This window comes from Sphingomonas sp. (assembly GCF_964263785.1).
Classification (GTDB): Bacteria; Pseudomonadota; Alphaproteobacteria; order Sphingomonadales; family Sphingomonadaceae; genus Sphingomonas.
Genome location: NZ_CAXVWL010000058.1, coordinates 1 through 56,199 on the forward strand (window position 1 = coordinate 1; position 56,199 = coordinate 56,199).

Consider the following 56,199-nt stretch of genomic DNA (forward strand, 5'->3'; position numbering starts at 1 on the left):
CAGCGGCGTGCCGGTCGAGGGGCCGTGCAGGCCCGATCATGACCGGTATGGAGCGAGACGTGCCGCGGTTTGCGGAGCAAACCGAGGCCTGGGCCGCGCCGGGCAGCGGGGCGGCGCGGTCGCTCCGTCTGACGGTGCGACCGCCTGTATCACAGAAGAAGAAGCTGGACCCCGGATTAAGTGCGGGGTGACGGAGGATTGTTGGCGACGCTGGTACTGCATCGGGATGTGCTTGGCTTGATACTGACCTCTTTTGGCATCGCCACCTTTGCCCTAGACAGGCTTCGATGCCCGCTCGCCTACTCGTAACGCCTACCCCATGACCGCGCTTGGCACGGGTGCGCTCGTGGCGGCGGGAGCCGTCGTCTTGCTGCTGCTCGTGGGTGGCGGCGTGATGCTGTTCCTTGGCTTGCGCGCGCGCGGCGAGGCGGCGGGGGCGGTGCGCGAGAATGTGCGGCTACAGGCGATGTTGCGATCCGCGCCTGCGCTGGCGATGGTCGTGCGCGCCGACGGGCGGGTCGAGATGCCGCAGCGGATGGCGGACTGGTTTGGGCTGAGCGAGCCGGTGAGCCTGTTGCCCGAGATCGCGGGCGATGCGACCGGGCTGGAGCCGCATGTCGCGCAGGCGCTGCTCGCCGACGTGCAGGTGGCGCAGCGCGGCGGGCGCGGCTTTGTCCGGGCGGTGCGCCCTCGCGGGTCGAAGCGGGCGATCACGTTGCGCGGGGGCCGTGCCCCCGCCGAGGTCGGCGCCACCGGCACCGTGGTCGTCTGGGCATTCGATGCGACCGACAGCGAGACCGAGATCGCGCGGCTGGGCGGCGAGACGACGCGGCTGAGTGCGGCGTTCGAGGCGCTCACGGGGCTGATCGAGGCGGCGCCGCTGCCGATGTGGTATCGCGGGCCCGACCTGCGGCTGGCGATGGTCAATTCGGCCTATGTCGGCGCGGTCGAGGGGCGCGATTCGGGCGATGTGGTGTCGCGCGGGCTCGAGCTCGTCGAGGGATCGGGGCGCGGCGGGCCGCTGGCCGGGGCAGCGACCGCGCGCGATACGGGGCGGCCGCACGAGGCGGTGCTGCCGGTGACGATCGCAGGGGCGCGGCGATCGTTCCGGCTGTTCGATGTGCCGCTGCCGACCGGCGGCGTCGCGGGCTTCGCGATCGACATCGACGAGCTCGAACAGGCGCGCAACCGGACGCGGCGGTTCGAGGATGCGCAGCGCGCGATGCTCGACCGGCTGTCGGCGGGGGTCGCGCAGTTCGGCGGCGACCGGGGGCTGGTGTTCTGCAACCAGCCGTTCCGGCGGATGTTCGCGATGCGCAGCGAATGGCTGGCGGACCGGCCCGCGTTCGAGCGAATCCTGGAGCGGATGCGCGAGGCCAACCGGCTCCCGGAGGTGCGCGACTTTCCGGGGTGGAAGGCCGAGCGCCGCGACTGGTTCGTGCAGACCGACGGCGCGGTGGAGGAGACGTGGCATCTGCCGGGCGGCGCGCATATCCGCGTGGTCGCGCAGCCGCTGCCCGATGGCGGGCTGCTGCTGATCTTCGAGGACCGGACCGAGCAGGTGCAGCTGGCGAGCGCGCGCGATACGCTGCTGCGGGTGAGGACCGCGACCTTCGACAATCTGTTCGAGGCGCTGGGGGTGTTTGCGGCGGACGGGCGATTGCAGTTGTGGAACAACCGGTTCCGCGGACTGTGGCGGTTCGAGGAGGAGTTCCTGGCGAGCCATCCGCGGGTCGATGCGCTGTCCGAGGCGATCGCGCCGCAGCTGGCGACGCCGGGGCATGCCGGGCTGATCTCCGAGCTGGTGCGCTCCGCCACGATCGAGCGGCAGCAGCGTGGTGGACGGGTGGCGCTGGCCGACGGACGGCATTTCGAATTCGCGGCGGTGCCGCTGCCCGATGGCAACGCGCTGTTCACGATGCTCGATATCACCGACAGTCGGCGGGCCGAGCAAGCCTTGCGCGGACGCGCGGAGGCGCTGGAGGCGTCGGACAAGGTCAAGACCCAGTTCGTCGCCAACATGAGCTATGAGTTGCGGACGCCGCTGACCTCGATCGGCGGCTTTGCGGAAATGCTGCATGCGGGCTTCGCGGGCAAGCTGACGCCGCAGGCGGACGGCTATGTCGAGGCGATCCTGGAATCGGTCGAGCGGCTGGGGCTGCTGATCGACGACGTGCTCGACCTGACCCAGGGCGACGGCGATGACCGCGCGCTGGAGCGCGAGCCGGTCGACCTGGGCGCGGTGGCGCGGGCGGCGGCGGAGACGCTGATGCCCGCGGCCAAGCGGCGCCGGTTGGACTTCGCGATCGAGGTCGCGCGATCGACCGGACGGGTGAGCGGCGACGCGCGGCGGCTGCGCGAGGTGATCGAGCACGTGCTGCGCCATGCCGTAGGGGCGACGCCGGAGGGCGGGCGGGTGCTGCTCCATCTCGACGGCACCGCCAATGCGGCGCGGGTCGTGGTGTCGGACGATGGCGACGGGATGGATGCCGAAGCGGTTGCGCACGCGTTCGACCGGTTCGCGGAGCCGGGCATTCAGCCCGGAGGCGAGCGTGCGCTGGGGCTGGGGCTGCCGCTCGCCAAGCAGTTCGTCGAGGCGCATGGCGGGGGGATCGAGCTGGTGTCCGAGCCGGGGGAGGGGACGTTGGTGACGATCGCGTTGCCGCGGCGGTGAATGGGATCGACGCCATTCCTCCCCATGCCGGTGAGGAATTCGTGTTGCCCGATGCCGAGGCGACGGAGGCTCTGGGGGCGTGGCTTGCTGCATTGGTCCGGCCGGGCGATGTCATCACCCTGCAGGGCGAGCTCGGTGCGGGAAAGACGAGTCTGGCGCGGGGGTTGCTGGCGGCGTTGGGGCTGGCGGGGGAGGCGCCATCGCCGAGTTTTGCGATCGTCCAGCCTTATGCGCCGCCCGAGGTGCGTCTGCCGGTGCTGCATGTCGATCTCTACCGGATCGACGACCCGCGCGAGATCGAGGAACTGGGGCTGGACGAGGCGCGCGGGGACTCCGTGCTGGTGGTCGAATGGCCCGAGCGCGCGGGGGAGGGCTATTGGCCCGACGCGCTGGCGTTGACGATCGCGGCGGCAGCGGGCGGCGGGCGGCGCTTGACAGCGCGGGTGCCGGAGGGTTGGAGCGCGCGATGGCCGATATGATCCCGCCGCCGCATGCGGCCGACTTCCTTGCGAACCACGGCTGGGGCGGCGCGGCGATCGTGCCGCTGGCGGGGGATGCGTCGTTCCGGCGGTATTTCCGGATCACCGACGGTGCGCGATCGGCGGTGCTGATGGATGCGCCGCCGCCGCACGAGGACCCGCAGCCGTTCCTCGATGTCGCGCGCTGGCTGAGCGCCAAGGGCTTTGCGGCGCCGACGATCCATGCGGCGGATGCGGCCGCGGGACTGGTGCTGCTGGAGGATTTCGGCGACGCGCGGCTGCGTGAGGCGATCGATACGGACCGCCAGGCCGAGGCGGCGTATTACGAACCGGCGGTGGATTTGCTGGTCGAGCTGGCGCGACATCCCGCGGGCGCGCTGGCGCCGTACGACACAGCGGTGCTGCTGCGCGAGGCTGCGCTGTTCGTCGACTGGTATTGCCCGGCCGTGGGCCTGAGGGTCGACATGCACGGTTGGGATGCGGCGTGGCGAGCGGTGCTGGGGCATGCGCTGACCGCCGAGCCGGTGACGGTACTGCGCGATTACCATGCCGAAAATCTGATGCTGATCGGTGCGGATCGGCGGTTGGGGTTGCTCGATTTTCAGGATGCGCTGGCGGGGCATCCGGCGTACGACTTGGTGTCGCTGCTTCAGGATGCGCGGCGCGACGTCGATCCGTCGCTGGAGGAGGCGATGCTGGCGCGCTACCGTGCCGCGACCGGCGTGGGCGACGATTTCCTCGCGGCCTATCACGTGCTCGGGGCGCAGCGGAATGCCAAGATCGTCGGCATCTTCACGCGGTTGTGGAAACGCGACGGCAAGCCGCGGTACCCGGCGCTGTGCCCGCGGGTGTGGGCGTATCTGGAGCGCGACCTGTCGCAACCGGTGCTGGCGCCGGTGGCGGCGTGGTTCGACGCGAACGTGCCGCCCGAGATGCGCGGCGACCCGCACCTGCTGTCGGCATGAGCCGGCAGCGAGCGATCCGGCCTGATCCCGGCGGCACCGTGCCGCATACCGCGATGGTGATGGCGGCGGGGCTCGGCAAGCGGATGCGGCCGTTGACCGCGACCCGGCCGAAGCCACTGGTCGAGGTGGCGGGCAAGGCGCTGATCGACCATGTTCTCGACCGGCTGCGTGCGGCGGGCGTGAAGCGTGCGGTGGTGAACGTCCATTATCTCGCCGATGCCCTCGAGGCGCATCTCGCGCGGCAGCCGCCGGGGCTGGAGATCGTGATCTCGGACGAGCGCGCGCGGCTGCTGGAGACCGGGGGTGGGCTGGTCCATGCGCGGGCGTTGCTGGGCGACGATCCGATCGTGGTGGTCAACAGCGACAATCTGTGGATCGACGGGCCGGTCGACGCCATCCGGCTGCTGGCGGCGCGGTTCGATCCGGCGGCCATGGACGCGCTGCTGCTGATGGTGCCGTTGTCGCGGGCGCATAACCACCGGGCGCACGGCGACTTCCACCTCGACGCGCAGGGGCGGATCACCGGGCGGCAGCGGCGCGGGCGGCTCGCCCCGTTCGTCTATACCGGTGTGCAGATCATCGATCCGGCGATCATCGCCGATGCGCCCGAGGGTCCGTTCTCGACCAACCTGTTCTGGAACCGTGCGATCGCGGCCGGTCGCGCATACGGGCAGGTCCACCAGGGCCTGTGGTTCGATGTTGGATCGCCCGCCGCCATACCGGCGACCGAGGCGATGCTGGCGGATGGCTGAGGCGCGCGGCCCCGCGGTCTTCACAATTCCGGCGCACCGCAGCTTCGCGGATGCACTGGTGGCGGGGCTGACGCGAAGGACCGGCGGCGACGTGATGGCGCTGGCGCGAGGACTCGTGCTGCTCCCCAACAACCGCGGGGTGCGCGCGGTGACCGATGCGTTCGTGCGCGCGAGTGGCGGCGCGCTGCTGTTGCCCCGGCTCGTGGCGCTGGGCGATCCTTCGCTCGACGAAGCGGTGGGGGCGGCGATCGACCGGGTCGACGATCCGGCGCCGCCGCTTCCTGCCGTGGGGCCGCTCCAGCGGCGCATGATCCTGGCGCGGCTGGTCGCCGAGACGCGAGACGTCGATGCCGGAGAGGCGGTGCGGCTGGCGGGCGAGGTGGCGCGGACGCTGGACCAGTTGCTGGTCGAGGGGGTAAGCCCGCGCGCGCTGCACGACCTGGAGATGGCGCCCGAGCTGTCCGAACATTGGGCCAGCGCGCTGGCGACGTTCTCGGTGGTGCTCGACCGCTGGCCAGCCGAGCTCGAGCGGATCGGGCGAGTCGATGCGGCGACGCGGCGGATCATGCTGCTCGACCGGCTGGCGGCGCGCTGGCGCGATGCGCCGCCTGTCGGATTCGTCTGTGCGGCGGGGGTGAGCGATGCGGCGCCGGCGGTGGCGAAGCTGCTGCGCTGCGTCGCGGAGCTGCCGCAGGGGATGACCGTGTTCGCCGGGCTCGACCTCGGGATGCCGCAGGAGGAATGGGATGCGCTCGGGCCGGTCGAGCGCGGCGGGCGGATTCGGACCATCGAGACGCATCCGCAATTCCAGCTGAAACAGATGCTCGACCGCATGCAGATCGGCCGCGACGAGGTGACGACCTGGCGGGAAACGGGTGGCATGGATGCCGATGCGGCGCGGGGCCGGGCGATCGCCAATGCGATGGCGCCGGCGGCGTTCACTGGGCGGTGGACCGATTTGGCGGCAGCGGACCGGCGGCTGTCGGGAGTGGCGGCGGTGGAATTGGCCACCCCGGCCGAAGAAGCGCAGGCGATCGCGCTGGCGCTGCGAGAGGTTCTGGAGACGCCGGGGCGGACCGCGGCGCTGGTGACCCCCGATCGTGGTCTAGCGCGGCGGGTGGCGGCGCATTGCGGGCGCTGGGGGATCGAGATCGACGATTCGGCCGGGCGGGCGCTGTCGATCCTGCCGCCGGGGACGTTGCTGCTGGAACTGGCGGAGGCGGCGGCGCAGCGGTTCGCACCCGCGGCGTTGCTGGCGGTGCTCAAGCATCCGCTGGTGCGCAGCGGCGAGGCGCGGCTGGCGTGGCTGGATGGCGCGCGGGCGCTCGACCTCAAGCTGCGCGGCCCGCGGCCTGCGCCGGGGCTGGAGGCGGTGACCGCGCATCTGGGCGAGGCGCGGGTCGCGGAGTGGTGGCGGGAGGCCGCGGGGTTGCTGGTGCCGGTGGAGCGAACCTTCGCGGGCGGAGCGCAGGCGCTGGCCGGGCTCGTCGCTTGCCTGCGCGAAGCGGCGAGCGCCTTGTGCGGCGACGCCCTGTGGGCGGGCCCGGCCGGGCGGGCTGCGGCGGAACTGCTCGCCGAGCTGGAGGTGCAGGCGCCGTGCGGCCCGGCACTGGTCGATCCGCAGGTGGTGCCGTCGTTGCTGCGTACGCTGCTCGACGAGGCGGTGGTGCGCCCTGCGCAGGGCGGGCATCCGCGCCTTGCCATCTACGGGCTGATCGAGGCGCGGTTGCAGAGCGCCGACCTGATGATCCTGGGTGGGCTGAACGAAGGGGTGTGGCCGGGGAGTCCGGCGCCCGATCCGTGGCTGGCGCCGCGTATCCGGGCCGAGCTGGCGCTGCCCGGGCTGGAGCGGCGGATCGGGGTGGCGGCGCACGATTTCGCGCAAGGGCTGGGCGGCCCCCAAGTGCTGCTGACGCGGGCGCGGCGCGATGCGCGGTCGCCGACGCTGGCTTCGCGGTTCTGGTTGCGGCTGGCGGCGATGACGGGAGACCGGTTCGCGCATGCCGACACTCTGGCGGGCTGGGTGCGCTCGCTCGACGATCCGGGGGGACATGCGCCGGCCGCGCGGCCTGCGCCGATGCCGTCCGCGGCGCTGCGACCGCGCGCGATCTCGGTGACCGAGGTCGATCGGTTGAAGGCCGATCCTTATGCCTTTTACGCACGGCGCATTCTGCGGCTGATGCCGCTCGACGGGGTCGATGCCGATCCGACCGCGGCACAGCGCGGGATCGCGGTGCATGATATCCTGGAGCGCTGGTGCAAGGAGGATGCGTGCCGGGTCGATGCGCTTCGCCAGCGTGCGATCGACATGCTGACGGACGAGCGGATGCACCCGATGATGCGGGCGCTGTGGCAGCCGCGGCTGCTGGAGGCGATCGACTGGATCGCGCGGCAGATCGCCACCAACGAGGCCGAAGGGCGGACGGTCGCGAGCGCGGAAGGCAAGGGCGCCATCGACATCGCGGGCGTCATGCTGTCGGGACGGTACGACCGGATCGACCGGCTGGCGAACGGCGGCATCGGCATCGTCGACTACAAGACCGGCAAGCCGCCATCGGCGACGGCGGTGCGCGCGGGGTACAGCCAGCAGCTCGGGCTGTTGGCGGTGATCGCCGAGCGCGGCGGCTTTGCCGACGTGACCGGAACAGCGGGAGCGTTCGAATATTGGTCGTTGGGCAAGAAGGGGGAGGGGTTCGGCTATGTCGCGACGCCGGTAGACGAGAACGGTGCGCGCGACCGGATCGTGACGCGCGAGTTTGCGGGGATCGCGGCGGCGAATTTCGCCGAAGCGGCGGGCAAGTGGCTGACCGGCGACGCGGCGTTCACCGCCAAGCTGGTGCCCGAATATGCGCCTTATGCGGAATACGACCAGCTGATGCGGCGCGACGAATGGTATGGCCGTGAGTAGTTTGCCGAAGCTCGCGGGCGCGCAGGCGGCGGCGAGCAGCCCGGATTCGCATGTCTGGCTGTCCGCGTCGGCGGGGACGGGCAAGACCCAGGTGCTGGCGGCGCGGGTGTTCCGGCTGCTGCTGCGCGGGGTCGATCCGGGGGCGATCCTGTGCTTGACCTTTACCAAGGCAGGCGCGGCCGAGATGGCGCACCGGATCAGGGACCGGTTGGCGGCGTGGGTGCGGATGCCGGTGCTGGAGCTGGCGAAGGACCTGGATGCGCTGGGGGAGTCACCGAAACCTGCGCTGATCGACCGGGCGCGGACGCTGTTCGCAGGCGTTCTCGACGCCCCGGGCGGCGGCGTGCGAATCCAGACGATCCATGGCTTCTGCCAGTCGTTGCTCGCCGCCTTCCCGGTCGAGGCGGGGCTGACGCCGGGGTTCCGGCCGCTGGAGGCGCGCGAGGAGGCGGCGTTGGCACGCGAGGCGCTGGCGGGGATGCTGGCGGATGCCGAAGCGCAGGGGCGCGAGGGCGGCATTGCGGCGATCGGGCGGCTGAGCATGCGGCTGGGCGAGGGCGGGGCGGAGCAGTTCCTGATGGAATGCGCGCGCAACCTGCGCGGGCTGGAGGCGCTGCCGAGCGGCATCGCGCCGTGGCTGCGGCGGGCGCTCGATTTGCCCGCGGGCGATGTCGGCGAGGCGGTATCGGCCGGGTGCGAGGTGCTTGATCATGATGCGATCGCGCGGCTGGCGGCGGCGAACACATCATGGGGGACCGCGACGGGGCTGGGGCATGCGGCGACGTTGCAGGCGTGGCTGGCCGCGGCACCTGCGGAACGGGCGGCAACGCTGGCGGACCTCGTGGGGGTGGTGCGCACCGGGAAGGGCGAGCCACGAAAGGTATCGAAAAAGCTGGCCGACGCCGAAGCGGATTATGAGGAGCTGGCCGCCGCGCTCGGTGAGGACTGCGCCGAATTGCTCTCGCTGGTCGAGAGGGGTGCGTATGCCGACCTGCTTGCCGAGGGGCTGGACGTCGGGCGCGAGTATGCGCGGGCCTATGCGGCTGCCAAGCGGCGGGTCGGCGGAGTCGATTTCGATGATTTGATCGCGACCGCGGTGGCGCTGCTCAAGCGGCCGGGGATCGGCGAATGGGTGCGCTACAAGCTCGACCAGACGACGGAGCATGTGCTGATCGACGAGGCGCAGGACACCAACATCGCGCAGTGGACGATCGTGCGCGCGCTGGCGGACGAGTTCTTCGTCGGGCGCGGCATCTATGCGCCGCGGACGCGGACGCTGTTCACGGTCGGCGATCACAAGCAGGCGATCTTCGGGTTCCAGGGGACCGATCCGACCAACTTCGCGGCGGCGGAACGGTATTTCGGCGCGCGGGCCGAAGCCGTCCAGGGCGATCTAGACTGGCCCGATGACGAGCGCGGGCTGCCGATGACGCAGCTGTCGTTGACCCAGTCTTTCCGGTCGACCGCGCCGGTGCTGGAATTCGTCGATGCCGCGATCCTGGCTATCGGCGAGCCCGGGCTGGGGATCGCTGCCGCGGTCGAGCGGCATGCCAGCGAGGTGCGCGGACCCGGTAGCGTGACCCTGTGGCCGCCGGTGTCGGCCGGGGGATCGGAGGAGGACGAGGAAGGCTGGATCGACGATGCCGTCCGCGAGCTGGCGGTGCGGATCGCGCGGACGCTCAAGGGTTGGCTGTCCGAAGGGCGTATGCTTGCCTCCAAGGGACGCGCGATGCGGCCCGAGGATGTGATGATCCTGGTCAAGCGGCGCGGCGACCTGGCCTCGCTGATCGTCGCGCGGCTGTATGCCGAGGGGGTGGCGGTGGCCGGGGTCGACCGGCTGCGGCTGAACGCGCCGCTGGCGGTGCAGGATCTGCTGGCGGCGATCCGCTTCGTGTTGCAGCCGAGCGACGACCTGAGTCTCGCGGCGCTGTTGGTGTCGCCGCTGATCGGGTGGACGCAGGACGAGCTGATGGCGGCGGCGCCGCGTGCGTCGGGGACGTTGTGGCGGCATCTCGGCGAGACGCAGCCGGCGGAGCGGCTGGCGCCGTTGCGAACGATGCTGGCGCGTGCCGATTTCGCAACGCCGTACCGGTTCCTGGAGGACATCCTGTCCGGGCCGCTGAACGGGCGCGCGAAGCTGATCCACCGGCTGGGGGCGGAGGCGCGCGATCCGATCGAGGAATTGCTGAACGCCGCGCTGGATTTCGAGACCGCGACGACGCCGTCGCTGCAACGCTTCCTCGACTGGTTCGACCGGGGCGACGTCGATATCGTCCGCGATGCGGCGGCGCCACTCGACGCGGTGCGGGTGATGACCGCGCACGGGGCCAAGGGGTTGCAGGCGCCCGTCGTGATCCTGGCGGATGCGTGCGTCGATCCGACCCAGGCGCCGCGATCGATCCTGCGCTGGAAGCCCGACGAGGATGCCGAGCCGGTGCCGGTGATCCGCCCGCGTGCGTCCGAACGCGGCGGGCCGCTCGATGCGGTGGTCGAGGCGGCGGAGGCGCGCGAGCTGGCGGAGCATTGGCGGCTGTTCTACGTCGCGGCGACGCGGGCGGAGGAGCAATTGGTGATCGCCGGATCGCTGGGGCCGCGCGCGCAGGGGGTGCCCCCGGAGGCGAGCTGGTATGCGGCGGCGGATCGGGCGTTCACCGCGCTGGGCGTGCCGTCGGCCGAGGGCGAGCGCGTGTTCGGGGGGACCATGCCGCATGCGACGGTGAAGGCGACCGCAGCGACCAAGGCCTTGCCGGCGCCGCCCGATCCTGCGCCGGATTGGGCGCGGGTGGCGGCGCCCGTCGAGGCTCGGCCTTCACGCCCGCTGGCGCCGTCGTCTCTGGGGGAGGACGAGGTCGCCGATCCGCCGCCGACTCCGGCGATGCGCGCGGCGGCGGAGCGGGGGCGGTTGCAGCATGCCCTGTTCGAGCGGCTGCCAGCGGTGCCACCGGAGGAGCGTGCGGGTGCCGTGGATCGCTGGCTGGCGCATGCCGGAGGCGTTGCCGATGCGGGTGAGCGGGCGAAGATCGTGGAGCGGGTGTGCGCGATCCTGAACGATGCGCGCTTTGCCGATCTGTTCGCAGCCAACGTGCTGGCGGAGGCGCCGGTGACCGCGGTGGTGGCGGACGGCGTGGTCGTCTCGGGGACGGTCGATCGGCTGCTTGTTGAGACAGACCGGGTGCGCGTCGTCGATTTCAAGACAGGGCGGCAGGTGCCCGGCGATGCGGCTGGGGTGCCACGCTATCACCTGCGGCAGATGGCGGCCTATGCGGCAGCGCTGGCCGTGGTGTTTCCCGGGCGGCGCATCGAGGCGGCGTTGCTGTATACCGCGGGGCCTTCGCTGATCGCGCTGTCCGACGATCTGCTGGCGCCGTACAAGCCGGGCTTGGCGGGCGGGGAGCAAAGGTTGGTGCCCGCCGGTTGAGCGGGGCAGCGTGCCACCCTAGATGGTAGGCCAAGGAGATTATTCATGGCGACCAAGACGATCACCGATACCAGCTTCCAGGCCGACGTGCTGGAATCGACCAAGCCCGTGCTCGTCGATTTCTGGGCGGAATGGTGCGGGCCGTGCAAGATGATCGGGCCGAGCCTGGAGGAATTGTCCGAGGAACTTGGCGAAGAAGTGACCATCGCCAAGCTCAACATCGACGACAACCCGGATGCGCCGGGCCGCTACGGCGTGCGCGGCATCCCGACGATGATCCTGTTCAAGGCCGGCGCGCCCGCCGCGACCAAGGTGGGGGCGGCTCCCAAGGGGCAGATCAAGGGATGGTTGCAGGGCGAGTTGTAACGCTGCATCAGCATTGATGCTGATGCGGATTTCTGCAGCAGCATCTTGCGTTTGCATGGTTGTCTTGACCGGCGAGCCAACGCTGTTACCCGTGGAACGGTGCGCAATCCCCTTGATCGAGGCTATTACGAGTCAGACGAACTCCGCGAGTTCGGTTTTGCATCGGTGGGTCGCAATTGCGCGTCGCGCGCGATTGCACGGTGATCGGGCCGGAGAACGTCCACTTCGGCGATGACGTACGCGTCGACAGCGGCACGGCGATAATAGCTACTCAAGGAACGCTGACGCTTGAGGGCTGCAATCATATCGGGGGTCACAACCATCTCGCCGTCGTGACCGACCTCAGCTTCGGCATCTATTCCGGCACATCGCAAGGTGTGCGTATCTATACCGCCTCTGACGACTTGAGCGGGCGCCAATCTGCAAGACTGAAGAAGGCAGCCGATCTACCGGGAGTCACGATCCGGCCGGTGGAGATCGCCCGGTTCGTCGGGATCGGCGCGAGCGCCGTGGTCCTGCCTGGATGTCATATCCGAGAAGGCTCCGTGGTGGGCGCGTTGTCGCTCGTCAATCGCGCCCTGCGTCCGTGGGGCGTGTATCACGGCAATCCGGTCCGCCGGATTTCGGATCGGCCTCGTGACCTGTGCGACGTCATACATGCCGTTCGTGTCCGTCTTGGAGCCGAATAGCCAAGGCTTACTTTACCGTAAACGTTCGATCGCCTGCGCGAGGGCCACGTACAATTTGCCCATGTCCGACGACAGCAGCGTCACGCTCATCGGCGAGCCGTCGCGCTGGGCCAGCACCGCGCGCAGCATCGATTCGAAATCGTGGATGTAGCGGTTGACCATCTCGCGGAAGCGGGTGTCGTCGTCGTAGAGGCGGTGGATGTCGCGAGCCTCGCTGCCGTCGAGGATGCGGACCGCGCGGCGTGTGAAGACGCCGCGGTCGCCCTTCAGATATGCGGCCCAGGCGCTGTCCGACACGTCGGGCGCGAGCATCTTGGTGACGTCGATCGCGGCCGAGTTGAGCGTCTCGATCAGCAGCGACACGCGGCGCGCGAAGGTGTCGTGGTCGTGCTCCTCGCGCTGGGCGCGCGCGTCCTCGATCCGCGTTTCGACGATCGCGGTCTGGTCGCCGATCGCCTGGACCTGGTGCGCGAGGCGTTCGGTTGCGCGAGTGGCGGCATCCACCGCGGCTGCGGTCGCATCGGAGATCGCGCGGATTTGGCGTTCGACGGTGTCGGCTGTGGCTCTGCGCATCGCCTCGGCGCTGGCGGCTTCGAGCGCGTCTGCGGCTTGCGGAATCACGGTCGCCAGCGTTTCGCGCGCGCGGTCGGCGGCGGTGGATGCGGTGTCGCGGACGCGGAGCAGCGCGTCGACGAGGCGGGGGGCGGCTTCCTCGGCGAAGCGGTGGGTGCGCGCGATCGTCTCGTCGACCATCTGGCCGAGTGCGTCGGCCTTGCTGCGGCCCGCGGTCAGCGTGTCGAGCAGGGTGCCCGAGAGGTGATCGAGGGTGCGGCGCTGTTCGGCGATCACGCCGGCGATCGCCTCGATCGCGTCATGCGTGCTTTCCGCGGCGGTGACGAGCGCGAGCAGTTCGGGCTTGGCCTGCGCGACGACCTTCTTGCTTTGCGCGACCCGGTCGTCGAGGCGTTCGAGCGCTTCGGGAAGGGTTTCGTCGATCTCGCGCGCGGCCGAGTCGAGCGCGATGAGCAACGATTCGGTCGTGCCGATCGTCCGCGTCGCCATCGATTCGCCGGCTCGCAGCGCCTCGGTCATCGCGTCGGCGGAGCCGCCGAGCGCGCTGATCGAGGCGGCGAGGAGCTGCGAGCGATCGACACCCTGACGGTGGAGCGCATCGAGCTGCGCGTCGACCCGCGACAGCCCGCTTTCCAGCGAATCGACGATCAGGTCGCCGGCCATGCGCTGGACGTCCAGCCGGGCGGCGACCTGTTCGATCGCGCCGTCGACCGAGGCGATGCGCTGGGCGAGCGCGTCGGCGCTGGCGCGTGCGGCCTGATCGAGCGCGGCCTGGTTGGCGCCGACCATCGCGAGCATCGCGTCGCCCTGCGCGGCGATGCCCTTGCGCGCCTCGTCGACCGCGTCGGCGGTGCGCCCTAGCAAGGCGTCGACCGCGCTCGACATCTCGGCGGTGACGGCTTCGAGCCGGGTGCCTGCGGTTTCGCTGGTCACCTCCATCCGGGTGATGTGCGCGGCGAGACGCTGCGCCGCGCCGCCGGCGACGACATCGGCCTCACGCCCGCGCTCGGCCAGCGCGACCAGGGCGGCATCGAGCGAGGCGGCGTGTTCGCTTGCGGACAGGCCGGTGTGTTCTAGGCGCTGCGCCACCGCCTCGGTCTCCGCCTGCGCGCGCGGGAGCGAGGCGAGGAGAACGCCCAGGCTGGATTGCGCGACCGCAGACGATTCGGCGAGGGCTCGCGAATGCGCGTCGATGCGTGCGACCTCGGCGGTGATGCCGTGGCCGAGGTTGGCCAGCCTGTCGTTGGCGGCATCGCCCATCGCCGAGATCGCCGCGACCTGTTCGGTGAGTTGGACGCGATTGGCGTCGATGGTGTGAGACAGGAGCGCGACGGTGCGCTCGAGCGCCGCCGCCTCGGCGCGCATCGCGCGGGCGGAGGCGCCGAAACGTGTGGCTTCGGCGCGGCTGGTGCGCTGCGCCAGCAGCCAGACGATTCCGACGAGCGCCGGGACGACGCACAGCGCGGCGACAAATTCCACGATCGCGACCGGCGCGAGCGATGCCAGCGCGCCACGTGTGATCCAGAGCATGCCCGCGAGCCATGCGGCGGCTACGGCAAACGCGAGCACAGCCGGCCAGCGCGGCGGCCGAGGAACGTGATCGGCCTCGGTCGCGGCGAAATGTTCGCTGAATTCGATGGGCCCGGAACCGGATTCGAATGGCGGCACCGCTTCGGACGAACCCGTGTCGCCGCGGATATCGATGATGGACGACCCCCCGTTCATGTGCGGGGTTTACCATCTTTCGGCCGCGCGCAAAGCGAATACGGATACGCTGCGTTAACGCTTGCGCCGCTAATCCGTCGACATGGCCTATGATCCCGGAGCAATCGACGCGGCGCTATCGGCCGCAGTCGGCGACGATGCTGCGCTGATCGCGGAACTGCGTGGCGCGTTCACCGACGGGGTCGCGCGCGCTCTATCGGCGATGCGTGAGGCGGCGGACGACGAGGCGTGGCGCGCCGCGGCCTGGCGGCTGCGCGGTCTGGCGGCGAGCTTCGGCGCGGTGCGGCTGATGGCGCTGGCCGCGGCGGCGGGCGAGGGTGTTGCCGGGAACGCCGATATGCTCCGCAAGCTGGAACGGGCAATGGCAAGGCTTTAGCCCAACCTTGCATCGCGCCGCGTGGCGGGTACACGCGGGCGCATGCTTGCCGGCCTGCTCTTTGCGATCCACGATGCCGACGACCAGCCCGACCGGCTGGCCGCGACGCTGCCGTTCGGCGGGCTGACGCTGATCGAGTATCAGGCGCGGCTATTGATCGCCGCGGGGGCGGCGCAGATCATCCTGGTGGTATCGCGGCCGACGTCGGAACTGCTCGGCGCGATCAGCCGGATTGGCCGGCGCGGGGTGGCGGTGGACGCGGTGCGATCGGCGGCGGAAGCGGCGGAGAAGCTCCATCCGCTGGCGCGCGTGCTGATGATCGCGGACGGCTTGGTGACGACCGAAGGCGTCGTGGCGGACCTGGCCGGTGAAGGTGGCGATGCCCTGCTGGTTATCCCCGAGGCGGATGCGCCCGCCGGCTTCGAGCGGGTCGGCGGGCAGCGCGCCTGGGCGGGCGTCGCGCGTTTGGAGCCGGGGCGGATCGCCGAAGTGGCGCGGCTGCCGCGCGATTACGACATGCAATCGACGCTGATCCGGGTGGCGGCGCAGGCGCGCGCGGCGCACGTCGAGCTGCCGATCGCGGCGCTGCGCGACGGGCACGGCATCGAGCACCACGCCGGATCACTCGACCGGCGCAGCCGTACCGTACTTGCGGCATCCGTCGCTGGCAGGCGGGGCTGGTTCGACCGCTATGTGCTGGCGCCGGTCGCGCGCTGGACGCTGCCGATGCTGGTCGATCGCAAGGTGCCGGGCGAAGGTGTCGCGGCGGCGGGCGGTGTGCTGGGGACGCTGGGATTGGTGGGCATCGGCTTCGGGTTCGCGGCGACCGGGCTGATCGCGGTGCTGCTGGCGACGATGACGCTGGCACTCGGCGCGACGCTCGGCGACTTGCGCGACCAGCCGCGGCTGGTGATCGCCGAACGCGTCGCGGCGGTGGCGATGCCGCTCGCGGCGATCCTGCTGTTCGGCTGGGCGGTGCGCGCCGCGACCTACGACGGCGCGCCGTTGTCGACCGCGATCACGCTGGCGGTGCTGGCGGCGCTCGGCGAGCGTGCGATCCCCTCCGCGTCGCGGCGCGCGTGGTGGGGCAGCCCGTCGGCGCATCTGGTCGTGGTCGCGGTGTCGGCGTTGCTGCGCGTGCCGATGCTGGGGCTGGCGGTTGCGGGCGTCTATGCCGCGATGACGCTGGCGGACGCGATCGAGCGGCTGCGGCGACAGCCTTAGCGTCCCCTTAACGACGCGGGCGCTAGGGCGAAGCCATGTCGGTCCGATCCCATGACCCGGAGCCTGCCCACGCGGCGATGCGGCGCGCCACGCAGGCGTGGGCGCGCGCCGACGCGCGGCTGGCGGATGCGATCGACGACCTGTTCCTGCCCGAGGATTCGCGCCTGAACGACCAAGTGCGCGCACGGGTGACGCAGACCTTGGCAGCGCTGGTCGCGGGCATCGAGACCGACCTGCGCCGCCATGCCGCGCGGGTGCTGGTCGGCACCGGCGATACGGCGCGCGCGGAAGCGCTGCTGGAGCATGGCGACGTGTTTGCAAGGCTAGCGCGTGCCGGGTTGTTGCGCGACGTCGACCTGCTCGACGAGTTGCTGGCGCGGGTGCAGTTGGACCTGATGGCCGATGCGCTGCCTGCCACGCCGATAGTCGCCGACGTGCCCAGCCTGCTGGTGCGGCTGACCGAGGTGCCCGACCGCGTCGTCGCCAAGGCAGCCGCTGCGCTGCTCGCCGCGAACAGCCGGCGACGGTCGGCCAACGAGGCCGGCACGGTCGAGCCATGCGCCTTGCCCGCCGATGTCCAGCACCGGCTGGTGTGGCGGATCGCGGCGGCGCTGCGCGACGGTGACGACGCGAGCGCCGACCGTGCCATCGCGCAAGCGGCGGTGCGCAGCCTTGCGGCGTATGACGAGGACGACCGGCCCGAAGGTGTCGCGATGCGACTGGCACGCGCGATCGACGCGCGCCCCGCCGAGCTGGCGCCGCTGTTGCTGGAGGTGCTGGGGGATCGCAGCCTGACGCTGTTCGCGGCGGTGCTGACGCATGCGCTGGCCATGGATCACGACCAGTTGCGGGCGATGGTGGTCGAGCCTGAGGGGGAGCGATTGTGGCTCGCGCTGCGCGCGGTGTCGCTCGACCGCGAAACGATCGCGCGGGTGGCGCTGGCGCTGTCCGAAGCCGATCCGCGGCGCGATATCGAGGCGTTCGCCGACCGTCTGGATGCGGTCGCTGCGGTGCCGGCCGAGCAAGCGCGGGCGGCGCTGGCGCCGTTCGCGCTCGACCGCGATTTCCGCGCGGCGATGGCGGCGCTTGCGCGTTCGGAGCGCCGATGAACGCGCCCGATCCGATGATCCACACCACCGTCGCGCATGCTACGCTCGACGCCGAAGGGCGGCTGATCGCGGCCGACCCGGCGCTGGTGGCGCTGAACCTGCGGGCGGGCGGGTGCGAGGGCGCGGTGCTGGCGGTGCCCGGACTGGCTACAGTCGCGCGACTGGCAAGGCGGTTGGGCATCGTCGTGTCGCGCGGCGTGATGGTAGCGGACAGCGAGACGGACCTTCGGCTGTGGGTGCGTGCCCAGCCCGAAGGCGACACGGTGCGCCTGGCGGTGAGCGGCTGGCAGGAGCGTGCTCCGGTACGCTTGCCCGATGGCGAGCGCGCGGAGGCCGATTTCGTCGCCGCGGGGGCGGACTGGCGCTGGGAGACCGACGCTTCGCTGCGGCTGACCTTTGTGTCGATCGAGGCGGGCGCGCGGCATGGGTTCGATGCGCTGGCGCTGCTGGGGCAGCCGCTGACCCGGTTGTTCGTTCTGGGCGACGACGGTGATGGGGGCTTGCCGATCCTCGATGCGCTGGCACGGCGGCGCCCGTTCGCGGCGCAACCGGGGGTTGTGCGCGGTTCGGGCAAGCCGGTGTCGCTGTCGGCCAGCGTGCGGCAGGACGAGCGCGGCGGCTTCGCGGGGTTCGTCGGCGCGGTTCGCGCGGTCGTCGCGCCGCCGGTCGAGACGTCGTTGTCGGAGGGGTTCACGAGCGGGCTCGACCGCGCGCTGCGCCGGCCGCTCGGGCGGATCGTCGGTCACGCCGACAGCATCGCGGCGCAGGGCGACGGGCCGGTCGAGCCGACCTACGCCGATTACGCTGCCGACATCGCCAGCGCGGGACGGCATCTGCTCGGGCTGGTCGACGACCTGGTCGACATGCAGGCGATCGAGCGCGCCGACTTCGCGCCGCCTGCCGAGCGGATCGACCTGGCCGACGTGGCGCGGCGCGCGGTCGGCCTGCTGCGGGTGCGCGCTAGCGATTCGGGTGTGACGATCGCCGCACCGGAGCACGAGACGGCGGTGTTCGCGCTCGGCGATTTCCGCAGGTCGCTGCAAATCCTGGTCAATCTTGTCGGCAATGCGGTGCGCTATGCGCCGTGCGGGTCGACGGTTTGCGTCGCGGTGCGGCACGCGGGCGCATTCGTCGAGGCGAGCGTTGCCGACACCGGCAAGGGCATTGCGCCTGCCGACCATGCGCGGGTGTTCGACAAGTTTGCGCGGGTCGATGTCGGCGAACCCGGAGGCAATGGCTTGGGGCTCTATATCTCGCGACGGCTGGCTCGCGTGATGGGGGGCGATCTGACGGTGGAGAGCGCGCCCGACGAGGGCGCGCGCTTCACCCTGACGCTACCGTCCGCGCGCAGGGCCGACGCGGCGAGCAAGCAGGATCAGCAATAGACCGACCACTGCCAACGCCGCGCCGCGATCCGCCCAGGGGCGCTGATCGAGCATGAAGCTCGACGCGGGCCAGTGGATGTAACCCAGACCCTGACCGATCCACAGCAGGCCCATCAGCGTGGCGAGCACGCCGACGACGACCAGCACCTTGCGCAGCATCAGCGCCGGTCCGGCGCGACATAGGACCGCTGGGTCGGGCCGGTGTAGAGCTGGCGGGGGCGGCCGATCTTCTGGTCGGGATCGGTGATCATCTCGTTCCACTGCGCGACCCAGCCCACGGTGCGGGCGATCGCGAACAGGACGGTGAACATCGAGGTCGGAAAGCCGATCGCCGACAGGATGACGCCCGAATAGAAGTCGACGTTCGGGAACAGCTTCTTCTCGACGAAATACGGATCGTTGAGCGCGATCTCCTCAAGCTGCAGCGCGACATCGAACAGCGGATCGGTGACCTTGAGCTCGCTGAACACCTCGCGCACCGTTGTCTGCATCACGGTCGCGCGCGGATCGTAGTTCTTGTAGACGCGGTGGCCGAAGCCCATCAGGCGGAAAGGGTCGTTCTTGTCCTTGGCGCGCGCGATGAATTCGGGGATGCGATCGGGCGTGCCGATCTGGCGCAGCATGTTGAGCGCGGCCTCGTTGGCGCCACCGTGTGCGGGCCCCCACAGGCAGGCGATTCCCGCGGCGATGCACGCGAACGGGTTGGCGCCCGACGAGCCCGCGAGCCGGACCGTCGAGGTCGAGGCGTTCTGTTCGTGATCGGCGTGGAGGATGAAGATGCGGTCCATCGCCTTTTCCACGACCGGATTGACGACGTACGGCTCGGCGGGGACGCCAAAGGTCATCCGCAGGAAATTGCCGGTGTAGCTGAGCGAATTGTCGGGATAGAGGAAGGGCTGGCCGACCGAGTACTTGTACGCCATCGCCGCGATCGTCGGCATCTTGGCGATCAACCGGTGCGAGGCGATGACGCGCTGCGCAGGATCGTGGATGTCGGTCGAGTCGTGATAGAAGGCCGAGAGCGCGCCGACGACGCCGCACATGATCGCCATCGGATGCGCATCGCGCCGGAACCCGCGAAAGAAGGTTGCGAGCTGCTCGTGGACCATCGTGTGGCGCGTGATCGTGGTGGAGAAGAGCTCCAGCTCGCCGGCGGACGGCAATTCGTTGTTCAGGAGCAGATAGGCGACCTCCATGAAGGTCGACTGTTCGGCCAATTCGCCGATCGGGTAACCGCGGTGGAGCAGGACGCCTTCGTCGCCGTCGATATAGGTCAGTGCCGACTGGCAGCTGGCGGTGGAGGTGAAGCCGGGATCGTAGGTAAAGGCATCCGTCTGTGCGTAGAGCTTGCGGATGTCGATTACGTCGGGGCCGATCGTGCCGGACATGACCGGGTATTCGAAGTCCTTGCCGTCGATCGAGACTTTGGCGGCGTCGGTCATGCTGTCACCCTTCCTGCGATATCGTGGCGTCCGCAAGTCGGCCCAGGCTTTCGTCGCGGCCCAGCAGGGCCAGCACGTCGAAGATGCCCGGCGACGTCTTGCGTCCGGTGAGTGCGGCGCGAAGCGGCTGCGCGACCTGGCCGAGCTTCACGCCCCGCGCCTCCGCCACGTGCCGCACCGCACCTTCGGTCGCTTCCGTATCCCAGTTGTGCACCGCGTCAAGCGCGGCCTGCACGGCCGTGAGTACATCCCGGGCATCGCCGCCGAGCAGCGCCGCCGCGGCATCGTCCATGACCAGGGGGCGGGTGGCGAAAAGGAATGCGGCGCCGTCGCGCAGTTCGTTGATGTTCGCCGCACGAGGCTTGAGCACCGGCATCGCGGCGAGGAGGGTGGCGCGGCGGGTATCGTCGTGGTCGAACTCGAGTTGCTCGGCGACGATATCGGCGAGACGTTGGTCGCTTGCCTCGCGGATGTAGTGACCGTTGAGGTTTTCCAGCTTCTTGAGATCGAAACGCGATGCGGACTTGCCGACGTGGGCAAGGTCGAACCAGGCGATCGCCTGCTCACGCGCGATGATCTCCGAATCGCCGTGACCCCAGCCGAGACGCAGCAGGTAGTTGTCGAGCGCCTCGGGCAGGATGCCGAGCTCGTCGCGGTAGGTCTCGATGCCGACTGCGCCATGGCGCTTGGACAGCTTCGCGCCGTCGCTGCCGTGGATCAGCGGGATGTGCGCGTAGGCGGGCTCGGGCCAGGCGTTGGCGCGGTAGATGGGGAGCTGGCGAAAGGCGTTGTTGAGGTGGTCGTCGCCGCGGATGACGTGGGTGACGCCCATGTCGTGATCGTCGACGACGACCGCGAGCATGTAGGTCGGGGTGCCGTCGGAGCGGAGCAGGACGAGGTCGTCGAGCTCGGCATTCTGGACGGTCACCGCGCCCTGGACCTGGTCGTCGATCGTGGTCGCGCCGTCTTGCGGCGCGCGCAGGCGGACGACATGGGGCTGGCCGAGGTCGCCGTCGGCGCGGTCGCGCCAGGCGCTGCGGACGCGAAGCGGCTGTTTCGCGGCCTTGGCGGCGTCGCGCTGGGCGGCGATCTCGTCGGCGGTCATCCAGCAGCGATAGGCGTGGCCGCTCTCGACCATGGCGTGCGCGACTTCGGCGTGGCGGGCGGCCCGTTCGAACTGGAACACCGCATCGCCGTCCCAGTCCAGTCCCAGCCATCGCAGCCCCGACAGGATCGCGTCGATCGCGGGCTGGGTGGAGCGGGCGCGGTCGGTGTCCTCGATACGGAGCAGGAACCGGCCGCCGTGGTGACGCGCGAAGAGCAGGTTGAACAGCGCGGTGCGCGCGCCGCCGATGTGGAGAAACCCGGTCGGCGACGGCGCGAAACGCGTCACCACTTCGGTCTTGCTTGCGCTCAAGCGCGCGTCCTTCCAGTGTTCTGACTCAGATGACCGACACGGCCGCCGCAGCCCCTAGCAGCTACCCCGCGCGGCGACAATTCGACGTGCGCGGGCCGGTTCGCGCGGGGCGAGAGGCTGTCGAGCGCTGGCTGGAGGCGGAGCGCGACCAGTTGCCGTTGTGGTTGCCGGTGATGCTGGGGCTGGGGGTGGCGGCCTATTTCCTGCTGCCGGATGCGCGGAGCTGGGCGGCGTGTGCGCTGGGGTGCGCGGCGGGCGGGGTGTTCGGCATCGCGCTGGGCGCCGGGGGGCGTGCGGCGCGGGTGGTGGCGATCGGCGGGCTGGCAGCGGCATTGGGCACCGGGCTGATCTGGTGGCGGGCGGAGCGGGTCGCGGCGCCGGTGCTGGCGCGGCCGGCGGTGGTGACGTTCCAGGGGCGGGTGGACAGGGTCGAGCCGCTGGCGGCACGCGGACTGGTCCGGCTGACGGTGGAGGACGTCGGCACCGGAGCGGGCGCGCGGGGGCCGATCGCGCTGCCGCGACGGTTGCGGGTGAATTTGGCCGATGCCGACGTGCCCGCGGGGCTGGTGGCGGGCGCGGTCGTGCGGCTGCGCGCGCGGTTGATGCCGCCGCCGGTCGCGGCGGTACCGGGGGCCTACGATTACGCGCGAGTCGCCTGGTTCGACGGGGTTGGCGCGATCGGGCGGGGGTTTGCGCCTGTGGCGGTCGTGTCGGGCGGGGGAGGGACCGACGGGCTGCGCGCCCGGCTGACCCGGCACATCACCGGGCAGGTCGCGGGGAGCGCGGGCGGGATTGCGGCGGCGCTGGCGACGGGGGATATCGGCGCGATCTCCGAGGACGATTCGGACGCGATGCGCCGCGCCGGGCTGGCGCATCTGCTGTCGGTGAGCGGGCTGCACATCACTGCGGCGGTGACGGCGACGATGCTGGTCGTGCTGCGAATCTTGGCGCTGAGCCCGTGGCTGGCGCTCAGGGTACGGTTGCCGCTGGTGGCGGCGGGTGCGGGGGCGGCGGCAGCGATCGGCTATACCCTGCTGACGGGGTCTCAGGTGCCGACCATCCGATCGTGCGTCGCGGCGCTGATGGTGCTCGCCGCTCTGGCGCTCGGACGACAGGCGTTGACGCTCCGGTCGGTGGCGGCGGGGGCGACCGTCGTGTTGCTGGTGTGGCCCGAGGCGCTGGTGGGCCCGAGTTTTCAGCTGTCGTTCGCGGCGATCACCGCGATCATGGCGTTTCACGAGCACCCCAAAGTCGCGGCGTTCTTCGGGCCGCATGAGGAGGGGCGGTGGCGGCGGATGGGGCGGGGCGTCGTATCGCTGCTGGCGACGGGGTTGCTGGTGGAGGCGTCGCTGATGCCGACCGCGGTGTACCATTTCCACAAGGCGGGATTGTACGGTGCGCTCGCCAACATGGTTGCGATCCCGCTGACGACCTTCGTGGTGATGCCGCTGGAGGCGTTGGCGCTGGTGCTTGACGCGGCGGGACTGGGCGCGCCGGCGTGGTGGCTGACCGAGCGAGCGCTGGCGGGGTTGCTGTGGCTGGCGCGCGTGGTTGCGGCGGCGCCGGGGTCGGTGGCGGCGCTGCCTGCCATGCCTGACGGTGCCTATGGCTTGGCGGTAGTCGGCGGATTGTGGATAGCCTTGTGGCGCACGAAGCTACGACGTCTGGGAGCGGTGCCGCTGATTGCGGGGATCGCCTGGGCTTTGACGACGCCCGCGCCAGACGTGCTCGTGACGGGTGACGGGCGGCATGTCGCAGTGCGGACCGCGCGCGGCGTCGCGCTGCTGCGTGACCGGGCGGGGGATTACGTCCGGGACACGCTGGCGGCCAATGCAGGTTTCGATGGCGAGCCGCTGCTGCTGGCCGAGCAGTCCGACGCCTCGTGCAGCCGCGACCTTTGCGCGTCGGACGTCATGGCACGCGGAAGGCGGTGGCGGGTGCTGGCGACGCGGAGCGCGTACCTGGTGCCCGCTGCCGAGCTGATCGCGGCGTGCGGGTCGGCCGATATCGTCGTCAGCGAGCGGGCGCTGCCGAAGCGGTGTACGCCGCGATGGTTACGGCTGGATCGATCGACCTTGTCAAAGAGCGGCGGGGTGGCGGTGACGCTTGCAACCGGCAAGACCGTCACCGTCCTCGATCCCGCCGACCGGCATCCCTGGCGGGTGCCGCCGCAGACCGCGGTCGCACCGTTCAATCGTAGCGGCGCAGGATCCCCGAGAGCTTACCCTGGATACGGACCTGCGCGGGGGCGTAGCGCTGGGGATCGTAGGCGCGGTTGGCGGGATCGAGGCGGACCATCGCACCTTCGCGACGGAAATATTTGAGCGTCGCCTCGCTATCCTCGATCAGCGCCACGACGATCTCGCCGTCGCGCGCCACGTCGGTGCGGCGGACGAGCGCGAAGTCGCCGTCGAGGATGCCGGCATCGACCATCGAGTCGCCCGCGACTTCCAGCGCATAATGCTCGCCCGCGCCGAGCAGCGCGGCGGGAACTGCGAGCATCGCCGAGCCCTCGAACGCCTCGATCGGCACGCCCGCGGCGATGCGGCCGTGGAGGGGAATTTCGATGACGTCGTTGGCGGGTGCCGGCGGCGTCGATCGTGTCGAAACTTCTCTATCATCGCGCGCAGACGGCATGGTGGCGGCGCGTGTCATTACGGAGCCGGAACGTTCGGGCATGCGCAGCACCTCCAGCGCGCGGGCGCGATTGGGGAGGCGGCGGATGAACTGGCGTTCCTCCAGCGCGCTGATGAGGCGGTGGACGCCGGACTTGGATTTGAGGTCGAGCGCATCCTTCATCTCCTCGAACGAGGGCGACACCCCGGTCTCGGCGAGGCGATCGTTGATGAAGCACACGAGCTCGTGCTGCTTGCGGGTGAGCATGGCGTTTTCTCCGTCCGGGAACAGACGTGGAACTTCTATGGAACGCACTTGGCGTCGTCAAGCGATATGCAGGATTTCCGCCGAGTCGCCTGCGCGCGCGGCGGGGGCGTGTGCGGGGCGGACGATGAGGCACGTCGCGCGCGCCAGGGTGAGCAGCATCGAGCTGTCCTGGATCGCGGCGGCATACGCCCGTCCGCCCCGGACCGCGGCGCGGAGATAGTCGGTGCGGGGGCCGTTGGCTGGGAGATCCTCGCCCAGAATCGCGGTGGTCGTTGGCGGGAGCGGGTCGGCGGCGCCGCAGAGATGGGCGATCACCGGCTTCACGAACAGGATCGCGGTGACGAACGCCGATACGGGGTTGCCGGGGAGGCCAAGGACGGTGGCGCCGTTCAGGCGGCCGGCCATCATCGGCTTGCCGGGCCTGAGCGCGATGCGCCAGAAGTCGATGGCACCGCCTGCGGCCTCGAGCGCGGGGCGAACGAGGTCGTGGTCGCCGACCGACGCGCCGCCGGTGGTGACGAGGAGGTCGCATTCGACGCTCGCGAAGGCGGCGGTGAGCGCGTCGAGGCGGTCGGGCAGGATGCCGAGATCGATCACGTCGACGGGCAGATCGGCGAGCATCGCGGCGAGCATCGCGCCGTTCGATTCGGGGAGCTGGACGCCAGTGATGGGGGCGCCGGGGGCGACGAGCTCGTCCCCGGTCGCGACGATGGCGACGCGCGCGCGGCGGCGGACGGGGAGCGTGGCGACCCCGCCGGTCGCCGCGACCGCGATGCGCGCGGGGGTGAGGCGCTGGCTCGCCTCGATCAGCCGGTCGCCGACCGTGAAGTCGAGCCCTTTTGCTCGGGTGTTGCGGCCGAGGTGGGCGGGGCCTTCACCTGCTAGGGTGAGGGTGTCGCGCTCGCGCGCGGCCTCCTCCTGGATGAGGACAGTGTCGGCGCCGTGCGGCATGGCGGCGCCGGTGAAGATGCGGGTCGCTTCGTACGCGCCAACGGTGCCGGTGAAGGGGCGTCCGGCGGCGCTCTCGCCGACTACGCGCCAAGGGCCCGGCAGGTCGGCGAAGCGAATGGCGTAGCCGTCCATCGCGGACAGATTCGCCGCGGGTTGGGTGCGCGCGGCGAGGACGGCGGCGGCCGCCCAGCGACCTGCGGCTTGGCGAAGGGGGGCGTCCTCGCTGGGGAGGTGGGGGGTGAGGGCGAGGAGGCGGGTTTGGGCTTCCGCGACGGGGAGGAGTGCCATCGTGACGCTCGTGAACAAAGCGTGTGAGGAGGTCAACGAGTCGGTGGTATCCGTTTGTGAATGGCCGCCATTGGTGGTTAGCTACATTCGCTCTACGGTATAAATCGGCTTATGACGCAGCAGGCTCTTTCCTTCCGCAGGGTGCCCGTTGGGCAAACCGCGCCCGGTCGTCGGTACGTATATGGCGAGGTATCGCTGGGCGAACTAAAGGAGCCATTCTGGTCTGGAACCTACGTCTGGACCCCCGATAAATATAAGCGTCACTGGGTGGCTGCTGCGAGACGGTGCTTAGCTACGCGGCTTCCGGTACTATTCTACACGGACGTAGGGGTCAGAGCGTCAATGGCGTATCACGTCGTGCCGACCGCAACCGGCCTGCTCGTTTTCGAGCAGATATTCCGAGGCCCGCGCCAACCCCTGACCCGCGAAGGTGCAGCCCGAGAAGCACTCCGAGCAAGAGATCGCGTGTCCTATTGGACCGCTCCTGTTGCCTCTCTGCAATCGCTTGCCAATGGCAGGTGAATGTCCGCAATTGGGCGATAGCCGCCAGTTCGCTTCTCTAGCGGTTCGTTAGCAAACAAGCTGAAGAGTCACCCCTGCGCCTCTGCCACATAACGGCGCAGCACGCTGTTGATTTCGGTCTGGTAGCCGCGATCCCGGGCGTGGGCCTTGAACCATTCCACGACGTCCGCATCGAGGCGCAGCGTGACCGGGGTTTTGCGCGCGCGGTAGAGGCCGGGGCGGGCGTTGAGCGAGGCTTCGGGGATGTCGGTCGTGTCGATCCGGTCGTCGGGTAGCTCGGCGAGGCCGTCAATCTGGATGACTTCCATCCGGGAAATGCCAGGAAGCGCCTTGAACGACATCGAATTACCGTTGCTCATCCAGCGATGGCCATTCACGGGCGGTGTGGATCAGGACCAGAATCCAGACTTCGTTCTCGACAACCTCGTACACCAACCGATAGCTGCGGTGCGGCGTCAGTTCGCGCGTGCCGGCGATCTCGCCGGGATGGCCGAGCATCGGGAAATCGACAAGGCGGGCAGCGGCGTCGCTGAAAAGTTGGTCGATTCGAACCGCTGCATCGGGGTTGCGCGATTTAAGATAGTTCCAGATCGCAGCGCGATCCTGTCTGGCTTCGGGCGTCCAGACGACGTTCACGCCTGATCGGCAATCCTCGCCCGGCGGGCGGCGAAATCGGCTTCGACGGCTTCGTTCGATTGGCCTTGCCCATTGCGCACCGAGGCACGTGCGGCATCGACCTTGCGTTGCAGGAACTCGGTTCGTGCGCGCTGTCTTTGCTGTTGGTTGACGAACTCGCGCATGAGTTCACGCACGACCTGCGATGCCGGGCGGTGGCTCGCTTCGGCCTCGGCCATGAACTCCGCGCGTAGGTCCGCTTCGAGCTTCATTGTGAATACCGCAGCTTTCGACATTGGCCCTCCGTCCATACTGACGACGTATATACGCTGCCAGCACTCGCAGCAACGCGTCCGCTTCGCAATCCGCCGTTCGATATGCCCCCGGTCCGCCGGTTCGCGGCCATTCGGACAGACGGGGTGGCTCTCGCGCTGTTCTCAGGGTCGAGATCAAGCCGTCCAATCGCCCGATTTGCCCCCCGACTTGGCGATCACCCGGACGCCGTCGATGGTCATGGTCTTATCCACCGCCTTGACCATGTCGTAGAGGGTCAGCAATGCGACGGTGGCGGCGGTGAGGGCTTCCATTTCGACGCCGGTCTTGCCGACGGTGGCGCAGGTGGCGGTGACGGTTATGCCGGTTTCGTCCGCGGCCATGTCGACGCTCACGCGGGTGAGGGGGAGGGGGTGGCAGAGCGGGATCAGGTCGGCGGTGCGCTTGGCGGCCATGATGCCGGCGATGCGCGCGGCGGCGAGGACGTCGCCTTTTTTCATGGTGGCGTCGTGGACCAGCGCGAGGGCCTGCGCGGACATGGTGATGCGGCCGGTGGCGGTGGCTTCGCGGGGAGTTTCGGGTTTGGCGGCGACGTCGACCATGCGGGCGGCACCGGTTTGGTCGAGGTGGGTGAGCGCGGTCATCCGATCAACGTCCGCGTCGCCGCTTCGATGTCGGCGGCGCGCATCAGGGCTTCGCCGATCAGGAAGCTGCGGACGCCGTGTCCGGCCATCGCGTCGAGGTCGGCGCGAGTGGTGAGGCCGCTTTCGGCGACGAAGGTGCAGCCGGGGGGAGCGAGCTTGACGAGGTCGTAGGTGCGCCCGAAGTCGACGGTGAAGTCGCGCAGGTCGCGGTTGTTGACGCCGATCAGGCGGGATTTGAGTTTGAGCGCGCGATCGAGTTCCTGCGCGTCGTGGACTTCGACGAGGACGTCCATGCCGCAGTCGATCGCGGCGGCCTCGATCTCGGCCATCTGCGCGTCTTCGAGCGCGGCGACGATGATCAGGATCGCGTCGGCGCCGATGCTGCGTGCTTCGGTCGCCTGCCAGGGGTCGACCAGAAAATCCTTGCGCAGAACCGGGAGCGACACCGCTTCGCGCGCGGCCTTCAGGTAGGCGTCGGACCCCTGGAACCATTGTTCGTCGGTGAGGACCGACAGGCAGGCAGCACCGCCAGCCTGGTAGGCGCGGGCGTGGGCAGGCGGATCGAAGTCGGCGCGGATCAGGCCTTTGGAAGGGCTGGCCTTCTTGATCTCGGCGACGAGCGCATAGCCGGGGGCGGCGTCGAGCGCGGCGCGGAAGCCGCGGGGTTTGGTCACCGCGGCGATGCCGGCGTCGAGGTCGGCGAGGCTGGTGGTCGCCTTGCGGGCGGCGACTTCGGCGCGCTTGGTTTCGATGATCCGGTCGAGCATCGTCATCGGTAGGCGATCCAGCGGTCTAGGAGGGTGTCGGCCTTGCCCGCATCGAGCGACTCCGCCGCGAGCGCCGCGCCCTCGGGCAACGTTGCCGCGCGGCCGGCGACGACGAGCGCGGCGGCGGCGTTGAGGAGGACGGCGTCCCTGTACGCGCCTCGCTCGCCGGTGAGCAGGCGGCGGAGCGCGGCGGCGTTCTCGCGGGCGTCGCCGCCGCGGATGGCGGCGATGGGGTGGCGGGGGAGGCCGGCGTCCTCGGGGGCGATGCGGGAGGGGAGGTCGACGCTGCCGACCGCGATCGCGACGCTGTGGCCTGCGCCGGAGAGCTCGTCGAGGCCTTCGTCGCCCGAGACGACGAGCGCGGCCTGGGTGCCGAGTTGGGCGAGGGCTTCGGCGTAGAGCGGGGCGTAGTCCGGCCTTGCGATGCCGATCAGCTGGCGGGTGACGCCTGCGGGGTTGGCGAGCGGGCCCATGAGGTTGAAGATGGTGCGGCGGCCGATGGCTTTGCGGATCGGGGTGATGCGCGCCATCGCCGGGTGGTGGTTGGCGGCGAAGAGGAAGGCGATGCCGATATCGGCGAGGCTTTGCTCGGCCGACGCGCCTGCTCGCGCCATGTCGAGGCCGAGTGCTTCCAGCGTGTCGGCGGCGCCGGCCTTGCTGGAGGCGGCGCGGTTGCCGTGCTTGGCGACGGGGACGCCCGCCGCGGCGACAACGAGCGCGACCGCGGTGGAGACATTGAGTGTGTGGTGGCCGTCGCCGCCGGTGCCGCAGACGTCGATCGCGCCGGGCGGGGCGGCGATGGGGATGAGGCGCCGGCGGAGCGCGCGGGCGGCTTCGGCGATCTCGATCGACGTTTCGCCACGGTCGCTCAGGCCGATCAGGAAGGTGGCGATGGCGTCCTCGTCGGGCAGGCCGTCGAGGATGTCGGCGAACGCCTGGCGCGCGGACTCGCGGGAGAGGGGTGATTCGGTACCGGGGAGGAGAGTGGTGACGGTCACGCGAGTTCCCTCACCGGCATGCCTGCGATGCGGAGGAAATTCGCCAGCATGGCGTGGCCGTGTTCGGTGGCGATGCTTTCGGGGTGAAATTGAACGCCGTGGATCGGGAGGGTTGCGTGGGCCAGCCCCATGACGAGACCGTCTTCGGTGCGGGCATTGACCCTCAGCGTGTCCGGGACATCGTTGACGACGAGCGAGTGGTAGCGGGTGGCGGTGAAGGGCGTCGGCAGGCCTTCGAACACGCCGGTCGCGTCGTGGTGGATCGCGGAGGTCTTCCCGTGCATCAGGCCGCCGCGCTCGACACGTCCGCCGAAATGCTGGCCGATCGCCTGGTGGCCGAGGCAGACGCCGAGCAGCGGCTTTCTCGCGTCGGCGCAGGCGCCGACCAGGTCGAGGCTGACGCCTGCCTCGGTCGGCGTGCAGGGACCGGGCGAGATGAGGAAGGCCTCGGCGCCCGACGACAGCGCCTGGCCCGCCGAGATCGCGTCGTTGCGCACGACCTCGACCGCCGCGCCCAGCTCCATCAGGTAATGGACGAGGTTCCAGGTGAAGCTGTCGTAATTGTCGATGACGAGGATCATGCGCGCAACCGGATCATGCGGGTTCCATAGTCGAAGCAAGCGCGCGCGCAACGGCCACGGTGTCGCCACGGCGCGCGCGGATCGAAGCACGGCAGGGCGCGTTTACCCGCATGAAGGAGTTCATACGATGCGTATCGCGATCTTTGCCTTGCTGGCGACCCTGTCCGCCCCGGCTATCGCTGCGGGGCAGCAGGGAGAATCGTCGGCGCCGCCGCAGCGGGTACGCAGCGTTGCGATCGAGCGTGGGCAGGCCTGCCCCAAGGCAGTCGGCGACGAGGTCGTCGTCTGCACCGTGATCGGCGAACCGTACCGGATTCCCAAGCCGCTAAGGGATTCGGGCGAAGTCGGCGCGGCGAACCAGAGCTGGGTCAACCGCGCAGCGACGGTGGATCAGGTCGGGCGGGTTGCGGGCGGCTTGCCGGACACGTGTTCGCCGGTGGGCACGGGTGGGCAATCGGGGTGTTCGATCGCGCGGAACCAGGCCTTTGCGGCGGACAAGCGCGCGCGCGAAGCGGATGCGGCAGCGGTACCGGGCGGAGGGGAGTAGGCCTTCTTATTCTCCCCGAGCTCTGCTTCGAGGAGGACTGACTCATTGTCCATAGCCCGCTTCGGCTGCCCGTAGAACCGCTTCTCGGGCGGCGGCGAGGATGGCGCCGGCCTTGGCTTCGCATTCGCGCTGCTCGGAGGCGGGATCGCTGTCGGCGACGATGCCGGCTCCCGCTTGGGCGTGGATGACGCTGTCCTTCACGATCGCGGTGCGCAGGACGATGCACGAATCCATCGATCCGTCGGGAGAGAAATAGCCGACGCCGCCCGCATAGGCGCCGCGCTTCTCGGGTTCGAGCTCGGCGATGATCTGGCAGGCGCGGACCTTGGGCGCGCCGCTGACCGTGCCCGCGGGAAAACCCGCGAACAGCGCGTCGAGGGCGTCGTGGCTAGGCGAGAGCATGCCGACCACGTTCGAGACGATGTGCATGACGTGGCTGTAGAGTTCGACGGTGTAGCTGTCGGTCACCCGGACGCTGCCCGGTGCGGCGGCGCGGCCGGTGTCGTTACGGCCGAGATCGAGGAGCATGAGGTGCTCGGCGCGCTCCTTGGGATCGGCGAGCAGGTCGGCGCGGTTGGCGTCGTCCTCCGCCGCGGTCTTGCCGCGCGGGCGGGTGCCGGCGATCGGGCGGATCGTGATCTCGCCGTCGCGGACGCGGACGAGGATTTCGGGGCTCGATCCGATCAGCGCAAAGCCGGGCAGGTCGAGGTGGTAGAGGAAGGGCGACGGGTTGATCCGGCGCAGCGAGCGGTAAAGCTCGAACGGCGGCAGCGCGAAGGGGGCGGAGAAGCGCTGGGCGAGGACGACCTGGAAGATGTCGCCGGCGCGGACGTATTCCTGCGCGCGGGCGACCATCGCCTTGTAGACTTCGGGCGCGATCGCCGGGGTGTAATCGGGCGCGATGCCGTCGCCGCGTACCGGCACGGGGAGCGGCGTGGTGGCGAGGCGGGCGGCGGTGGCGTCGAGACGCTCCTCGGCGGCGGCGACGCTCGCCTGTGGGTCGGCGCCGGGCCAGACGGGGGCGATGAGGTAGAGCGCGTCGGCGAGGCGGTCGAACACCAGCACGACGCTGGGGCGGACGAAGATCATGTCGGGAAGCGCCAGCGGGTCGGCGTTCGGCACCGGCAGCGTCTCGACCAGCCCGACGGTCTCGTAGCCGAAATAGCCGACCAGGCAGGCGAGCGCGCGCGGGAGCTCGGGCGGAACATCGGCACGGCATTCGGCGACCAGTGCGCGCAGCGCGTCGAGGGTGGGGCGAGAGTCCTCGACGAAGGCGTCGCGGTCGTGCGCCCAGCGGCGGTTGACCTCGGCACGGGAGCCGTGGGCGCGCAGGACGAGATCGGGGGCGAGGCCGATCAGGCTGTGGCGCCCGCGGGTGGCGCCGCCCTCGACCGATTCGAGCAGGAAGTCGCCGCGGCCGGGCTCGATCAGCCTGAGCGCGGCGGCAACCGGGGTTTCGGTGTCGGCGACGTGGCGGCGCCAGACGAAGCCGGGGCGGCCTGCTCGGAGTGCAGCAAGCGCCTCGTCCCGGCCCTCGATCAATTGCCGGACTGGCCCTGCAGGTCGCGGCGGACCTTTGCCACCGCCGCGGCGTCGGTCTTCACGCCCACGGTGTTGCGGACCGCGCGCGCGAACTGATCGACATATTCGCGGCCCACCGCGCGGCCGAGATCGGCGCGGGTGGCGGCCAGCAGCCCGGCATTGCCGCGTGCATCGCCCGGCTGCACGCTTTCGGCGCGGACGATGTACCAGCCCGCATTGTTGGCGGCCTCCAGCGTCTTAGCGCTGTTCGGCGCCATGCTGAACATCAGCGCCAGCGGCGGTTCGGCGCCGCGCGGGTTCTGCGCCAGCGCCAGGCGCGACGTGGCGACTGGGCGGACCGGCGGGAGCGCGACGCCGGCTTGCGCGACCGCCTGCGCCAGCGGTGTGCCGCGATTAACCTTGGCCAAGACATCGTTGGCGATGCGGCGTGCGGCCTGGCGGGCGCGCTCGGCGGTGAAGTCCCTGGCCACGGCCTCGCGGACTTCGGCGAGCGGGCGCGGGGCGGCGGCGACGGTGCGGCCGAGCGCGACGAGCGCGAAGCTGCCGTCCTTGCCGGTCGACACCAGCGACGGTGGATCGCCGTCCTGCGCCTGGAACGCCGCGGTCGCGACCGGCGCCAGCGCCGGATCGGCGGGGGTGCCGGGGGCGAGTGGGTCGGTGCCGTTGGCGAGCAGCGCGGGCGTGGTGAGGGAGGTCAGCTTGCGATCCGCGACGACCTCGTCGAAGGTCGCGTTCTTGGATACCGCCTCGTCGATCGCATTCTGCATGTCGGCGAGGCCTTCGGTGGTCTTGCGCGCCTTGATGGCATTGGCGATCTCGTCGCGCGCCTGCGCCAGCGAGCGGCCGGCGACCTGTTCGACCTTGACCACGCGCGAGACCGTCCAGCCGAGCGGCCCGCGGAGTGGACCGACGACCGAGCCTTGCGGGGCGGCGAAGACCGCATCAGCAAGCGCGGGCGAGGCGGCGGCGGTGTAGGTGGGCTTGTCGACGCCAGTCTGGGTCGATGCTTCCAGCCCGGCTGCGCTGGCGGCCTGGGAGATATCGGTGCCGCCGCGGACCTTGGCGGCCAGCGCCTGCGCGCCCGCCTGGTCGGCGACAACGACCTGCGCAACCGTGCGCTTCTCGGTCGCGGCATATTTCGTGCGATCGGCGGCGTACGCTGCGGCGATCTCGGCATCGCTCGGTTGCACGTTGATCGACGCCGGGGTGACCAGCGCATAGCGTGCCACCCGGCGCTCGGGCAGGGTATAGCGCGCCACGTTGCGGGTGTAGTAAGCCTGGAGCTCGGGGCCGGTGGGCGCCGCACCCGCGGTCATCGCGCTCGACGGAATGAGCGCGATCTGCCCGGTCCGCCGTTCGAGCAGCAGCGAGGCATAAGGCAACGCGAGCCCGGCGGGCACGCCCGATGCGCCCGAGATCGGCGCGATCAGGCTTTGCGCGATGGTGTCGCGCGCGAAATCGCGGCGGATCGCGGTGTCGGTCAGGCGCCGCTCGCTGAGAAGGCGCGCGTAGATGGCGGGATCGAACTTGCCGTTGGGACCCTGGAGCGCGGGGATGCTGGCGAGCTGGCCGTCGATCGAGCGCTTGCTGACCGCCATGCCCTGAGACAGCCCGAACTGCTCGAGTGCGAGGCCCGCGATCTCGCGATCCAGCGTCGATTCCAACCCGCCCTGCGCGAGGAATTGCGCCATGTCGGCGGTCGGCTGCTGCTGGCGCGCGGCATCCACCGCGGTTTGCGCGCGCGATCGCAGATCGGCGGCGGTCACCTCCGCCTTGCCAACGCTGGCGACATCGCCCCCCGCCACGCCGCTGCTGCCGTTCGCCAGCCCGGTGATGTCGGTCGCCGCAAATGCCAGTGCGATGACGCCGAGCACGATGAAGGTGACGACGATGCCGGCCTTGGAATTGATGAGACGGCGAAAGAAGCTGAGCATGAAGGCGCGATCGGTGATGGACAGGAGGCTTGCGCTTTAGGGGCGGGTCGTTCGGGCTTCAAGCTGCGGCTGTGTGCGGCTAGGGTGGGTACAGCGGGATAATACCGTCCGCCCTGAGCGAAGTCGAAGGGCATGGTTTTGGGCGATGTGCTTCGACTTCGCTCAGCACGAACGGAAATTGGGGACATGGAGTGATGATGCGACGCAAGCTGGTGGCGGGGAATTGGAAGATGAACGGGTCGTGCGCGGCTCTGGCCGAGCTGGACGGCATCGCTGTGGCGGCTGCGGCTGCGCCGGGCGTCGACGTGGCGGTGGCGGTGCCGTTCACGCTGATCGCGCCCGCGGCCGAGCGGGTGCCCGCGCTGGTGATCGGGGCGCAGGACGTCCACCCGGCGGCAGGCGGCGCGCATACCGGCTGCGTCTCCGCGGCGATGGTCGCGGAGGCGGGCGCGCGCTTCACCCTGGTGGGGCATAGCGAGCGGCGGTGCGACCAGGCGGAGAGCGACGGCGACGTGAAGGCGAAGGCCGAGGCGGCGTATCGTGCCGGGCTGACGGTCATCCTGTGCGTCGGCGAGCAGCTCGCCGAGCGCGATGCGGGGCGCGCGGAGGCGGTGGTGACCGGGCAGGTAGCGGCGTCGCTGCCCGATGGCGCGGCGGCGGCGTGGCTGTCGATCGCCTACGAGCCGGTGTGGGCGATCGGAACCGGGCGGACCCCGACGGTGGCGGACGTGGCGCAGATGCACGGCGCGATCCGGCGGCAGCTGGCGGCGTCGATCGGCGAAGAAGCGGACGCCGTGCGGATCCTGTATGGCGGATCGGTGACTGCGGACAATGCGGCCGGGTTGCTCCGTGCGGGGGATGTCGACGGGGCGCTGGTGGGGGGAGCGAGTCTCACGGCGGCGAAGTTCGTGCCGATCGTCGAGGCAGCGGCGGCGTTGTGACCCTGCTCCCCTCCCCCTTGCGGGAGAGGATCAAGGATAGCGTGTCCTCAGCATCGCGAACGCCGCCCGTAGCCCGAACGCATCGCCGCCCTTCGGCCGCCCCGGTTTCGCCGCGGGCCGCCAGGCGAAGACGTCGAGGTGCGCCCACGGTATGTCCGCCGGCACGAACCGGCGCAGGAACAGCGCCGCGGTGATCGCGCCCGCGAAGCCGCCGTCGGGGGCGTTGACCAAGTCGGCGGTGTCGCTCTTGAGCATCTCGTCATAGCCGTCCCACAGCGGCATCCGCCACAACGGGTCCTGCTCGTCATGCGCCGCGACGAGCAGGTCGGCGGCGAGCGCCTCGTCGTTGGCGAACAGTGGCGGCAGATCGGGGCCGAGCGCGACGCGCGCCGCACCGGTGAGGGTGGCGAAATCGAGGATGAGTTCGGGTTTGCCCTCGACCGCTTTCGTCAAGGCGTCGCCGAGGATCAGGCGACCTTCGGCGTCGGTGTTGGTGTTCTCGACGGAGAGTCCCTTGCGCGTCTTGAGCACGTCGCCGGGGCGAAAGGCGTTGCCTGCGATGGCATTCTCCACCGCGGGGATCAGCAGGTGAAGCCTTACCGGGAGCTTGGCCGCCATCACCAGCTCGGCGAGTGCCAGCGCGTGCGCGGCGCCGCCCATATCCTTCTTCATCAGCCGCATGCCCGCGGACGGCTTGATATCGAGCCCGCCGGTGTCGAAGGTCACACCCTTGCCGACGATGGCGACGCGGGGGTGTCCGGCATCGCCCCAATCCAGCTCGATCAGCCGCGGATGGCGGTCCTTGGCTGCTGCCTGACCGACCGCGTGGATCATCGGGTAGCCGCTCGCCAGCGCGTCGCCGCGGGTGACGGTGAGCGCCGCGTGGTGTCGGGTCGCGAGTGTCTGGGCGGCAGCTTCGAGGTCGCCCGGCCCCATGTCGCCCGCGCCGGTGTTGACGAGGTCGCGCACCGTCGCGGTCGCGGCGGCGAGTGCAAGCGCCGATGCGATCCCGGCGGCGTCGCGGGTCAGGAGGATGCGCGGCCCGGCGCCCTCGCTCTTGCGGTAGCGATCGAAACGATATTGCCCGAGCACCCAGCCGAGCGCGGGCGGGCAATCGCCGGCGATGCGGTACGGTCCTTCTGGCAGCATTTCGGCGAGCTTGGCCAGTGCCCAGGGCGACGCGGTATCGTCGACGGCGGCGACGACCTGCCAGCCGTCGCCATCGGGCAGGATCGCGTGGGACCCCGCCTTGCCCGCGAACCGCTGACCCGCGGCGATCGCACGAACCGGGCCCGATTGCTGCGCGAGCCAGCCGTCGAAGGCATCCGGCGCGATCAGCGTGATCGTGTGTGCGGGCTGGCCGCGGTCGGCTTCGAGCAGGGCTGCCATGGCGGTCAGTTCGCCGGCTGGACGAGGAATTGTTCGTAGCGCCCGGTGACGCCGGGTTCGGCATAGGTGATGATGCGCAGCGTCCTGTTCGGGTAGGTCACGGTGTAGTTGCGGTTGACGAAGCCGCCGCGCAGCCGAGGTCCGCGAACGGGCGCGAACCCGGTCGGCTCGCCGAGCGCGCCGAGGCTGGCGGCGTAATCGGCGCGGGCGGCGGCATCGAAATAATAGTTCGAATCCTCGGTCATCGTTGCCGGATCGAGCGTGCCCGAGCGCAGCATGTCGTAGATGCGGCGTGCCTGTGCGGTCTTGGCGGTTTCGTCGACCGCGTCTGAGGCCGCAGCGGTTTTGGCCGGCAGAACGGTGGCGACGATACCCTTGGCGATCGTTTCCGTGGCATCGGAGAAATCGGCGTTGATGAAGACGACCACCGCGGCCTTGTCATCGGGAAAGACGATGTTCTCGCTGAGGAAACCGACCGCTTCGCCGGAGTGCTCGACATAGTGGCGTCCGTCGGTCCAGGTGCCGACGCTGACGCCCAGGCCGTAGCCGGTGTCCTTGCCGTCGGCGAGCTTGACCGCGGTTTCCTGCGCCTGCCAGTCCTCGGGCCGGAGCACCGTGCGGTCGATCCGCGCGATATCCCAGCGAGCGAGATCGGCGGTGCTCATCGCGAGCTCGCCCGCGGCGAACAACCAGCCGCGTGCAGCCGGCGGCGCGACGCGGACCGGGCCGAGCGCGAACCGGTGATAGCCCTGCGGGTATCGCGCGCCGACCGCCTTGTCCTGGTCGATCGCGGTCATGCCGAGCGGCTTGAAGATGCGGCGCTGGAGAAAGGCGAGCAGCGGTTCGCCCGCGACCTTCTCGACCACCAGCCCGGCGACGACATAGCCGGTGTTCGAATATTGCCACTGCGTACCCGGCGCGAAATCGGGCGGCTTCCTGGCCCAGCGATCGACGATGCCCTGCGGGGTGGTCGGCTTCTCCATCGCGGGAAAGCTGTAATCCTGCGGCCAATAATCCTGGAGCCCGGCGGTGTGGCTGACCAGCTGGCGCAGCGTGATCCTGTCGCCGCCGGTCACGCCGGGGACGTATTGCGACACGGTGTCGTCGAGGCTGAGCTTGCCGTCGCGCTGGAGCAGCAGGAGGGCGGCGGCGGTGAATTGTTTGGAGATCGAGGCGATCTGATAGGGCAATTCGGGCCGCGCCTGCGCCATCTTCTCGGACGCCTTGCCATAGGCGCGGGTGAAGACGATCTGCCCGCCGCGAACGACCGCAACCGAGGCGGAGGGTACGCCGGTGGAGGCGAGCGAGGTCTCGACGATTCTATCGATCGCGGCGGTTTCCGCCGGGGTGATCGCCTGCGCGGCGGCGAGCGAGGGGCAGCATAGAGCGGCGGCGGCGGCGAGCGTTCTCGGGAGCATGCAACCTCATCACTGTGCGTGGTGCGGATGGATCATACAGTGCACACGGCGGCATGCCAGCTTGAAACGCGCGTGCGGAACGACCTTGCAGGCATATCGTTCTACCCGCGTAACAGGAGAGCCATCATGCTTTGGACCATCGCCGTCATCCTTCTCATCCTCTGGCTGCTCGGATTCGGGTTCCACGTCGCGGGCGGTTTGATCCACATTCTGCTGGTGATCGCGGTGATCGTCGTGCTGGTGAAGCTGTTCACCGGTCGCCGGGTGGTGTGACCTCCAACATCCGTTCGTGCTGAGCGAAGTCGAAGCATTCTGGCCCGGTGGCATGCCCTTCGACTTCGCTCAGGGCGAACGGGATCCTTTCCGCCAGATCAGACGACTGTGGGCACGCCGTAGAGGTCGTGCTCGTCGGCGTCCTCGATGACGACGCGTGCGATGTCGCCGACGCTCAGGTGCGCGGCGTCGCGGAGGAACACCTCGCCGTCGATCTCGGGGGCGTCGGCCTGGCCGCGCGCGGTGGCGCCGCCCTCCGGATCGACCGCATCGACGATCACCTCCAGCGTACGCCCGATCTTGGCGGCGAGCTTGGCGGTCGAGATGCGCGCGGTCAGGTCCATGAGGCGCGCGTAGCGGTCCTCCTTGACCGCTTCGGGGACATGATCGGGGAGCAGATTTGCGGCGGCGCCCGCGACCGGCTCGAATCGGAACGCGCCGACCCGGTCGAGCTGCGCCTCTTCGAGCCATTGCAGCAGATAGTCGAAGTCCGCTTCGGTCTCACCTGGGAAGCCGACGACGAAGGTCGACCGGATCGCGATATCCGGGCAGATGCTGCGCCAGCGGTGGATACGTTCGAGCACCTTGGCGTCATTGGCCGGACGCTTCATGCGTTTCAGCACCGACTGGGCGGCGTGCTGGAACGGGATATCGAGATAGGGTAACACCAGCCCTTCGGCCATCAGCGGGATGACCTGATCGACATGCGGGTACGGGTAGACGTAGTGGAGCCGTACCCACGGCGCGATCTTGCCCAACTCGCGGGCAAGATCGGTCATGTGCGGCACGACGAGTCTTGGTTCGGCGTCTTTGGGCCCTTTCCACATGCGCGGCTCGCGGCGGATGTCGATGCCGTAGGCCGACGTGTCCTGGCTGATGACCAGCAGTTCCTTGGTCCCCGCCGCGACCAGCTTCTCCGCCTCGCGCAGGATCGCGTCGGGGCGGCGGCTGACGAGATCGCCGCGCAAGGACGGGATGATGCAGAAGGAGCAGCGGTGATTGCAGCCCTCGCTGATCTTGAGATAGCTGTAATGGCGCGGCGTCAGCTTGAGGTCGGTATCCTCGACCGCGCCACCATCCTGCGCAAGCAGGTCCCTGGAGCCGACGAGATCGAGGTACGGCGAGCGCACGACCGGCGCGGCGGCGTGGACGGCGCCGACGACCTGTTCGTATTGATGCGCACCGGTGACCGCGAGCACTTGCGGGAAGCGCGCGTGGATCGCGTCCGCATCCTTGCCCATGCACCCCGTCACGATGACGCGGCCGTTCTCGGCGATGGCCTCGCCGATCGCCTCCAGGCTCTCCTCCTTGGCGGAATCGAGGAAGCCGCAGGTGTTGACCAGCACGACGTCGGCACCGGCATAGTCGGGCGACATCGCATAGCCCTCGGCGCGCAGCCTGGTCAGGATGCGCTCGCTGTCGACCAGATTCTTGGGACAGCCGAGCGAGACCATGCCGACGCGCGGCGGGGAGGGGAGTGTCGTTGCCATGGGAAGCGAGACACATAGCGGGTGCGGCGCGATTTTTCCACCCATGGTCCGCGCGGCCGGATAGAGAAGGCGCATGTCCGATTCCATGCTCACCATCGGCCTGATGTCCGGAACGTCGCTCGACGGCATCGATGCCGCGCTGATCGAGACCGACGGGGAGGCGTTCGTCCGTCCGATCGCATTTCGGGGTGAGGCATATTCCGACGTCGCGCGCGCGGAGCTGGCGGCGGCGGCGCGGATGGCGCTGACCTTCGACCGGCCGCGCGCCAGCCCGCCCATCCTCGCGGCGGGCGAGCTCATCACGCGCTGCCACGTGCTGGCGGTGCACAAGCTGCTTGCCGATGCAGGGGTGAGCGCGAGCGATGTCGGGGCGATCGGCTTCCACGGCCAGACGGTCGCGCACCGGCCCGACCGCGGCTGGACCTGGCAGATCGGCGACGGCGCGGCGGTGGCGGAGGCGACCGGGATCACCTGCGTGTCGGATTTCCGCTCCGCCGACGTTGCGGCGGGTGGGCAGGGTGCGCCGTTGCTGCCGGTCTATCACGCTGCGCTGGCAGCGGGGCTGGAGCGCCCGGTGGTCGTGCTGAACCTAGGAGGCGTGGCGAACATCACATACATCGCCAATGATACGCTCGTGGCGTTCGACACCGGACCGGCGAACGGATTGATCGACGACTGGGTTGCCGCCGAGACCGGCGCGCGCTTCGATGCGGGCGGCGCGCTGGCCGCGACGGGTGCGGTCGACGAGGCGGTGCTGACCGCGATGCTCGATCACCCGTTCTTCGATGCGCCCGCGCCCAAGTCGCTCGATCGCAGCGATTTCACGATCCAGCCGGCACGCGGCCTGTCCGCGGCGGATGGTGCGGCGACGCTGACCGCCTTCACTGCAGCAACGGTAGCGCTGGCGCTCGACCAACTGCCGGCGCGGCCGTTGCGGCTCGTGGTGGCGGGGGGCGGTCGGCACAATCCGACGCTGCTGGCGATGATCGCGGCGCGCACCGGGCTGAACCCCGAGCCGAGCGAGTCGCTGGGGTGGAACGGCGATGCGGTGGAGGCGCAAGGATTCGCCTATATGGCGGTGAGAACGCTGCGAAATCTGCCGATCAGCTTTCCCGGAACCACCGGAGTTGCGGCGCCGTTACCCGGCGGCGTCATCCATCGCTGCTGACACTCACCTCGGCGCATGAAGACTCGCGTTCCGAATTTACCTGATTACAACCTGTGTCAGGGTATTTGGCACCGGGGGCGGGGTCGCGGCGATGGAATCCGATCTACGATATTACATGCGCAGGTTGGGCGTCGAACGCGCCGCCGCAGCGCGCGCGTTGACGGCCGAAGCGCGGGAGCGGCGATTGCAGCTGGTCGAGGTCTACGTCCAGAAGCTGGCGGCACTGGGGGTCTGACAGGCGCTCACCGCTTCCTCGTCAGCTCGCGCATGGCCTCGTCCAGGCCACCCAAAGTTAGCGGGTACATGCGGTCGGTCATCAGTTCGCGCAGGATGCGGATCGATTGGCTGTAGCCCCATTGCTCCTTCGACACCGGGTTGAGCCACACCGCGGCGGGGTAGGTCGTAGTCAGGCGGTGCATCCACGTCGAGCCCGCCTCCTCGTTCATATGCTCGACCGAGCCGCCAGGGTGGGTGATCTCGTACGGGCTCATCGACGCGTCGCCGACGAACACGGCCTTGTAGTCGTGGCCGAACTTGTGAAGCAGGTCCCAGGTCGGAGTGCGTTCGGCGAAGCGGCGGCGGTTGTCCTTCCATACGCCCTCGTACGGGCAATTGTGGAAGTAGAAGAATTCGAGGTTCTTGAACTCGCTCGTCGCGGCGCTGAACAGCTCCTCGCAGAGCTTGACCCACGGGTCCATCGATCCGCCGACGTCGAGGAATAACAGGAGCTTGACCGCGTTCCTGCGCTCGGGACGCATGCGTACGTCGAGCCAGCCCTGGCGCGCTGTGCCGTCGATCGTGCCGTCGATGTCGAGCTCGTCCGCGGCGCCCTCGCGGGCGAAGCGGCGCAGGCGGCGGAGCGCCACCTTGATGTTGCGGGTGCCCAGCTCGCGGGTGTTGTCGAGGTTGCGGAATTCGCGCTGGTCCCAGACCTTCAGCGCGCGGCCGTGCTTCGATGCTCCGCCGATGCGGACGCCTTCGGGGTTGTAGCCGGCGTTGCCATACGGGCTGGTGCCGCCGGTGCCGATCCATTTGCTGCCGCCCTGGTGGCGCGCGTGCTGCTCGTCGAGGCGCTTCTTCAGCGTCTCCATGATCTCGTCCCACGAGCCGAGCGACTCGATCGCCGCCATCTCCTCGGGCGTCAGGTATTTCTCGGCGACCGCCTTGAGCCAATCGGCGGGGATTTCGGCATTCTGCGCCGCGAAGTTGGTAGCGACGCCGCGGAACACTTTCGCAAAGACCTGATCGAAGCGGTCGAGCAGCCCTTCGTCCTTCACGTAGGTCGCGCGGGCGAGATAGTAGAAGTCCTCGGGCGTTCGCTCGATCACCTCGGCGTCGAGCGCCTCGAGCAGGATCAGATGCTCTTTGAGGCTGGCGGGAATGCCGGCGGCGCGAAGCTCGTCGAGGAAGTTGAGGAACATGCGCGCGACCCTACGGCGCGCGGGCGTACAGCGTCCAGTGGGTTCCCGACAGGCCGTGCGCCTGCGCCCCGGCGATCGGCAGATAGCGGGTGCGGCAGCGGACCAGCATCGCGGGCAGTGTCTCGCCCTTGAAGCGGTCGGCGAAAACGAAGGGCGCGGCCGGGCAGGGCGCCTTGACGATCCTGAGCGGATAACCCGCCTGGGCGGCGGCGACCCGGAGCATCGCCTCCCCCGTCGCGCGGTCCATCAGTACGGTGGTGCCCTTTGGCGCGCGGGCGGCGAGCGCGGGGATGGCACGCGCCGGATCGCCACGGCGGTTGATCGCCAGGTCGACGTCCTGGACCAGCCCGCCCACGACGATTGCGATGAGCGAGGCTCCGGCAACCACGCGCCAGCGTCCACCGCGACCAAGGCCGTGCGCGATCACCTCGCCAAGCATCAGCAGCAGCGCGACCGCCGCCAGCAGGTAGTAACGCGGGTGGCCGGGATTGCCCGCCTGCAACACCGCCATCGCGACCGGGAAGCCGAAGATCGCCAGCCGGTAGAACGCCACGCGCGATGCGCCCGCGCGCGGCGCCAGCACCAGCAGGACAAGCGCCAACACCGGCAGCGCGATCGTGACGACCGGCCAGCCGACGGTGTAGCCCACCATCTCGACGAGCGCGTGGAGGTACATGATCGTCGAAAAGGGTTCGTAAGAGCCGAACTGGAAACCGGTCGGGCTGGCCCAGGCCGCGCCGAACACCAGCGCCAGCGTTGCGGCGAGCGCAACGAGCGGTCCCGCGAACAGCGCCAGCGACCGGCGGACCGCCACGCCGAACGACTCGCGACGCCACCAGGCGAAGAACGCCCAGCCGCACAGTGCGAGCACCCCGAAGACCATCGTCAGCTGCGACAGCGCGCCGAGCACGAAGCAAAGACGGAGGGCAAGCGGACGGCGGTAACGCGCGTCGCCCGCCAGCGTGCGATCGACGAACAGCGTCGCGACCAGCAGCGCCAGCGTCATCGGCGCGTAGCCGCGCGCCTCCGATCCCAGGGTCACGAGCATCGGCGAGGTGGCGAACAGGATGGCGGCGACCGCCTCCGCGACACGTCCGCGCGGTCGGGCCAGCGCCGCCGCGACCGGAATCGCCAGCGTGCCCGTTGCGATCGACAGCGCGCGCATCAGCCACGATGGCGCGCCGAGCCCGACCGCCTGTAGCCATAAGGAATTGAGGTGGTGGTTGTTGTCGTGATTGATCTGAAGGAACACGCCCGCAGGCGTCCCCGCCTCATGCGCGAGCACCGCCGACCAGGCCTCGTCGAGCCACAATCCGCCCTGCGCGCCCGCGATGCGCAACGCCAGACCCAAGGCGACGATGGCGCAGAGCAGCAGCGTGGCGCCGCGGCCGGTGCGGGGGCTAGTGCGCGTAGGCATCGATCAGCGCGGCGACGTAATCGGGATGACGGCCGGTCAGCTCCTTGGCCGGCTTGGCGTCGCCGTAGATGAAACCCTTGACCGCATAGACGCCGCCACCGAGCCCGTCGTTGTCGCGGTACCAGACCTTGACGTCGCTCCAGTCGTTGTCGCGCGAGACATCGTACAGCGTCACGTCCTGTTCGGTATGGCCGCGCTCGCCGTTCTGGCGCGACCAGTTTGCGTGGGTGAGCATGACGACACGCGTCTCGACGACTCGGCTGACCACCGCGACATGGCCGAGCGGCAGGCGCGCGGTCTTAGCGAAGACGATCACCGCGCCGACTTTCGGCGCATAGCCGCGGCGGTAGCGGCCATCGGCCTGGTCCCACCATGTCCACGCGTCACCGTAGATTTCGACTCCCGATGCTGCGCGCGCGAAGGGCACGCATTGGCCGACATAGTCGAGGAGCGAGGCCTGGGCCGACGCCCCCGTCAGCGCGGCGAGCGAGAGGGCAAGGCTGGCGAACGAACTGCGCATACGACCGGTGTACCCCCGCGGTGGTCACTGGCGGGTAGCGTGGGATGGTTAATAAAGTATTGCTCAGCCCGGCCGGTTCGCTTGGCGCTTGGCCATGAACGCGAGGCGTTCGAAGAGCATCACGTCCTGCTCGTTCTTGAGCAGCGCGCCGTGGAGGGGCGGGATCGCCTTGGTCGGGTCGCGGTTCTGGAGCGCTTCCAGCGGCATGTCTTCGTGCAGCAGGAGTTTCAGCCAGTCGAGCAGCTCGCTGGTCGACGGCTTCTTCTTGAGCCCGGGGACGTCGCGAACGTCGTAGAAGATGTCCATCGCCTTGCTCACCAGCAGCTTCTGGATGCCGGGGAAATGGACGTCGACGATTCGCTGCATCGTCTCGCGATCGGGGAATTTGATGTAATGAAAGAAGCAGCGGCGCAGGAAAGCGTCGGGCAGCTCCTTTTCGTTGTTCGACGTGATGACAACGATCGGGCGCCCGCTTCCTGGAACATCTCCCGCACGGACGGTCTCCTTGGTCTCGTAGACGTGGAACTCCATCCGATCGAGCTCCTGGAGCAGGTCGTTGGGGAACTCGATATCGGCCTTGTCGATCTCGTCGATCAGCAGGACCGGGGGCCGGTCCATCGTGAACGCTTCCCACAATTTGCCCCGGCGGATGTAATTGGCGATGTCGTGGACCCGCGCGTCGCCGAGCTGGCCGTCGCGCAGGCGAGCGACCGCATCGTATTCGTACAGGCCCTGCTGCGCCTTCGTCGTCGATTTGACGTTCCATTCGATCAGCGGCGCACCGACCGCCTTGGCGATCTCATAGGCGAGGACGGTCTTGCCGGTGCCGGGCTCGCCTTTGACCAGCAGCGGGCGGCGCAGCGTGACGGCGGCGTTGACCGCGACTTTCAGGTCGTCGGTCGCGACATAGCCTGCGGTGCCTTCGAAACGTTTCATTGCGCAGCCCCTTCGCCGACGTCTTTGCGGCAGCGGGCGGGCCCGCGCAACCCGTCAGGCGGCGTCGCGTGCGGCGGAGCGGCTTTCGAGCAGGTCCCACAACCCGCGGTGCTGGACGAGCAATTGCTGCGCGCCGAACGCCATCGCGCGCTCCTGGCCAGCGGTGGTCTGGATGTCGGCGAAGGTGGCGGGCATCGCGCAGGTGGCGCCCGCGACGTGGAAGCGGTCGGCGGCGCGGTCCAGGATCGGGCGGATGACGCGCCATTCCATCACCAGCGCCTCGATCGCACCGATGGCGCAGCCCGAGCGGCCCGATCGCGCGAGCATCGCGAAAGCGTGGCGCAGGCCCACGAACGCAGCTTCGCATTCCGCTTGGCCCGGCGTGGAGGGCAGGGGGCCTGCGGCCGCGACGAGGCGGGCGAGATAGTGGCGCTCGTCGGCAAAGCCACCGGCGGCGTCCGCGAGCCAGTCGCGCTCGACCGGGTCGGCCGACGCCTCCAGCGCGCCCTCGATCATGTCCGGGCGCTTGCCATGGACGGCGCAAAGAGCGTGGCACAGGTCGCCAAGGTCGCGCAGTGGAACAGTTGGCCGGAGAAGTCGCGCCAAGTGGCGATTGCCGGTGCTCCCCTCTATGCCCGCGACTCGCGCTGTCACCTGGCCCGCGGTGCCGCCGACCGCCGCTCGCTGCTCTGAACTGTCCGAACGCATTGATACCTCGACACAAAGATCCGGGAGACGCAGCGTCCGCCGTGTCGATCTTCGTGCCTGAGGTAGTGCGAAGCGTGTAAAGGCGCGGTGTAGGCGAGCTTAACCTTCCGGCAAGCACGTTCCGCCGGGCGGCAAGGATTTGCCGGGTGTTGCCGGTCAGCCGCCGATCAAGGCGGCCAATGCGCGCCGCAGTGCGTCCCGATCGACGGCCTGCAATAGACCGAGGCGACGAAGGATCAGGGCGCGTTCCAGCGTGGCCATGACGGGTTTGATTGCCGAGGGCTTGAGCAGGCCCGCCTCACTCCAGGCGCCGACCATCAGGTCGCGCCCGCCCGCTTGCTCGCGCGTCTGGCTCGTGATCGGCATGAGGATCACGTCTGGTCTCGTGTCGTTCGCCAGCGCGGCGCTGATGACGACGGCGGGACGGCGCTTGACGCCGGACTGGTCGGTAAAAGGAAACGGCACGAGGACGACATCGCCGAACGCGAGCACGTCCGTGTCAGAGAGCATCGTAAACGTCGTCCTCTGGATTGTTCCAGATCGCGGCCAGCGACGACGCACTGGCGCTCATCGCCGCGCGACGCAGCGCTGCATCTGACGTCTCGCGTTCGCGAAGACTGAGGAAGTCGACGAAATCCTCCACCTCCGCCACCCGCCCGCGCGGCAATTCCCCAATTTTTTGGACCAAAGACTGCGGCACGGCGTGGGCGTTCGATGCGGTCGGCATGGCTCTGCTCCTACTGATCCAGGAACGAGCGCATCTTGCGGCTGCGGCTGGGATGTTTCAGTTTGCGCAGCGCCTTGGCCTCGATCTGGCGGATGCGTTCGCGGGTGACGCTGAACTGCTGGCCGACCTCCTCCAGCGTGTGATCGGTGTTCATGCCGATGCCGAAGCGCATGCGCAGCACGCGTTCCTCGCGTGGGGTCAGCGACGCCAGCACCCGGGTCACCGTTTCCTTGAGGTTCGCCTGGATCGCCGCGTCGACCGGGATGACCGCGTTCTTGTCCTCGATGAAGTCGCCGAGATGCGAATCCTCCTCGTCGCCGATCGGCGTTTCGAGGCTGATCGGCTCCTTGGCGATCTTCATCACCTTGCGGACCTTCTCCAGCGGCATGGAGAGGCGCTCCGCCATCTCCTCGGGCGTCGGCTCGCGGCCCTGCTCGTGGAGGAACTGCCGACTGGTGCGGACCAGCTTGTTGATCGTCTCGATCATGTGGACCGGGATGCGGATCGTGCGCGCCTGGTCCGCGATGCTGCGGGTGATCGCCTGACGGATCCACCATGTGGCGTAGGTGCTGAACTTGTAGCCGCGGCGGTATTCGAACTTGTCGACCGCCTTCATCAGCCCGATGTTGCCTTCCTGAATAAGATCAAGGAATTGCAATCCGCGGTTCGTATACTTTTTAGCAATGGAGATCACGAGGCGCAGATTCGCCTCGACCATCTCCTTCTTGGCGATGCGTGCTTCGCGCTCGCCCTTCTGGACCATGTTGACGATCCGGCGGAACTCGCCGAGCGCCATGCCGGTCGCCTGCGCGATCTCGCCAATCTCGGTGCGGATGCGGTCCACCGCCTCGCCCTCGTTAGTGACAAAGGCGGTCCACTTCTTGTCGATCTTGCCCAGCGACTGCAGCCAGCTTTCGTCGAGCTCGTGACCGACGTAGCGGTCGAGGAAATCCTTGCGGTTGACCTTGTGGCGCTCGGCGAGCCGCAGCATCTGGCCGCCCAAAGCAGTCAGGCGCCGGTTGTAGGCGTAGAGCTGGTCGACCAGATATTCGATCTTGGCGTTATGGAACTGGACGCTCTCGACCTCGGCGGTCAGCTCTTCGCGCAGCTTCTGGTATTTGCGCTCGTCCGCCGCCGATAGCTCGCCGCCTGCGGCCATCGCGTCGAGCCGGGTCTGCTGGAGCTTGCCGAACTTCTTGTAGAGCGCGGTGATGCTGGCGAAGCGTTCGAGCGCGATGGGTTTGAGCTGCTCCTCCATCTGCGCGAGGCTGAGGGTGTTGTCCTCCTCCTCGTCGTCGCTGGGGCGCGGCGTGCGGCGTTCGGTGAGCTCGTCGTCCTCTTCGGCGACGGGCGCTTCCTCGGGCTCGGCTTCTTCCTTGAACGAGGGGCCCGCGGTCTTCTCGGTGATCTCGCCGTCGCCGGGCTCTTCCTCGTCGGACAGCGCTTCCGGGGCCGGGTCCTTGGAGAGCATGGCGTCGAGGTCCATGATCTCGCGCAGCTGCATCGTGCCTTCGTTCAGCGCGGTCGACCAGTCGATGATCGCGTTGAAGGTGATCGGCGATTCGCACAGCCCCAGGATCATCGTGTCGCGGCCCGCCTCGATCCGCTTGGCGATGGCGATCTCGCCTTCGCGGCTGAGCAGCTCGACCGCGCCCATCTCGCGCAGGTACATGCGGACGGGATCGTCGGTGCGATCGACCGTCTCCTTCTTCTTGACCTCGACCGCAGGGCCGGCATCGACTTCGGCGGCCTCGCCCTCGGGCTCGTCCTCGTCGTCGGCGCGCGTCTCCGCCTCGCCGTCCTCGCCGGCATCCTCGTTATCGACGATGTTGATGCCCATCTCGCTCAGCGCGGACGTCATGTCCTCGATCTGATCCGACGACATCTCGCCTTGCGGCAGCGCTTCGTTGAGCTGATCGTAGGTGATGTAGCCACGCTTCTTGGCGCGCGCGATCACCTTCTTGACCGACGCATCGTTCAGGTCGATCAGCGGCGGAATCTCGCCGTCGGTCGTGTCATTCGCCATCAATTGTCCTCAGGTCCGCTCGCGCGGGCGTCTTCGTTGGCTTGAACGAGATTTGCAAGCCGAAGCGCCAACGCCTGTTGTTCCCTAACCGCCGCTATCTGCCGTTCGAAGGCTTCCGCGGTGAAGTCGGCTTGCATCGCCGCCGTGGCGTGTGCGAGCGCCGCATCCACCTCCGGCCGCGCCGCCAGCACCGCAATCGCTTCGTCCAGGTCTTCCCGGACGCGTGACGGATCGGCACTGCCTTGCGTGAACGAATAGGGCATCGAGTCTGCTCTCAACAGTTCGGTTGCGATCGCATCGAACCCCGACCTGCTCAATATGGTCACGAGTCGCGCGCTATCAAGCGCCCGGTCCTCCAGCGCGAGATCGACGACCGCCTCGAACAGCCGCCCGAGCGCGCCGTCGGCAAGGCGGAGCGACCCCAGCACCTCCATGTGCCGCGCGATCTCTACCGGATGGCGGATCAGTCCGGCCAGCACCGCTTTCGACAGCAATGGATCGATGCCTGCCACGCCGACTGCTTTGGCCGCGGAGGATGGCGAGGTGATCGGCGGCTTCCACTGGCCCTTGCCCTGCCAGGGCGGGCGCTTCTCGAACGGCACGAAAGGCTTTCGCGCGGGGGTGAAGCGATCCGCGAAGCGTTGGCGGAATTCGGACTGGTATTCGGCGCGGACCGAGGTGTCGGCGATGCCGCCCGCCAGTTCGGCGAGCCGCTGCTTGAACCCGGCGCGTTGTTCGGGGGTGTCGAGCGTCTCGGCGGCGAGTTCGGCAGACCAGAGGCGATCGACCAGCGGCTCGCGGGTGGCGAGGAGCGCCTCGAACGCCGCCGCCCCTTTGGCGCGGACGAGGTCGTCTGGGTCCTGGCCCTCGGGAAGCGTGACGAATGCCAGGCTCTTGCCCGGGGTCAGTAGCGGAAGCGCGCGGTGCGCGGCCCTGAGCGCGGCCTTCTGCCCTGCAGAGTCGCCGTCGAAGCACAGGATCGGCACGTCGGCGAGCCGCCACAGCCGTTCGAGCTGCGCCTCGGTCAGCGCGGTGCCGAGCGGCGCGACCGCCTCGGCGATCCCCGCCTGTGCGAGCGCGATGACGTCCATATAGCCTTCGACGACGAGCACCCGGCCGGATTTGCGCACCGCAGGCGCGGCGCAGTCGAGATTGTAGAGGGTGCGGCCCTTGTCGAAGAGCGGGGTATCGGGGGAGTTGAGGTATTTGGGCTCGCCGTCGCCGATAATGCGGCCGCCGAACGCGATCGTGCGGCCGCGCGGGTCGCGGATCGGGATCATCAGACGGCCGCGGAACCGGTCGTAAGGCTCCTTGCCCTCGACCTGGATCAGCATGCCTGCTTCGACGAGCATCGCGTCGCCCGCACCGGACAGCGCGGCCTTCAGCTTGCCGCGCGAATCGGGCGCGAAGCCGAGCGCGAAGTCGCGGGCGGTCTTGGGCGTGACTCCGCGCTTCTCCAGCAGCGCACGCGCTTCGGCGCCCGCGATGCCGCCGAGCTGGTCGGTGAACCAGGCGGCGGCGTCCGCCATGACGTCATGCAGCCCGCGCGCGGCTTCCTGCTTTTCCGCGGCCTGCCGGTCGAGCGCGGGCATCTCCATCCCCGCGGCCTGCGCGAGCTCCTTGACCGCATCGATGAACGGCAGCCCGCGCTGATCGGTCAGCCAGCGGATCGCGTCGCCGTGCGCCGAGCAGCCGAAGCAGTGATAGAAGCCCTTGTCGTCGTTGACGTAGAACGACGGCGTCTTTTCCTGGTGGAAAGGGCAGCAACCCTTCGATTCGCGGCCCGCCTTGGTGAGCTTGACGGTCTTGGCGACGAGCGTGGTCAGCGAGGTGCGGGCGCGGAGTTCGTCCAGGAAGGCGGGGGTAAGAGTCACGCTTGCATTATAGCACGGCCTTAACCCGCCAGCGCGGCCTTCACCAGCCCGCTCGCCTTGCTCATGTCGAGGACGCTGGCGTGGCGTGCCTTCAGCTCGGCCATGACACGACCCATGTCCTTCATGGCCGTAGCGCCGAGTTCGGCCTTGATCGTCTCGATCGCGGCACGGGTCTCGTCCTCGCTCAGCGTCTGGGGGAGGAAACGTTCGATCACCGCGACCTCGGCCTTCTCGGCGTCGGCGAGTTCCTGGCGCCCGCCGCTCTCGAACATGGCGATCGATTCGCGGCGTTGCTTGACCATCTTCTGGAGGACTTCGACAACCAGCGCGTCGTCGTCGTCGGGCGCTTTGCCGGTACGCGCTTCGATGTCTCGGTTCTTGATCGCGGCCTGGATGAGGCTCACGGCGTTGCGGGTTTCCTTGTCGCCGGCCTTCATGGCGGCGATCTGGGCCTGATTGATATCATCTCGGATCATTGCGCCACCATAGCCGGGTACGACGGTTGACGCGAGAGGGGCGAGGGGCGTAACGGGCCGGGCTTAGCGACATCGCTGCGAACCAATGGAGTGCCCGCCGATCATGGCCGACGCGAAGCCTAGCCATGCGCCCCAGCCCGATGGCGCGACCGGTGTGCTGGTGTTGGCGAGCGGCGAGGTCGTCTGGGGACGCGGATTCGGCGTGGAAGGACATGCGGTCGGCGAGGTCTGCTTCCACACCGCGATGACCGGCTATCAGGAGATCATGACCGACCCGTCGTTCGCGGGGCAGATGGTGTGCTTCACCTTCCCGCATATCGGCAACGTCGGGGTCAATCCGGACGACGTCGAGGCCGACGGCCCCCATGCGGTGGGTGCGATCGTGCGCGAGATGCCGACCGAGCCGTCCAATTTCCGCAGCGTCGAGCGACTCGACGGGTGGATGCGGCGGCACACGCGGATCGGTCTGGCGGGGGTGGACACCCGCGCACTGACCCGGCGCATCCGCGAGCGCGGCGCGCCCAATGCGGTGATCGCGCATTCGGCGAGCGGGGTGTTCGACCTCGCCTTCCTGCTCGACCGCGCGCGGGGGTGGCCGGGGCTGGAGGGGATGGACCTGGCGCGCGACGTGTCGACCGAGACGCACTACGGCTGGGAGGGCGGCGTGTGGCGGCTCGGGTTCGGTTATGAGGGCGGAAGTTCAGTCGAAGGTGAGGCCAATGGCGGCGCTCGTCCGCACGTCGTCGCGGTCGACTATGGCAGCAAACGCAATATCTTCCGCAGCCTTGTTGAGGCCGGAGCGAAGGTTTCAGTCGTGCCGGCCACCGCGAGCTTCGAGACGGTGATGGCGCTGGAGCCGGACGGCATCTTCCTGTCCAATGGGCCGGGCGATCCGGCGGCTACGGGCGCATATGCGGTGCCGGTGATCCGCCAATTGCTCGCTACGGGCAAGCCGCTGTTCGGCATCTGTTTGGGGCACCAGTTGCTCGCGCTGGCGCTCGGCGGAAGGACGACCAAGATGTTCCAGGGGCATCGCGGGGCCAACCACCCGGTGCAGCGGCTGAGCGACGGTGCGGTCGAGATCACCAGCATGAACCACGGCTTCGCGGTCGAGCGCGGGAGTTTGCCGGAGGGAGTGACGGAGACGCACGTGTCGCTGTTCGACGGCTCGAACGCGGGGCTGGAACTAGACGGCGGGCGGGCGTTCAGCGTGCAATACCATCCGGAAGCGAGCCCGGGGCCGCAGGACAGTATGTACCTATTCGAGCGGTTTGTCGGAACCTTGCGGTGAGACGGCTTGCGCTTGTTGCTGCGTTGTTGACCGCTCCTTCTGCAAGTTACGCGCTAGTAGCTATACATGGTAACGTGAGGCTGATCGGCGCGCCCGAGCGACTCCGGGCACTTGTGCCGGCCTTTCGCAAGTGTGGTGCTAAAAGGATCAGGTACGAGAACGGAAACCGCTGGGACGTCCGTGCCCTCCTCTGGATCGATCAAAACCCCAAAAAACGGGTGATCTTCGCTTGCGTAAAGAAGCTCGCGTTGACGCAGCGGCCGTCTGTAGAGGTTATATTTAGTCGCTATGGCCTGTACGAGATTTAAATGCCCAAACGCACCGACATCTGCTCCATCCTCGTCATCGGCGCGGGGCCGATCGTCATCGAACAGGCGTGCGAGTTCGATTATTCGGAGATGCCGGCGATCACGCCTGCCACGGGTCGATGATCCGTACTGCGGTCGTTTCGAAATGGCGGAAGTTGCGCGTAGCGAGTGGTACGTCGAGCGCGAGCGCCTGGACAGCGATCAGTGTGTCGAAGGGGCGCGACCCGGCCCGCAGGTCGGCGATCAGGACGGCCGCACTCATTTCCGCCCAGCGGCGCGCTGCGGCGAGGTCGAAGTCCACCGTCCGGCCCTGGTGTTGCTCGATCAGCCGGTCTAGCCAGCCTCGCAGCATTTTGCGCTTGTCGGGGCCGCGAGTCGTCCGCACGCCAAAGTCGATTTCAGCCACGACCAAGGTCGATAGCAGCGTCTCGTTGCGGTGGGCAAACAGCCAGTCCACCACAGCGTCATCGGGCGCGGGCTTCATCAGCTCGCTAAAAACATTTGTATCAATCAAAATCATCAAAGGCGAACACATCCTGTCTGTCGTACGGCATCCGTGGGATTTCAAAGTCGACGCCTGGCCTGCTCATGGCGATCAGTTCATGCACCCAGTCGTCCTCGGCGCGCTTGGCGTAAGTCCGCTGCACCAAGCGGCCGATCTCCTCTTCGACAGACACGCCCTTGGCTTCCGCCGCTTCGTGCAGGAACGGCACCGCGTCCTCCCGCACCTCGATCGTGTATCGTTCCAACGCCGCTCGTCTCCCGCGCATTCACTGCGCCTTTATCACATCTAGGTCGCCATGCCCAAACGCACCGACATCTCCTCCATCCTCGTCATCGGCGCGGGGCCGATCGTCATCGGGCAGGCGTGCGAGTTCGATTATTCGGGCACGCAGGCGATCAAGGCGTTGAAGGAGGAGGGCTACCGTATCGTCCTGGTCAATTCGAACCCGGCGACGATCATGACCGATCCCGAGCTGGCCGACGCCACATACGTCGAGCCGATCACGCCGGAGATCGTCGCCAGGATCATCGAAAAGGAACGGCCGGACGCGGTGCTGCCGACGATGGGAGGGCAGACCGCGCTCAACACCGCGCTGGCGCTGTTCCGCGACGGTACTTTGGCCAAGTACGGCGTGCAGATGATCGGGGCGGATGCGGACGCCATCGACATGGCCGAAGACCGGCTGAAGTTCCGCGACGCGATGGACCGGATCGGGCTGGAGTCGGCGCGCTCGGCGATTGCACACGATCAGAAGGAGGCTCTGGAAGCGCTCGAAAAGGTGGGATTGCCCGCGATCATCCGGCCGAGCTTCACGATGGGCGGATCGGGCGGCGGGATCGCGTACAATCGCGAGGAGTTCGTCGCCATCGTGCGGAACGGGCTCGATCTGTCGCCGACGACCGAGGTGTTGATCGAGGAATCGCTGCTCGGCTGGAAGGAATATGAGATGGAGGTGGTCCGCGACCGTGCGGACAATGCTATCATCATCTGCTCCATCGAGAACGTCGATCCGATGGGGGTCCACACCGGCGATTCGATCACGGTCGCGCCGGCGCTGACTCTGACCGACAAGGAATATCAGATCATGCGCAACGCAAGCATCGCTTGCTTGCGCGAAATCGGCGTCGAAACAGGGGGTTCCAACGTCCAGTTCGCGGTCAATCCTAAGGACGGGCGGCTGATCGTCATCGAGATGAACCCGCGGGTCAGCCGCTCTTCGGCGCTGGCGTCCAAGGCGACTGGCTTTCCGATCGCCAAGGTCGCGGCAAAGCTGGCGGTGGGGTACACGCTCGACGAGATCGTCAACGACATTACAGGCGCGACCCCGGCGGCGTTCGAGCCGACGATCGACTATGTCGTGACCAAGATCCCGCGCTTCGCGTTCGAGAAGTTCAAGGGGGCCGAGCCGATCCTCGGCACCGCGATGAAGAGCGTCGGCGAAGTCATGGCGATCGGGCGCAATATCCACGAATCGATGCAGAAAGCATTGCGCGGATTGGAGACCGGGCTGTCGGGCTTCAACCAGGTCGACGCGCTGGTCGGCGCGCCGCGCGCGGAGATCGAGGCGGCGCTGGCGCGCGCGACACCCGACCGGCTGCTGGTCGCGGCGCAGGCGTTGCGCGAAGGGTTCACCGTTGCCGAGGTCCATGCGATCGCCAAATACGATCCCTGGTTCCTGGAGCGGATCGCCGAGATCATCGCCGCCGAGAATGAGGTGATGAAGGACGGACTGCCGATCGAAGCCGCGGGGCTGCGGCGGCTCAAGGCTATGGGGTTCAGCGACAAGCGGCTCGCGTGGCTGGCGCTGCAGTCGGTCGACCTGCGCGGGATGAACCGCGGCATCGCACGAGGATCGGGGCTGATCCACGAGGCGGTGGTCGCGATGACCGGCGGTGTCACCGAGAGCGAGGTGCGCGCCTTGCGGCATCGGCTGGGTGTCAGGCCGGTGTTCAAGCGGATCGACACTTGCGCGGCCGAGTTCGCCGCCAAGACGCCATACATGTATTCGACCTATGAGGCGCCATCGTTCGGCGAGCCGGAGGACGAGAGCCAGCCATCGGAGCGGCGCAAGATCGTTATCCTGGGCGGCGGGCCGAACCGGATCGGGCAGGGGATCGAGTTCGATTATTGCTGCTGCCATGCGTGCTTCGCGCTGGCGGACGCGGGCTATGAGACGATCATGGTCAATTGCAATCCGGAGACGGTGAGCACCGATTACGACACGTCGGACCGGCTGTATTTCGAGCCGCTGACCGCCGAGGACGTGCTCGCGATCCTCGACGTCGAGCGGTCGCGCGGCGAGCTGGTCGGGGTTATCGTCCAGTTCGGAGGGCAGACTCCGCTTAATTTGGCGCGCGCTCTGGAGGCGGCGGGGATTCCGATTTTAGGCACCTCGCCGGATGCGATCGATCTGGCAGAGGATCGCGAGCGGTTCGCTGGGTTGGTCAGCAAGCTGAAATTGTTGCAGCCCGCCAACGGCCTGGCGCGCAGCCGCGACGAGGCGATCGTGGCGGCGGAGCGGATCGGCTATCCGGTGCTGATGCGCCCCAGCTACGTCCTGGGCGGCCGCGCAATGGAGATCGTCGACACGCCCGCGCAACTCGACGACTATATCGCCACCGCGGTGCAGGTATCGGGGGACTCGCCGGTCCTGATCGACCAGTATCTGCGCGATGCGATCGAGGTCGACGTCGACGCGATCTGCGACGGCGAGGACGTCGTCGTCGCGGGCGTGCTCCAGCATATCGAGGAAGCCGGGGTCCATTCGGGCGACAGCGCCTGCTCGATGCCGCCGTACAGCCTGTCGGCGGAGATCATCGCCGAGATCGAGCGACAGACCGTGGCGCTGGCGCATGGCCTGTCCGTTAAGGGGCTGATGAACATCCAGTTCGCGGTGAAGGACGGGCTTGTTTACCTGATCGAGGTCAATCCGCGCGCCAGCCGCACGGTGCCGTTCGTCGCCAAGGCGATCGGGGTTCCGGTCGCCAAGATCGCGGCGCGCGTGATGGCGGGCGAGAAGCTGAAGGATCTGCCGATGATCGATCGCCACATCGCGCATGTCGCGGTGAAGGAGGCGGTGTTCCCGTTCAACCGCTTTCCCGGGACCGACCCGGTGCTGTCGCCGGAGATGAAGAGTACTGGCGAAGTCATGGGAATCGATAGCGATTTCACCACAGCCTTCGTCAAGGCGCAGCTTGGCGCCGGGACCGTCCTGCCGGAAAGCGGCGCGGTGTTCGTCAGCGTCAAGGATGGCGACAAGGCGGC

At 68.9% G+C, this 56,199-nt stretch carries 50 protein-coding genes and 1 pseudogene (1 of these 51 only partly in view); 21 read left to right on the forward strand and 30 right to left on the reverse strand.

Going from position 1 to position 56,199, the window contains the following annotated elements; all coding sequences use genetic code 11:
• Window positions 1-319: 319 nt before the first annotated feature.
• The 8 genes from ACE5C1_RS08060 to ACE5C1_RS08095 all read left to right on the forward strand — a co-directional run bounded on the left by ACE5C1_RS08060 (window position 320) and on the right by ACE5C1_RS08095 (window position 12,251).
• Window positions 320-2,674: a PAS-domain containing protein gene (locus tag ACE5C1_RS08060; protein WP_374943552.1), complete on the forward strand. Its 2,355-nt coding sequence runs from the start codon at window positions 320-322 to the stop codon at window positions 2,672-2,674.
• Window positions 2,675-2,679: 5 nt separating this feature from the next.
• Window positions 2,680-3,153, forward strand: coding sequence for a tRNA (adenosine(37)-N6)-threonylcarbamoyltransferase complex ATPase subunit type 1 TsaE (tsaE, locus tag ACE5C1_RS08065; protein ID WP_374943627.1), 474 nt, complete (start codon window positions 2,680-2,682; stop codon window positions 3,151-3,153).
• Window positions 3,150-4,118 (forward strand): aminoglycoside phosphotransferase family protein, encoded by a 969-nt coding sequence (locus tag ACE5C1_RS08070; protein WP_374943628.1) that lies wholly within the window; start codon window positions 3,150-3,152, stop codon window positions 4,116-4,118. The genes tsaE and ACE5C1_RS08070 overlap by 4 nt, the downstream gene beginning before the upstream one ends.
• Window positions 4,115-4,870: a nucleotidyltransferase family protein gene (locus ACE5C1_RS08075; protein ID WP_374943553.1), complete on the forward strand. Its 756-nt coding sequence runs from the start codon at window positions 4,115-4,117 to the stop codon at window positions 4,868-4,870. Before ACE5C1_RS08070 ends, ACE5C1_RS08075 begins: the two co-directional genes overlap by 4 nt.
• Window positions 4,863-7,778, forward strand: a complete 2,916-nt coding sequence (gene addB, locus ACE5C1_RS08080) for a double-strand break repair protein AddB (RefSeq protein WP_374943554.1) — start codon at window positions 4,863-4,865, stop codon at window positions 7,776-7,778. The genes ACE5C1_RS08075 and addB overlap by 8 nt, the downstream gene beginning before the upstream one ends.
• Window positions 7,765-11,196 carry a double-strand break repair helicase AddA gene (addA, locus tag ACE5C1_RS08085; protein WP_374943555.1) on the forward strand — a complete coding sequence of 1,144 codons (3,432 nt, stop codon included), beginning with the start codon at window positions 7,765-7,767 and terminating at the stop codon, window positions 11,194-11,196. The genes addB and addA overlap by 14 nt, the downstream gene beginning before the upstream one ends.
• 45 nt (window positions 11,197-11,241) lie before the next feature.
• Window positions 11,242-11,562 carry a thioredoxin gene (trxA, locus tag ACE5C1_RS08090; protein WP_374943556.1) on the forward strand — a complete coding sequence of 107 codons (321 nt, stop codon included), beginning with the start codon at window positions 11,242-11,244 and terminating at the stop codon, window positions 11,560-11,562.
• 176 nt (window positions 11,563-11,738) lie between these two features.
• Window positions 11,739-12,251, forward strand: a complete 513-nt coding sequence (locus ACE5C1_RS08095) for an acyltransferase (protein WP_374943557.1) — start codon at window positions 11,739-11,741, stop codon at window positions 12,249-12,251.
• Window positions 12,252-12,263: 12 nt separating this feature from the next.
• Here the strand turns inward: ACE5C1_RS08095 and ACE5C1_RS08100 are convergent, their stop codons facing one another.
• Complete coding sequence (locus tag ACE5C1_RS08100) at window positions 12,264-14,549, reverse strand: hypothetical protein (RefSeq protein ID WP_374943558.1); 2,286 nt, start codon at window positions 14,547-14,549, stop codon at window positions 12,264-12,266.
• Between the two features lie 82 nt (window positions 14,550-14,631).
• Here ACE5C1_RS08100 and ACE5C1_RS08105 point away from each other — a divergent pair, with 82 nt between their 5' ends.
• From ACE5C1_RS08105 to ACE5C1_RS08120, 4 genes are read left to right on the forward strand one after another with little or no spacing between them, the layout of a single operon-like run.
• Window positions 14,632-14,925, forward strand: a complete 294-nt coding sequence (locus tag ACE5C1_RS08105) for an Hpt domain-containing protein (RefSeq protein ID WP_374943559.1) — start codon at window positions 14,632-14,634, stop codon at window positions 14,923-14,925.
• A 42-nt stretch (window positions 14,926-14,967) separates the two neighbouring features.
• Window positions 14,968-16,149, forward strand: coding sequence for a hypothetical protein (locus ACE5C1_RS08110; protein ID WP_374943560.1), 1,182 nt, complete (start codon window positions 14,968-14,970; stop codon window positions 16,147-16,149).
• A 35-nt stretch (window positions 16,150-16,184) separates the two neighbouring features.
• The gene (locus tag ACE5C1_RS08115; protein ID WP_374943561.1) at window positions 16,185-17,258 is read left to right on the forward strand and encodes a hypothetical protein; all 1,074 of its coding nucleotides are present in this window, start codon (window positions 16,185-16,187) and stop codon (window positions 17,256-17,258) included.
• Window positions 17,255-18,643, forward strand: a complete 1,389-nt coding sequence (locus ACE5C1_RS08120) for an ATP-binding protein (RefSeq protein ID WP_374943562.1) — start codon at window positions 17,255-17,257, stop codon at window positions 18,641-18,643. Before ACE5C1_RS08115 ends, ACE5C1_RS08120 begins: the two co-directional genes overlap by 4 nt.
• Here the strand turns inward: ACE5C1_RS08120 and ACE5C1_RS08125 are convergent.
• The 3 genes from ACE5C1_RS08125 to gltX are packed head-to-tail and all read right to left on the reverse strand — an operon-like array spanning window position 18,593 to window position 21,502.
• A complete protein-coding gene (locus ACE5C1_RS08125) occupies window positions 18,593-18,802 on the reverse strand; it encodes a hypothetical protein (RefSeq protein WP_374943563.1) in 210 nt (69 codons plus the stop codon). The two genes, ACE5C1_RS08120 and ACE5C1_RS08125, sit on opposite strands and share 51 nt — an antisense overlap.
• Window positions 18,802-20,085: a citrate synthase gene (locus tag ACE5C1_RS08130; protein WP_374943564.1), complete on the reverse strand. Its 1,284-nt coding sequence runs from the start codon at window positions 20,083-20,085 to the stop codon at window positions 18,802-18,804. Before ACE5C1_RS08130 ends, ACE5C1_RS08125 begins: the two co-directional genes overlap by 1 nt.
• 4 nt (window positions 20,086-20,089) lie before the next feature.
• On the reverse strand, window positions 20,090-21,502 hold the full coding sequence (gene gltX / locus ACE5C1_RS08135) for a glutamate--tRNA ligase (RefSeq protein WP_374943565.1): 1,413 nt from the start codon (window positions 21,500-21,502) through the stop codon (window positions 20,090-20,092).
• Between the two features lie 29 nt (window positions 21,503-21,531).
• Between gltX and ACE5C1_RS08140 the strand changes: the two are divergent.
• A pseudogene (locus ACE5C1_RS08140) lies at window positions 21,532-23,697 on the forward strand (ComEC/Rec2 family competence protein); the annotation flags it as partial.
• Here ACE5C1_RS08140 and lexA read toward each other — a convergent pair.
• The 9 genes from lexA to ACE5C1_RS08185 form a co-directional block, all read right to left on the reverse strand.
• Complete coding sequence (lexA, locus tag ACE5C1_RS08145) at window positions 23,693-24,385, reverse strand: transcriptional repressor LexA (protein ID WP_374943566.1); 693 nt, start codon at window positions 24,383-24,385, stop codon at window positions 23,693-23,695. The pseudogene ACE5C1_RS08140 and the gene lexA overlap by 5 nt on opposite strands.
• A gap of 57 nt (window positions 24,386-24,442) precedes the next feature.
• A complete protein-coding gene (locus tag ACE5C1_RS08150; protein ID WP_374943567.1) occupies window positions 24,443-25,624 on the reverse strand; it encodes a molybdopterin molybdotransferase MoeA in 1,182 nt (393 codons plus the stop codon).
• 590 nt (window positions 25,625-26,214) lie between these two features.
• The gene (locus ACE5C1_RS08155) at window positions 26,215-26,523 is read right to left on the reverse strand and encodes a BrnA antitoxin family protein (protein ID WP_374943568.1); all 309 of its coding nucleotides are present in this window, start codon (window positions 26,521-26,523) and stop codon (window positions 26,215-26,217) included.
• Window positions 26,492-26,782, reverse strand: coding sequence for a type II toxin-antitoxin system RelE/ParE family toxin (locus ACE5C1_RS08160; RefSeq protein WP_374943569.1), 291 nt, complete (start codon window positions 26,780-26,782; stop codon window positions 26,492-26,494). Before ACE5C1_RS08160 ends, ACE5C1_RS08155 begins: the two co-directional genes overlap by 32 nt.
• Entirely contained in the window at window positions 26,779-27,057 is a 279-nt protein-coding gene (locus ACE5C1_RS08165; protein WP_374943570.1) for an antitoxin of toxin-antitoxin stability system, read from the reverse strand. The genes ACE5C1_RS08160 and ACE5C1_RS08165 overlap by 4 nt, the downstream gene beginning before the upstream one ends.
• 153 nt (window positions 27,058-27,210) lie before the next feature.
• Window positions 27,211-27,678 carry a cyclic pyranopterin monophosphate synthase MoaC gene (moaC, locus tag ACE5C1_RS08170; protein ID WP_374943571.1) on the reverse strand — a complete coding sequence of 156 codons (468 nt, stop codon included), beginning with the start codon at window positions 27,676-27,678 and terminating at the stop codon, window positions 27,211-27,213.
• Window positions 27,675-28,451, reverse strand: coding sequence for an indole-3-glycerol phosphate synthase TrpC (gene trpC, locus ACE5C1_RS08175; protein WP_374943572.1), 777 nt, complete (start codon window positions 28,449-28,451; stop codon window positions 27,675-27,677). The genes moaC and trpC overlap by 4 nt, the downstream gene beginning before the upstream one ends.
• Window positions 28,448-29,443 carry an anthranilate phosphoribosyltransferase gene (trpD, locus tag ACE5C1_RS08180; protein ID WP_374943573.1) on the reverse strand — a complete coding sequence of 332 codons (996 nt, stop codon included), beginning with the start codon at window positions 29,441-29,443 and terminating at the stop codon, window positions 28,448-28,450. Before trpD ends, trpC begins: the two co-directional genes overlap by 4 nt.
• Complete coding sequence (locus ACE5C1_RS08185; RefSeq protein WP_374943574.1) at window positions 29,440-30,024, reverse strand: anthranilate synthase component II; 585 nt, start codon at window positions 30,022-30,024, stop codon at window positions 29,440-29,442. Before ACE5C1_RS08185 ends, trpD begins: the two co-directional genes overlap by 4 nt.
• 127 nt (window positions 30,025-30,151) lie before the next feature.
• On the opposite strand from ACE5C1_RS08185, the gene ACE5C1_RS08190 reads away from it, so the two are divergent.
• The gene (locus ACE5C1_RS08190) at window positions 30,152-30,571 is read left to right on the forward strand and encodes a hypothetical protein (protein ID WP_374943575.1); all 420 of its coding nucleotides are present in this window, start codon (window positions 30,152-30,154) and stop codon (window positions 30,569-30,571) included.
• Between the two features lie 42 nt (window positions 30,572-30,613).
• Here the strand turns inward: ACE5C1_RS08190 and trpE are convergent, their stop codons facing one another.
• Window positions 30,614-32,113, reverse strand: coding sequence for an anthranilate synthase component I (trpE, locus tag ACE5C1_RS08195; protein ID WP_374943576.1), 1,500 nt, complete (start codon window positions 32,111-32,113; stop codon window positions 30,614-30,616).
• Complete coding sequence (locus ACE5C1_RS08200; protein WP_374943577.1) at window positions 32,110-34,047, reverse strand: SurA N-terminal domain-containing protein; 1,938 nt, start codon at window positions 34,045-34,047, stop codon at window positions 32,110-32,112. The genes trpE and ACE5C1_RS08200 overlap by 4 nt, the downstream gene beginning before the upstream one ends.
• A gap of 194 nt (window positions 34,048-34,241) precedes the next feature.
• Here ACE5C1_RS08200 and tpiA point away from each other — a divergent pair, with 194 nt between their 5' ends.
• Window positions 34,242-34,988, forward strand: coding sequence for a triose-phosphate isomerase (gene tpiA / locus ACE5C1_RS08205; protein WP_374943578.1), 747 nt, complete (start codon window positions 34,242-34,244; stop codon window positions 34,986-34,988).
• Between the two features lie 30 nt (window positions 34,989-35,018).
• Here the strand turns inward: tpiA and ACE5C1_RS08210 are convergent, their stop codons facing one another.
• Both ACE5C1_RS08210 and ACE5C1_RS08215 read right to left on the reverse strand, forming a co-directional pair.
• A complete protein-coding gene (locus ACE5C1_RS08210; protein ID WP_374943629.1) occupies window positions 35,019-36,386 on the reverse strand; it encodes a M17 family metallopeptidase in 1,368 nt (455 codons plus the stop codon).
• Window positions 36,383-37,795 carry a serine hydrolase domain-containing protein gene (locus tag ACE5C1_RS08215; RefSeq protein WP_374943579.1) on the reverse strand — a complete coding sequence of 471 codons (1,413 nt, stop codon included), beginning with the start codon at window positions 37,793-37,795 and terminating at the stop codon, window positions 36,383-36,385. Before ACE5C1_RS08215 ends, ACE5C1_RS08210 begins: the two co-directional genes overlap by 4 nt.
• Before the next feature lie 126 nt (window positions 37,796-37,921).
• Here ACE5C1_RS08215 and ACE5C1_RS08220 point away from each other — a divergent pair, with 126 nt between their 5' ends.
• Window positions 37,922-38,068 carry a lmo0937 family membrane protein gene (locus tag ACE5C1_RS08220; RefSeq protein WP_374943580.1) on the forward strand — a complete coding sequence of 49 codons (147 nt, stop codon included), beginning with the start codon at window positions 37,922-37,924 and terminating at the stop codon, window positions 38,066-38,068.
• A 98-nt stretch (window positions 38,069-38,166) separates the two neighbouring features.
• Here ACE5C1_RS08220 and rimO read toward each other — a convergent pair whose 3' ends face one another.
• Window positions 38,167-39,558 carry a 30S ribosomal protein S12 methylthiotransferase RimO gene (gene rimO / locus ACE5C1_RS08225; RefSeq protein ID WP_374943581.1) on the reverse strand — a complete coding sequence of 464 codons (1,392 nt, stop codon included), beginning with the start codon at window positions 39,556-39,558 and terminating at the stop codon, window positions 38,167-38,169.
• A gap of 73 nt (window positions 39,559-39,631) precedes the next feature.
• Between rimO and ACE5C1_RS08230 the strand changes: the two genes are divergently transcribed.
• Window positions 39,632-40,726, forward strand: coding sequence for an anhydro-N-acetylmuramic acid kinase (locus ACE5C1_RS08230; RefSeq protein WP_374943582.1), 1,095 nt, complete (start codon window positions 39,632-39,634; stop codon window positions 40,724-40,726).
• Between the two features lie 242 nt (window positions 40,727-40,968).
• Here ACE5C1_RS08230 and ACE5C1_RS08235 read toward each other — a convergent pair whose 3' ends face one another.
• From ACE5C1_RS08235 to ACE5C1_RS08255, 5 genes are all read right to left on the reverse strand, one after another.
• Window positions 40,969-42,147 (reverse strand): VWA domain-containing protein, encoded by a 1,179-nt coding sequence (locus ACE5C1_RS08235; protein ID WP_374943583.1) that lies wholly within the window; start codon window positions 42,145-42,147, stop codon window positions 40,969-40,971.
• A gap of 10 nt (window positions 42,148-42,157) precedes the next feature.
• Window positions 42,158-43,564 (reverse strand): hypothetical protein, encoded by a 1,407-nt coding sequence (locus ACE5C1_RS08240; RefSeq protein ID WP_374943584.1) that lies wholly within the window; start codon window positions 43,562-43,564, stop codon window positions 42,158-42,160.
• Entirely contained in the window at window positions 43,548-44,084 is a 537-nt protein-coding gene (locus tag ACE5C1_RS08245) for a CHAP domain-containing protein (RefSeq protein ID WP_374943585.1), read from the reverse strand. The genes ACE5C1_RS08240 and ACE5C1_RS08245 overlap by 17 nt, the downstream gene beginning before the upstream one ends.
• Before the next feature lie 63 nt (window positions 44,085-44,147).
• Window positions 44,148-45,020 carry an AAA family ATPase gene (locus tag ACE5C1_RS08250; RefSeq protein ID WP_374943586.1) on the reverse strand — a complete coding sequence of 291 codons (873 nt, stop codon included), beginning with the start codon at window positions 45,018-45,020 and terminating at the stop codon, window positions 44,148-44,150.
• A 54-nt stretch (window positions 45,021-45,074) separates the two neighbouring features.
• Complete coding sequence (locus ACE5C1_RS08255) at window positions 45,075-45,626, reverse strand: hypothetical protein (protein ID WP_374943630.1); 552 nt, start codon at window positions 45,624-45,626, stop codon at window positions 45,075-45,077.
• On the opposite strand from ACE5C1_RS08255, the gene ACE5C1_RS08260 reads away from it, so the two are divergent.
• Window positions 45,552-45,713, forward strand: a complete 162-nt coding sequence (locus tag ACE5C1_RS08260; RefSeq protein WP_374943632.1) for a hypothetical protein — start codon at window positions 45,552-45,554, stop codon at window positions 45,711-45,713. The genes ACE5C1_RS08255 and ACE5C1_RS08260 overlap by 75 nt on opposite strands.
• A gap of 171 nt (window positions 45,714-45,884) precedes the next feature.
• Here the strand turns inward: ACE5C1_RS08260 and ACE5C1_RS08265 are convergent, their stop codons facing one another.
• The 5 genes from ACE5C1_RS08265 to ACE5C1_RS08285 are packed head-to-tail and all read right to left on the reverse strand — an operon-like array spanning window position 45,885 to window position 50,831.
• Window positions 45,885-46,238, reverse strand: a complete 354-nt coding sequence (locus ACE5C1_RS08265; RefSeq protein WP_374943587.1) for a type II toxin-antitoxin system PemK/MazF family toxin — start codon at window positions 46,236-46,238, stop codon at window positions 45,885-45,887.
• The gene (locus ACE5C1_RS08270) at window positions 46,228-46,455 is read right to left on the reverse strand and encodes a hypothetical protein (RefSeq protein WP_374943588.1); all 228 of its coding nucleotides are present in this window, start codon (window positions 46,453-46,455) and stop codon (window positions 46,228-46,230) included. Before ACE5C1_RS08270 ends, ACE5C1_RS08265 begins: the two co-directional genes overlap by 11 nt.
• Window positions 46,456-46,465: 10 nt before the next feature.
• Complete coding sequence (gene rpoD / locus ACE5C1_RS08275; protein ID WP_374943589.1) at window positions 46,466-48,481, reverse strand: RNA polymerase sigma factor RpoD; 2,016 nt, start codon at window positions 48,479-48,481, stop codon at window positions 46,466-46,468.
• Window positions 48,481-50,355 (reverse strand): DNA primase, encoded by a 1,875-nt coding sequence (gene dnaG, locus ACE5C1_RS08280; RefSeq protein ID WP_374943590.1) that lies wholly within the window; start codon window positions 50,353-50,355, stop codon window positions 48,481-48,483. The genes rpoD and dnaG overlap by 1 nt, the downstream gene beginning before the upstream one ends.
• 20 nt (window positions 50,356-50,375) lie before the next feature.
• On the reverse strand, window positions 50,376-50,831 hold the full coding sequence (locus ACE5C1_RS08285; protein WP_374943591.1) for a GatB/YqeY domain-containing protein: 456 nt from the start codon (window positions 50,829-50,831) through the stop codon (window positions 50,376-50,378).
• Between the two features lie 103 nt (window positions 50,832-50,934).
• Between ACE5C1_RS08285 and carA the strand changes: the two genes are divergently transcribed.
• Complete coding sequence (gene carA, locus ACE5C1_RS08290; RefSeq protein ID WP_374943592.1) at window positions 50,935-52,122, forward strand: glutamine-hydrolyzing carbamoyl-phosphate synthase small subunit; 1,188 nt, start codon at window positions 50,935-50,937, stop codon at window positions 52,120-52,122.
• Window positions 52,123-52,430: 308 nt separating this feature from the next.
• The gene (locus ACE5C1_RS08295) at window positions 52,431-52,553 is read left to right on the forward strand and encodes a hypothetical protein (protein WP_374943633.1); all 123 of its coding nucleotides are present in this window, start codon (window positions 52,431-52,433) and stop codon (window positions 52,551-52,553) included.
• Here ACE5C1_RS08295 and ACE5C1_RS08300 read toward each other — a convergent pair.
• Together ACE5C1_RS08300 and ACE5C1_RS08305 are read right to left on the reverse strand one after the other, a co-directional pair.
• Window positions 52,531-52,965: a PIN domain-containing protein gene (locus tag ACE5C1_RS08300; RefSeq protein WP_374943593.1), complete on the reverse strand. Its 435-nt coding sequence runs from the start codon at window positions 52,963-52,965 to the stop codon at window positions 52,531-52,533. The genes ACE5C1_RS08295 and ACE5C1_RS08300 overlap by 23 nt on opposite strands.
• Window positions 52,937-53,179, reverse strand: coding sequence for a hypothetical protein (locus ACE5C1_RS08305; RefSeq protein WP_374943594.1), 243 nt, complete (start codon window positions 53,177-53,179; stop codon window positions 52,937-52,939). Before ACE5C1_RS08305 ends, ACE5C1_RS08300 begins: the two co-directional genes overlap by 29 nt.
• Window positions 53,180-53,230: 51 nt before the next feature.
• On the opposite strand from ACE5C1_RS08305, the gene carB reads away from it, so the two are divergent.
• A protein-coding gene (gene carB / locus ACE5C1_RS08310) for a carbamoyl-phosphate synthase large subunit (RefSeq protein WP_374943595.1) crosses the window boundary here: on the forward strand, window positions 53,231-56,199 show its 5' portion. It continues 364 nt past the right edge of the window; only the first 2,969 of its 3,333 coding nucleotides appear in the window; the start codon lies at window positions 53,231-53,233; its stop codon lies beyond the right edge, outside the window.

Coding starts and splice junctions, on each gene's coding strand:
- ACE5C1_RS08270 (WP_374943588.1), bottom strand. CDS start 46,455: ATGCCGACCGCATCGAACGCCCACGCCGTGCCGCAGTCTTTGGTCCAA.
- ACE5C1_RS08200 (WP_374943577.1), bottom strand. CDS start 34,047: ATGCTCAGCTTCTTTCGCCGTCTCATCAATTCCAAGGCCGGCATCGTC.
- ACE5C1_RS08235 (WP_374943583.1), bottom strand. CDS start 42,147: ATGTTCCTCAACTTCCTCGACGAGCTTCGCGCCGCCGGCATTCCCGCC.
- ACE5C1_RS08060 (WP_374943552.1), top strand. CDS start 320: ATGACCGCGCTTGGCACGGGTGCGCTCGTGGCGGCGGGAGCCGTCGTC.
- addB (WP_374943554.1), top strand. CDS start 4,863: ATGGCTGAGGCGCGCGGCCCCGCGGTCTTCACAATTCCGGCGCACCGC.
- trxA (WP_374943556.1), top strand. CDS start 11,242: ATGGCGACCAAGACGATCACCGATACCAGCTTCCAGGCCGACGTGCTG.
- rimO (WP_374943581.1), bottom strand. CDS start 39,558: ATGGCAACGACACTCCCCTCCCCGCCGCGCGTCGGCATGGTCTCGCTC.
- lexA (WP_374943566.1), bottom strand. CDS start 24,385: ATGCTCACCCGCAAGCAGCACGAGCTCGTGTGCTTCATCAACGATCGC.
- tpiA (WP_374943578.1), top strand. CDS start 34,242: ATGATGCGACGCAAGCTGGTGGCGGGGAATTGGAAGATGAACGGGTCG.
- ACE5C1_RS08185 (WP_374943574.1), bottom strand. CDS start 30,024: ATGATCCTCGTCATCGACAATTACGACAGCTTCACCTGGAACCTCGTC.
- ACE5C1_RS08075 (WP_374943553.1), top strand. CDS start 4,115: ATGAGCCGGCAGCGAGCGATCCGGCCTGATCCCGGCGGCACCGTGCCG.
- ACE5C1_RS08150 (WP_374943567.1), bottom strand. CDS start 25,624: ATGGCACTCCTCCCCGTCGCGGAAGCCCAAACCCGCCTCCTCGCCCTC.
- ACE5C1_RS08240 (WP_374943584.1), bottom strand. CDS start 43,564: ATGCCTACGCGCACTAGCCCCCGCACCGGCCGCGGCGCCACGCTGCTG.
- ACE5C1_RS08125 (WP_374943563.1), bottom strand. CDS start 18,802: ATGCTGCGCAAGGTGCTGGTCGTCGTCGGCGTGCTCGCCACGCTGATG.
- ACE5C1_RS08250 (WP_374943586.1), bottom strand. CDS start 45,020: ATGAAACGTTTCGAAGGCACCGCAGGCTATGTCGCGACCGACGACCTG.
- addA (WP_374943555.1), top strand. CDS start 7,765: ATGGCCGTGAGTAGTTTGCCGAAGCTCGCGGGCGCGCAGGCGGCGGCG.
- ACE5C1_RS08220 (WP_374943580.1), top strand. CDS start 37,922: ATGCTTTGGACCATCGCCGTCATCCTTCTCATCCTCTGGCTGCTCGGA.
- ACE5C1_RS08285 (WP_374943591.1), bottom strand. CDS start 50,831: ATGATCCGAGATGATATCAATCAGGCCCAGATCGCCGCCATGAAGGCC.
- ACE5C1_RS08130 (WP_374943564.1), bottom strand. CDS start 20,085: ATGACCGACGCCGCCAAAGTCTCGATCGACGGCAAGGACTTCGAATAC.
- ACE5C1_RS08265 (WP_374943587.1), bottom strand. CDS start 46,238: ATGCTCTCTGACACGGACGTGCTCGCGTTCGGCGATGTCGTCCTCGTG.
- trpC (WP_374943572.1), bottom strand. CDS start 28,451: ATGACGATGCTCGACCGGATCATCGAAACCAAGCGCGCCGAAGTCGCC.
- rpoD (WP_374943589.1), bottom strand. CDS start 48,481: ATGGCGAATGACACGACCGACGGCGAGATTCCGCCGCTGATCGACCTG.
- ACE5C1_RS08190 (WP_374943575.1), top strand. CDS start 30,152: ATGCGTATCGCGATCTTTGCCTTGCTGGCGACCCTGTCCGCCCCGGCT.
- ACE5C1_RS08100 (WP_374943558.1), bottom strand. CDS start 14,549: ATGAACGGGGGGTCGTCCATCATCGATATCCGCGGCGACACGGGTTCG.
- ACE5C1_RS08245 (WP_374943585.1), bottom strand. CDS start 44,084: ATGCGCAGTTCGTTCGCCAGCCTTGCCCTCTCGCTCGCCGCGCTGACG.
- ACE5C1_RS08105 (WP_374943559.1), top strand. CDS start 14,632: ATGGCCTATGATCCCGGAGCAATCGACGCGGCGCTATCGGCCGCAGTC.
- ACE5C1_RS08110 (WP_374943560.1), top strand. CDS start 14,968: ATGCTTGCCGGCCTGCTCTTTGCGATCCACGATGCCGACGACCAGCCC.
- ACE5C1_RS08300 (WP_374943593.1), bottom strand. CDS start 52,965: ATGTGTTCGCCTTTGATGATTTTGATTGATACAAATGTTTTTAGCGAG.
- ACE5C1_RS08070 (WP_374943628.1), top strand. CDS start 3,150: ATGATCCCGCCGCCGCATGCGGCCGACTTCCTTGCGAACCACGGCTGG.
- ACE5C1_RS08230 (WP_374943582.1), top strand. CDS start 39,632: ATGTCCGATTCCATGCTCACCATCGGCCTGATGTCCGGAACGTCGCTC.
- ACE5C1_RS08295 (WP_374943633.1), top strand. CDS start 52,431: ATGCCCAAACGCACCGACATCTGCTCCATCCTCGTCATCGGCGCGGGG.
- ACE5C1_RS08120 (WP_374943562.1), top strand. CDS start 17,255: ATGAACGCGCCCGATCCGATGATCCACACCACCGTCGCGCATGCTACG.
- ACE5C1_RS08215 (WP_374943579.1), bottom strand. CDS start 37,795: ATGCTCCCGAGAACGCTCGCCGCCGCCGCCGCTCTATGCTGCCCCTCG.
- ACE5C1_RS08115 (WP_374943561.1), top strand. CDS start 16,185: ATGTCGGTCCGATCCCATGACCCGGAGCCTGCCCACGCGGCGATGCGG.
- moaC (WP_374943571.1), bottom strand. CDS start 27,678: ATGACCGCGCTCACCCACCTCGACCAAACCGGTGCCGCCCGCATGGTC.
- carA (WP_374943592.1), top strand. CDS start 50,935: ATGGCCGACGCGAAGCCTAGCCATGCGCCCCAGCCCGATGGCGCGACC.
- ACE5C1_RS08165 (WP_374943570.1), bottom strand. CDS start 27,057: ATGTCGAAAGCTGCGGTATTCACAATGAAGCTCGAAGCGGACCTACGC.
- ACE5C1_RS08260 (WP_374943632.1), top strand. CDS start 45,552: ATGGACGGCGCAAAGAGCGTGGCACAGGTCGCCAAGGTCGCGCAGTGG.